Origin of the sequence: Mycolicibacter algericus DSM 45454 (genome assembly GCF_002086455.1) — a bacterium.
GTDB classification, from domain to species: Bacteria; Actinomycetota; Actinomycetes; order Mycobacteriales; family Mycobacteriaceae; genus Mycobacterium; species Mycobacterium algericum.
This window is the reverse complement of sequence record NZ_MVHC01000025.1, coordinates 1-54,346: the sequence shown is the minus strand read 5'-3', so window position 1 is coordinate 54,346 and position 54,346 is coordinate 1. Positions and strand designations below refer to the sequence as shown.

Genomic DNA, 54,346 nt, shown 5'->3' with positions numbered 1-54,346 from the left:
TCCGCCTCGATCAGGGCCTGGTAGATGGTTTCGGCGGCTTGGGTGATTCGCTCACCGGCATCGGCGGTGCGCAGTGCATCGAGCACCTCCAGCAAGGCAGACTGATCCAGGGCCATCGCGGTGTTCCTCTCGGTAGTGATCCTTGGTCGTTTCACCACAGAGACTCCCGCGATGGCCCCCTACATCAGGACCGACACGCCGCCCCTACTTACACCACCGCCGGGGACGTGAACAGCCCGCCGTCAGCGCCGCGGCAGCGCCATTGCGGATCAGCCATGTTCGCGACAGATCCAGCAGTCGCAGCGGACGCTTCGGCTCCCACGCGGTGAGTCGAGGCGCGCCGGCGCGGGTGTCGATCAGCCGGGTGGTTTGAAAGACTTCGGCGAGCGCCGTTTCAACGTCGGCGGTCGTGTACAGCACGCCATCGACATGCTGACCCGGTTTCGCGTCGGGATGTGGCTCCCACCGCATCGACGGAAGCGGGCCATAGCGTCGAAACGCATTCCACGGCAACACGTGTGCCCCGGTGGTGCGGTGAACTCGCCACAGCACACCGGCGTGGTCGATGACGTCGTCAGGCTGGTAGATCAGCGGCTGCGTCGGCGCGTGGGGCGCCTTCGGTTTGGGACGCGGGTTCACCAGCGGTCGAGATCAGCGACAAAACCTGCGATCAGGGTGGGGTCGCCGCCGGCTGCAAGATAGTCGATCGGTGTGCGGTCATCGAAATCCGGTTGGGCGGTGCGCATGAACGCATCCAGCGCCGCTGCAGTGACGCCGGCCGGTATCGCCGCAACAATGGTGTCCAGACCGGGAAGCAGCCCGTCGTCGAGGAACTGCCAGCGCGGGATGCGCCGACTGCCCCGGAAGTCGAACGCCCACAGCGTGTTTGCAGTGATGCGCCGTGATACCCGCGACCGGTCCACTTCGAGCATGGCGGCGGCCTCTTTTATCGTGACCGACCCGGCCAGGGTCTGGGCGAGCTCGCGCACCGCGTTGCGAGAGCGGTGGCCGCGCTCTCGGCCGGCCGACCAGCCATCGATCACCTCGGCGGCGCCGCTATGCCGGCGGAGGAATTCCACTTCCGATGCCGCCAAGGGAGCGGCGTCAGGGCCGGGAATCGCGGAGAATGCGGCATCCAATTCGCCGAGGACCTCATCGCTGGTCAGATCGACGTGGTGCTTGGCCAGCAGCGTGTCCAAGGCTGTGCCCATGCCGCACAGTATAGCAGCGGCGTGCGCTATTGTGCGATTCGCCGCGACTTCAGGCGATGTCGGCAGAGGGGCGGTCTTGCCGCGGGGCCGCTAACCGGGATCGACGTCGGCGAGCCCGATGGTGTTCGCCACCAGGGTGGGCGCCAACACCGAAAGGGCGGTGGCCGCGCCCGTGGCGGCGCCCACTCCGGCCCAGGCCACCGGCCCCAGCGGTGTGCATCCGAAGAACTGGCTGATGCCCGGGGTTTGGACGATGCCGATCAGCACCACCGCGCTGCCCAGTGCGGTCGCCACCACCAGTGGACTGTGCCGTCGCGTCAACAGCGTCTGCACCAGCTGCGTGCCCACCAGTGCGGTCAAACCCATTGTCGCGGTGCGTCGTTCGGTGCCCGGCGTCCACCGCCCGATCGCCCAGGCGCCGGTCGCACCGACGGCGGTGATCGCGCCGCGGGTGATGATGTGGCGCATCAGCGAGGTGTCAAGCGAGGGCGCCGGCGCGGACAGGATCGCCCGCTGGTGGGCGCGTTCGGCTTCCTCCTCCGCCCGGTCGGGTTGCGCGTCGGTGTCGTCGGGTTGCGGGTACTGCGGGGTGACGGCCACTGCCAGCGCGGGGAACATGTCGGTGAGCAGATTGACCAGCAGCAGCTGCCGGGTGCCGACCGGCGCTCGTCCGGATCCCAGCGCGGTCCCGATGATGGTGAACAGCACCTCGCCGACGTTGCCGCCGACCAAGACGCCGACCGCATCGCGCACTCCGGTCCACATGCCGCGGCCCTCGACCAAGGCGTCGAGCAGAACCCCCAGATCGTCTTCGGTGAGCACGATGTCGGCCGCCCCGCGCGCCGCCGACGAGCCGCGACCGCTGACGCCGACGCCCACGTCGGCCATCCGGATCGCCGCGGCGTCGTTGGCGCCGTCGCCGACCATCGCGGTGACCTGCCCGCTGCGCTGCAGCGCGGCGACGATCTGCACCTTCTGCTCGGGGGTGACCCGGGCGAACACCTGCGCGCCGGCGGCCAGGTTGGTGAACCCCTCCTCGTCGAGCACCGCCAGTTCGGCCCCGGTGACCTCCGGGGCGTCCGGCGGCAGGCCCAGTTGCCGGGCTATCGCCCGTGCGGTGACCGGATGGTCGCCGGTGATCAGCACCACCTTGTGGTTGGCCTCGACCAGCGCCTCGATCAGCGGTCGCGCCGACGGCCGCAAGGTGTCGGCCAGCCCGACGAAGCCGAGCAACTCCACATCGTGCGCGGCGGCGTCGACGGCGTCGGCGTCGGTGTCGGACTCCTCGGCGGTCGGTCCATTCCAACGGCGTTGAGCCACCGCGAGCACCCGCAACCCCTGCTCGGCCAGACCGGACACCAGCTCCTCGGCCCGTTCGTAGTCGCCGTCGGGGTCGGCGAACTCACAGCGCGGCAAGACGACCTCCGGAGCGCCCTTGAGCAGCAGCATCGGGGGCTCGGTATCGGTTCGCCCGATGGTGGCGGCGTAGCCGCGGCTGGACTCGAACGGCACTTCGGCCAGCACCGTCCACCCCGAATCAGCTGATTCATGCGGCGGTCCCAGCTTCGCCTCTCCTTCGTCGAGGCTCGCTGAACCACCGGAGTCGGCCAGTGCAGCCGCCGCGGTGAGGATGGCCTCATCGGTGGCGTGGGCGTGGCCCTGGCCGTCGCGCGGCTGCGTGCAGGCCCGCGCCGCGGCCCGCAGCGTCCGGGCGTCCAGGCTGCCGGTGTCTGCGGCTGTGGCCGTCGGCGGCACCGAGCGCACCACCGTGAGACGGTTCTCGGTCAAGGTGCCGGTTTTGTCGAAACACACGGTGTCGACGCGGCCCAGCGCCTCCACGGCGCGCGGGGTGCGCACCAGCACCCCGTGTTTGGACAGCCGCTGAGCGGCGGCCAACTGAGCCAAGGTGGCCACCAGCGGCAGGCCCTCGGGAACGGCGGCCACCGCGATCGCCACCCCGTCGGCGACCGCCTGGCGCAGCGATGCGCGGTGCAGCAGCGCCAAGCCGGTGACCGCGGCACCGCCGGCCAGCGTCAACGGCAACACCTTGGTGGTCAGCTCGCGCAACCGGGCCTGCACCCCGGCCGCGGTGTCGACGTCGGCGATCGCCGAAAGTGCCCGGCGCGCAGCGGTGCCCGCACCGGTGGCGACGACGATCGCCCGGGCGTGCCCGGCGACGATCGCGGAGCCCTCGAACAGCATGCTGGCCCGTTCGGGGTCGCCGACGGCCACCGGGTCGACCTGCTTGTCCACCGGCAGCGACTCACCGGTGAGCAGCGACTCGTCGACCTCGAGGTCCTCTGCGGTCAGCAGCCGCGCATCAGCAGGCACCACATCGGGGGCGGCCAGGTCGATGACATCGCCCGGGCGCAGCGATTTCGCGGTCAGCGTGACCGTGCGCCGGCCGTTGCGGGCCGCCTCCAGGCGACGCTGCGTGGTGGCGACGGGCGGCAGCACCACGCGGCGGGCCAGCGTGTCCTGTTCGGCGAAGAGTTCGGCGACCGCCGCTTCGGCGCGTAGCCGTTGCGCGCCTCCGACCAGGGCGTTGGCGGCCATCACGCCGGCGACCAGCAGGGCATCGATGTTGCTGCCGAAGATCGCCGACGCCGCCGCGCCGACCGCCAGGATCGGGGTCAGCGGATCGGCGAGCTCTTCGCGAGTGGCGATCAGCAGCTTGCCCACCCGGGTGGCCGGGCCCCGCAGCGGTGCCAGCGCGGGGTGATCAGCGATGTCCTCCAAGGTGCGACGCCAGGTCGGGGCACCGATTTCAACGGCCAGCGGCCGTGCCGAACCGGTCAGCCGGGAGTAGACGATCTCGGGATCCAGCGCATGCCAGGCGGTCAACGGCTGCGGGGTGGGATCGGGCTGGCGCAGCACCTTGCGCGCCGACAGGGTGCCGGTGACCAGTGCGGTCGCCCCGGCGGCATTGACCGGGTTGAGCCAGCGCCGCAGCGCCAGCGGGCCCGGTGTGCCGCGCGGGTCGCCGGCCACCAGCAGTAACCCGGCCAGGGTGCTGCCGCCCTGGGCGAGCCGCACCGCCGTTTCGCTGGCGTGCCGAGCCACCGGCAGCGCCGATAAGATCCGCACCGCGGCCGCCAGGTCGGTGCCGGTGATGATGTCGGCGGTCCACGGGGTGGCCGCCTGCGGGTCGTCGAGCGCCACCCCGACATCGGCGATGGCCAGCGCGGCCAGCGTGTCGGTGGAGGCGAAGTCGCGGTGCAGCGCGCTGATCAGCAGCACCGGCCCGCGGTCGGCCCGCAGTTCGCGGACCAGCTTCAACAGCGGGGTGCCGGGGGGATGGCTGGCCGCAACGCTGCCGGTCAGATCCTGGGTTCCGGCCACATGGCGCAGCACCACCCGCGCGCCGGTGCGGTGCGCGGTCTGCAGCAGTGGCACCGCGAACGGGTCGACCTCCCAGCCGACTTTGACCCGGCCGACGGTCTCGCCGTCGACGACCAGATCGGCACGTTCCAGGCCCTGCACCGGAGCCGCCGACGGCTGGGCGCGGACCCAGCGCAGCCGGGCGCCGGTGGCCGGCAGCTCGTCGGGGTCCGGGTCGGGGGCCTGCTCGCCGTGGAGCAGGGCGTCGGCGACCTCGTAGACGCGGTCCTCGTCCCAGCCGGGCAGGTCGCCGCGGGCGTGCAGCACCGCGCGGGCGTCCCCGCGCAGTGCCGCCCCGTCGATGACGATCACCTTGACCCGGTCCAGCCGGCGCAGTGCGCCCGGGTCCAACACCAGCTGCCCGGCGTCGGCCAGGCCACGCCCGAGCACCGCGCCGAACGCCTGCCGGCCCAGGTATGCGCCCTTGGGAACACCGGCCAGCACCGCGCCGGCGGCTTCGTTGGCGCCCCCGCCGGCCAGCAGCGCGCCCGCGGCGGCGATCAGCGAGGCGTTGGCGGCCTGGTCGGCGTACTCCTCCACCGGCCCGGACATCGACCCCTTGGCGGTGTCGATGGCCGAGTCGATGGCGCCGTCGACGACCACGTGCGAGGCCTCACCGGCGGCGGTGGCCGCCGAGTTGTGCCGGGAGGTGTGCGAGCCGGCCCCGGCCGAGGAGATGATCGGGACCACCGCGGCCTGCGGTCGTCGCGGCGACGCCAGCTGCCGTTCCCGGTCTTCCCAGCGCCGCCGGTGTGCGGCGGCCTCGGAGATCTGCAGGCCGCGCTGGGCCAGATCCACCAGCGGGGTGCCTACCGCCTGGGTGAGCCCATTGGTCACGGCGGTGGAGGCGGCCAGCGCCAGATCGGTGCCGACCCGACCGAGCCGTGATTCCAGCATCGACACGATGCGCGGCTGGTTGCTGACCACGGCGGCGGCGCCGCGGGCTGCCAGCGGGGCGACCGGTAGTTTGCCCACCCAGCCGGTCACCGCGGCGCCGATGGCCACCACGTCCATCGCGGCCGCGGTCAGCGGCACCAGCAGCGCCAGCGGGTTTCCCGGATCGGCGAACGGCGCGGTGCGCGGTGCGGATCGCCCACGGGGGCGGTCCAGCTCCTTGGTTACCGCGGTCACGGTGTCGCAGACCGCGCGCAGCACCCGGTCGCTGTCGGCGCCCGGTGCCAGGTCGACCACCAGCCGGCCCAGCGCACTCTCGATGTGGGCGCTGGCCACGCCGGGAATGTTGCGGACCGGTTGTTCGACGGTGTCGGCGTGCTCGTACCAGCGCGAAAACGGCAGCAGCCGTTCCAAGTCCAAGTGCACGCGGCGCCCGCTACGCCAGCGCACCGGCAGCGCTGTGCCGGTGCCGGAGTCGCCCAGGAAGCGCCCGGCGGTCTGGCTGACCGACTCGACCACCGGGCCCAGGATCGCCTGCATGGTGCCGGTGGCGCCGTCACGCAACCAGGAGGTGCTTTCGGCGGCACTGTTCATGCCCGCTCGCAGCACCTGCGCCGCGCCACCGGTGATACCACCGACGACAGTGGCTACGCCCGGGATCATCATTGCCTCACCTCTCGGGGATGTCGTCTTCAACAGCGGTTGACGTTCTCCCCATAGTGCCGGTGATTGGCCTTCGGCACTGCTTTCGAGGCGGTTATTGAGATTGGTTGGGGGCGGGCTGCCCGAAGAAAATCCGGGCAGCCCGCCCCTCCTGCAGCGGTTGGCGATCGCCGCTTCTGCCGTTACGCTCCCGGCTGCGGGCAGTCACCACCGTTGCTGTTCCACACGGTGACCTTGGTCGCCTGCAGCACGCCCTCGGCGTCCTTGTCGCCGCGAGCCGCGACACACTTTCCGGTGCTGATCGACGGCGCGCTGACCGCGACCTTCCGCCGGACGGTGGTGTCGTCGTTGACGGTGACCGTGACCGGACCCTCCGGGCCGGCGACGGTCAGCGTGTTGCCCGCGACGGACTCCACGGCACCGCGGACGCCACGGTGCGGCTTCGGGGGTGCCGGGGCGTCGGCCGCCGCGGCGGGCCGCTGCGGACACTTGCCGTCGACCGCGGTGCTGATCGACACGAACTTCGCGGTGATCGCACCGCTGTCGGCGGGGCCGCTGTCGGGTGCGGCGCCGGCCTTGATGCAGGTGCCGGCGGTGATCTCGCCGAGCTGCGCGGGCACCGACTCGAAGACCCGGGTGCTGTCGGTCCAGGTGACTTTGGCCGTGCCGGCCGGCTGGCCCACCTCGAAGGTGTTACCCGACACCGAGGTGACCGGGCCGATGACGCGGTCGCCCTGGGCGTGTGCCGGGGACGGGAGGATCAGTGCGGCGGCGAAGAGCGCGGCGGCGCCGGTGAGCGTGCGGATCGCCGGTGCGGAAGTGCTGGGGCGGGCGGGCATCAGTATTTCTCCGATCGTCGACGTCCGCGGCAGTGTGCCGTCGGATACGTGTTACCACCGTCAATGGTCGAGTTAGCGGGCAGCTAGCTCTGCGCTGTGAGCCCGCTGTGAAGCGGTGCTGCATTTTCCCGGCGGTGGCCGGGAACACCGCGGGAGGCCCGGGCGTTGGCCCAATCATGGCAACTCAAGACTTGACCGCAGCGAAATTCGAAGAAACCATCGCCGACAACGACATCGTGCTGGTCGATTTCTGGGCCTCCTGGTGCGGGCCGTGTAAGGCCTTCGCGCCGACGTTTGAGTCCGCCTCGGACAACCACCCCGACGTGGTCTTCGCCAAGGTCGACACCGAGGCCGAACAACAGCTGGCCGCCGCCGCCCAGATCCGGTCCATCCCCACCCTGATGGCGTTCAAGAAGGGCACGCTGGTTTTCAACCAGGCCGGTGCGCTGCCCCCGGCGGCACTCGAGCATCTGGTCCAGCAGGTCAAGGACCTCGATGTGGAGGCCGCATTGGCCGCGCAGGCTGCTGAGCAGGACAAGCCCGACCAGGTCTGAGGCGCGGCACGCGATAGCGTGCATTCGTGGCTACAGCTGAGTCCGGCTCGGAATTCGTCGTCGTCGACCGCCCGCGCCCGCAGGTCGCGCTGATCACGCTGAACCGCCCGGAGCGGATGAACTCGATGGCGTTCGACGTCATGGTGCCGCTGCGCGAGGTGCTGGGGCAGATCGGCTACGACAACTCGGTGCGGGTGGTGGTGCTGACCGGCGCGGGCCGGGGGTTCTCCTCGGGCGCCGACCACAAGTCCGCCGGCTCGGTGCCGCACGTGGCCGGGCTGACTCGGCCCAGTTTCGGGTTGCGGTCGATGGAACTGCTCGACGACATCATCCTGGGGCTTCGACGACTGCACCAGCCGGTGATCGCGGCGGTCAACGGCGCGGCCATCGGCGGGGGGCTCTGCCTGGCCCTGGCAGCCGACATCCGGATCGCCGCGACGGGCGCCTACTTCCGGGCGGCCGGGATCAACAACGGCCTCACGGCCAGCGAACTGGGGCTGAGCTACCTGCTGCCGCGTGCGATCGGGGCGTCGCGGGCGTTCGAGATCATGCTCACCGGCCGGGACGTCGACGCCGCCGAGGCGGAGCGAATCGGCTTGGTCTCCCAGGTGGTGGAGCCCTCAGCGTTGCTGGACACCTGCTACGAGGTGGCCGAGCGGATCGCCGGTTTCTCCCGGCCGGGCACCGAACTGACCAAGCGGACGCTATGGAGCGGACTCGACGCCGGTAGTCTGGAGGGGCACATGCAGGCCGAAGGGCTCGGACAGCTCTACGTGCGCCTGCTGACCAGCAATTTCGAGGAAGCCGTCGCTGCGCGCGCCGAGAAGCGCCCACCGGCCTTCACCGACGACAAGTAGCTCAGGAGTATGCGCTCGTGATCACCGCAACGGGCCTGGAGGTCCGCGCAGGAGCGCGCACGCTGCTCGACTCGGTGGACTCGGTGCTGCGGGTGCAGCCCGGCGACCGGATCGGACTGGTCGGCCGCAACGGCGCCGGCAAGACCACCACGCTGCGCATCCTCGCCGGCGAAGGCGAGCCCTACGCCGGCACCATCACCCGCACCGGCGAGGTCGGCTACCTTCCGCAGGATCCGCGCGAAGGCAATCTCGAGGTGCTGGCCCGAGACCGGGTGCTGTCGGCCCGCGGTCTGGACACCATCCTGGCCGACCTGGAGAAGCAGCAGGTGTTGATGGCCGAAGTCGTCGACGACGCCGAGCGCGACCGCGCCATCCGCCGTTACGGCCAACTCGAGGAGCGGTTCGCTGCGCTGGGCGGCTACGCCGCCGAGAGTGAAGCGGGCCGGATCTGCACCAGCCTGGGTCTGCCGGAGCGGGTACTGACGCAGCCGCTGCGCACCCTGTCGGGCGGCCAGCGCCGCCGAGTGGAGTTGGCCCGCATCCTGTTCGCCGCCGGCGAGGGTGGCTCCGGCGGCGCCGGCTCGGACACCACGCTGCTGCTCGACGAACCGACCAACCACCTCGACGCCGACTCGATCGGCTGGCTGCGCGACTTCTTGAAGGGCCACAGCGGGGGACTGGTGCTGATCAGTCACGACGTGGATCTGCTGGCCGACGTGGTCAACCGGGTGTGGTTCCTCGACGCGGTGCGCGGCGAGGCCGACGTCTACAACATGGGCTGGCAGAAGTACCTCGACGCCCGGGCCACCGATGAGCAGCGGCGCCGCAGGGAACGGGCCAACGCCGAACGTAAGGTCGCCGCGCTGCGCACCCAGGCGGCCAAACTGGGTGCCAAAGCCACCAAAGCCGTTGCGGCGCAGAACATGCTGCGGCGAGCCGACCGGATGCTGGCGGCACTGGACGAGGAACGCGTCGCCGACAAGGTGGCCCGGATCAAGTTCCCGACGCCGGCGGCATGCGGGAAGACCCCGTTGATGGCCAGCGGGTTGACCAAGATGTACGGCTCGCTGGAGGTGTTTTCCGGCGTGGACCTGGCGATCGACCGGGGATCGCGGGTGGTCGTGCTGGGCCTCAACGGCGCCGGGAAGACCACGTTGCTGCGGGTGTTGGCCGGCGTGGAAACCCTCGACGCGGGCCGCCTTGAGCCCGGACACGGCTGCAAGATCGGCTACTTCGCCCAGGAACACGACACCATCGACAACGCAGCGACGGTGTGGGAGAACACAGTTCATGCCGCACCGGACACCTCCGAGCAGGATCTGCGCGGACTGCTGGGCGCGTTCATGTTCACCGGCGCGCAGCTGGACCAGCCGGCCGGCACGCTGTCCGGCGGTGAGAAGACCCGGCTGGCGCTGGCCGGGCTGGTGGCCTCCACCGCCAATGTGCTGCTGCTCGACGAGCCGACCAACAACCTCGATCCCGCCTCGCGGGAACAGGTGCTCGACGCGCTGCGCAGCTACACCGGGGCCGTCGTGCTGGTCACCCACGACCCGGGGGCGGCCGAGGCGCTCGACCCGCAGCGGGTGGTGTTGTTGCCCGACGGCACCGAGGACCACTGGTCGGCCGACTACCGTGATCTGATCGAGCTGGCCTGAACCACCGCAGGCCGTGCCGCACCGGATCCCCGGGATTTCAGCAAAACTCGCCCGGTTTCGCCGACGCCTTCTTACGCTGAAGCCGTTGACTCAGCGAGGGGATGGTGAGGGGACGTGGCGACGACGAAGCCGGACAACCTGCGCGACCGGCAGCTGGTCGAGTTGCGCAACGCCTACGAGGGCGGGGCCAGCATCCGCAGCCTGGCGGCGTCCACCGGGCGATCGTACGGCTCCGTGCACAGCATGCTGCGGGAGTCGGGTGTCGCGATGCGCAGCCGCGGCGGGCCCAATCATCGCACCCGGTCGCGTTAGCGGCGCATCAGCGCTGCCGCACCGAAGCCTCCACCAGGTCGAGGACCGCGGACAACCGCTGCGGGTCCTCGCCGGAGGCCAGCCGTGCCACCAGGCCGTCGAGCACCAGGTCCAGATAGGTATGCAGCACGTCGGCGGGAACGTCGTCGCGCAGCCGGCCGGCCTGCTTCTGCCGATTCAGCCGATCCGTTGTGGCAGCGGACAATTCGGCTGACCGCTCCGCCCAGCCGCGGCTGAACTCCGGGTCATGGCGCAGTTTGCGCGCGATCTCCAGCCGGGTGGCCAGCCAGTCGTACTGCTCGGGGGCGGCCAGCATGTCCCGCATCACGCCGATCAGGCCCTCGCGGGCGGCCACCTCCGCCATCTGCGCGGCGTCCTCTTGGGCCAGCTCGAAGAACAGCGTGTCCTTGTCGCGGAAGTGATGGAAGATCGCCCCCCGCGACAGCCCGACCGTCTGCTCCAGACGGCGCACCGTGGCCCCGTCGTAGCCGTAGGCGGCGAAGCACCGCCGCGCGCCATCGAGGATCTGGCGGCGCCGGGCCGCCAGGTGATCCTCGCTGACCCTGGGCATCAGCTCACCCGTCGCCTACGCCGGTTACTTCGACCTGAGCATGTTGCGCAGCACGTACTGCAGGATGCCGCCGTTGCGGTAGTAGTCGGCCTCGCCCGGGGTGTCGATGCGCACCACCGCGTCAAACACCGTACGAGATCCATCAGCCTTGGTGGCAGTGACCTTTACCGTCTTCGGTGTCTTGCCGGAGTTGAGCTCCTCGATGCCGGTGATGTCGAAGACCTCGGTGCCGTCCAGCTTCAGCGACGCCGCGGACTCACCGGCGGGGAACTGCAGCGGGATCACCCCCATACCGATCAGGTTGGAACGGTGGATGCGCTCGAACGACTCGGTGATCACCGCACGCACCCCCAACAGCACGGTGCCCTTGGCGGCCCAGTCCCGCGACGATCCGGAGCCGTACTCCTTGCCGCCCAGCACGACCAGCGGAATGTTGCGCGCCGCATAGTTCTGCGCGGCGTCGAAGATGAAGGCCTGCGGGCCACCCTCTTGGGTGAAGTCGCGGGTGTATCCGCCGGAGACATCGTCGAGGAGCTGGTTGCGCAGCCGGATGTTGGCGAACGTGCCGCGGATCATCACCTCGTGGTTGCCGCGCCGCGATCCCAGCGAGTTGTAGTCGCGGGGGCTGACCCCGTTGGCCTCGAGGTACTGCGCGGCCGGGGTGCCCTTCTTGATCGCGCCGGCGGGGGAGATGTGGTCGGTGGTGACTGAATCTCCCAGCAGCGCAAGCACTCGCGCGCCGGTGATATCGGCCACCGGTGCCGGCTCGGCGGGCATGCCGTCGAAATACGGTGCCTTGCGCACGTAGGTCGACTTCTCGTCCCAGGCGAAGGTGTTGCCCTCCGGCGTCGGCAGCGAGCGCCAGCGCTCGTCGCCTTTGAAGACGTCGGCGTAGGACTTGGTGAACATGTCGCGGTCGATCGAGGAGGCGATGGTCTCCTGGATCTCGGCGGTGGAGGGCCAGATGTCCTTCAAGAAGACGTCGTTGCCGTCGGAGTCGCGCCCCAGCGGTTGGGTCTCGAAGTCGAAGTCCATGGTGCCGGCGATGGCGTAGGCAATGACCAGCGGCGGCGATGCCAGGTAGTTCATCTTCACGTCCGGCTGGATGCGGCCCTCGAAGTTGCGGTTACCCGACAGCACCGCCGTCACCGACAAGTCGTTGTCGTTGATGGCCTTCGAGATCTCCTCGGGCAGCGGCCCGGTGTTGCCGATGCAGGTGGTGCAGCCGTAGCCGCCCAGGTAGAAGCCCAGCTTCTCCAGATACGGCCACAGACCGGCTTTGTTGTAGTAGTCGGTCACCACCTGCGAGCCCGGCGCCATGTTGGTCTTGACCCACGGCTTGGACGTCAGGCCCTTCTCGACCGCCTTCTTGGCCAGCAGCGCCGCACCCAGCATCACCTCCGGGTTGGAGGTGTTGGTGCACGAGGTGATGCCGGCGACGACGACGGCACCGTGGTCCAGGGTGAAGTTGCCGCGTTCGGCCGAGGACACCTTGACCGGCTTGCTGGGCCGTCCGTCGCAGTTCTGCGCTGCCGAGGGCTCGTCGGCATCGTCGTCGGCGAACGACAGCACCGCGGGGTCCGATGCCGGGAAGGTTTGCGCCACGGCGTCGTCGAGCTGACTGTGCGGGGCGTCGCTGTCCTCACCCACGTAGTTGTGAATGTCCTTGCGGAACGCGGTTTTCGCGTCAGAGAGCTCGATGCGGTCCTGCGGGCGCTTCGGCCCGGCGATCGACGGCACGACGGTGCCCAGGTCCAGCTCGATGTATTCCGAGTACGCCGGCTCGCGGGCCGGGTCGTGCCACATGCCCTGCGTCTTGGCGTAGGCCTCCACCAGCGCCAGCTGCTGCTCGCTGCGCCCGGTCAGCCGCAGGTAGTTGATCGTCTCGGCATCGATCGGGAAGATCGCTGCGGTGGAACCGAATTCGGGGCTCATGTTGCCCAGTGTGGCGCGGTTGGCCAGCGGTACTTCGGCCACGCCCTTGCCGTAGAACTCGACGAACTTGCCGACCACGCCGTGGCGGCGCAGCATGTCGGTGACGGTCAGCACCACGTCGGTGGCGGTCACGCCCGGCTTGATCTCACCGGTCAGCTTGAACCCGACCACTCGCGGGATCAGCATCGACACCGGCTGGCCCAGCATGGCGGCCTCCGCCTCGATGCCACCGACGCCCCAGCCCAGCACGCCAAGGCCGTTGACCATGGTGGTGTGGCTGTCGGTGCCCACGCAGGTGTCCGGATACGCGATCCCGTCGCGCACCATCACGGTGCGGGCCAGGTACTCGATGTTGACCTGGTGCACGATGCCGGTGCCCGGCGGAACGACCTTGAAGTCGTCGAAGGCGCCCTGGCCCCAGCGCAGGAACTGGTAGCGCTCGCCGTTGCGCTGGTACTCCAGCTCCACGTTGCGCTCGAAGGCGTCGGCGCGGCCGAATACGTCCAGGATCACGGAGTGGTCGATCACCAGCTCGGCCGGCGCCAGCGGGTTGACCTTCGCGGGGTCACCGCCGAGGGCCGCCACGGCTTCGCGCATGGTGGCCAGGTCGACGATGCAGGGCACGCCGGTGAAGTCCTGCATGACCACCCGGGCCGGGGTGAACTGGATCTCGACGCTGGGCTCGGCGGCCGGGTCCCAGTTGGCGATCGCGTTGATGTGGTCTTTGGTGATGTTGGCGCCGTCCTCGGTGCGCAGCAGGTTTTCGGCCAGCACCTTGAGGCTGTAGGGGAGTTTCTCGGTGCCGGGGACGGCGTCGAGGCGGTAGATCTGATATTCGTCGTCACCCACCGTCAAGGTGTCGCGGGCTCCGAACGAATTCACCGAATCTTTGCTGGTCACTTCAACTCCCCGAGATCGAGTTCTCCTCCATCGACGGGTCCGCGCCGACGGGCGTCGTAAACCCTAACAGTACGCGTGTCCTGTATAAAGTAAGGTTCGCCTCACTTGGTGGCCATGGTCGGCGTCAGATGTCAGACGCCCTCGATACAGTCCCTGGCATGGCAACCGGCGGCTGGGAATTCTGGAAGGTGACGACGACGGGTGGCGACCTAGCCTGGCTGGCGCCTACGCAAGTCATACCGGACGCTAGAAGTAGACGGTTGGACGATTTCTAACCCGCGGCCGAGGATAATTCGCCAACCGCCTAATCGACGGTTCCGGGTGGTGCCACCCATTCCGTGGGCTGACCGGTGACCGTCGCTATCCGATCGAAATCATGGTCGTAGTGCAGCACCACGAGCCGGGCACGTTCGGCTGCGGCGGCGATGAGCAGATCGCCGAGCTTCACCGTGCGGTGTAGACCTTCCACAGCGAGCGCCCCCTGCACCTCGAATGCACGGTCCATCACGTCCTGATCGATCATCGCCTGAGGCCAGGACGACCGAACGTGCCTGGTGCGTTTCCAGTCTCGCCCGTTGCGCGCGCTGACCCCAGCCTCCAGGTCGGTGATGGTGCACCGGGCCACCAGTCCGGCCTCGATCAGCGGGATGAGCCGCTGCGCCACCTGCGGCTTGGTCACACGAGCGACGGCGGAGGTGTCGCCGAGAAAATAGGCTCCTAACCCCACGCGGACCTTCGCTGCTCGTCCGCGGCCAGATCCACGCTGCCCGCTAGAACCTCAGGGTGCAGCAGGGCCTTACGGCGCTCGGCGAGCGCCAACACCTCCGCCAGGGCCCCGTTCACCGTCGCTTTGGCCGTCGACGTCCCGAGCAATAGCCGCACCTGCTCGAGCTTGTCGTCATCCACATCAATCAGCCGCTTCGTCATCCGGTGAGTATATCCAATTCAGCAGCGGTGGATATCCTCGCTGGGTTCGAGCGTTGGATTGCAGCAAGGGGAGACGGGGCGCCTGCCAATCCGCTCACGGACTACATCCCGGCCGCGGTGGATGGAGGTGAAGGCGTCAAGTCGCTCACCCACGACGACGGCGACGTGGCCGACCTGGCCGGTGACGTTCCGATGCAGTGAGCGCTGCCGCTGTGCCTACTGCCCTGATGAGTCGCCTTCGCCGAGTCGGCCGTGAATGTCGTTAGCCCCCGGTATGTTTCTTTTACCAGCACGGGCACGCTGGTCGGAAAGGGTTTCTGTTGGGTGAGTACCGATATGGAGTCGCTGGCGCGTTGACGACGACGATGCGGCCCGTCCCGTTGATCGTCGCTAGCTGATCGCCATGGACATCTTCCGCGTACACCAAGATCTGATCGACGACTACCGGCTGTTCACCACCAGTGCCATCGAGCCGCGTGACCCGCGAGTCAGCCAGCATGTCCAAGACGAGCTGGCGCGCCAGACGCAGTGGCCCGAGCCGTGGTTGTCACTAAACCCGATGTTCGCCTCCGGCGGGTCGATCGACGAGCTGGTCGCCGAAAACCTGCTGCACCCCGAGTGCGCGAAAATCTTCCGCCCCAAACGCGACATCTCCGATGCCGGAACCACACCGATTACGCTGCACCGCCATCAACGGGAGGCGATCGAAACCGCCCGATCCGGCAAAAGCTATGTGCTGACTACGGGCACCGGGTCGGGCAAGTCGCTGGCCTACATCATCCCGATCGTGGACCACGTCCTGCGGCAGGAGCCTCGCCGGCCCGGGGTGAAGGCGATCATCGTCTACCCGATGAACGCGCTGGCCAACAGTCAAGTGGGAGAGCTGGAGAAGTTCCTGCGCTACGGCTACGGCGAGGGCAACGAGCCGGTGACGTTCGCCCGCTACACCGGCCAGGAAAAGGACGAGCGGCGCGCCGAGATCCTGCGCAACCCTCCCGACATCCTGCTCACCAACTACGTGATGCTGGAACTGATGCTCACCCGCCCCGAGGAGCGTCGCCGGCTGGTCGGAGCAGCCGAGGGCTTGCCGTTCCTGGTCCTCGACGAACTGCACACCTACCGGGGTCGCCAGGGTGCCGACGTCGCCATGCTGGTGCGACGCGTGCGCGGTGCCTGTCGGTCCCCACAGCTGCAGTGCATCGGCACCTCGGCGACGATGGCCAGCGGCGGCACTCTGGAAGACCAGCGGCGGGTGGTTGCCGAGGTTGCCACCGCATTGTTTGGGACCGAGGTCACCGCGGACCGGGTGATCGGGGAGACGCTGGACCGGGCCACCGTCGGCGATCCCGGCGACGTCGACGGGCTGACCCGCGAGGTGCGCCACGGCGGTGCAACTGGGGACTACCAGAAGCTGGCTTCCTCCCCGCTGGCGACCTGGATCGAGACCACGTTCGGGCTGACCACCGAACCGCAGTCTGGGCAGGTGATCCGGCAGCGGCCGGCGCGGGTGCATGACTCAGCCGCGCGGCTGGCCGCCCGGACCGGCCGCACCGTCGACGCGTGCGAACAGGCCATCCGGGCCACATTGTTGGCCGGATCGGCTGTCGCGCATCCGACAACGCGCCGACCGTTATTCGCGTTCCGGCTGCATCAGTTCTTGTCCAAGGGCGACACGGTTTATGTATCGATCGAGGAGGAACAGCGACGCCACATCACCTCGCAGTATCAGGTGACGGTCCCAGATCATCCGGATCAGCTGTTGATGCCGCTCGCGTTCTGCCGCGAGTGCGGGCAGGAATATCTGGTGGTCGCCCGCTCCACCCTCGGCAGCGAGGCGGTCTACCGGGCGAGGCGGGACCGCGACGCCAGTGGTGGTGATCAGGCGAACGGCTACCTTTACATCTCCACCGATCAGCCGTGGCCGGTCGACCCGCTGCTGGAGGGGCGGCTGCCGGATTCGTGGTTGATCGACGGCGAGATCATCGACCGCCGCAAGCAATATCTGCCGCGGCGCATCCGGGTCGATGTGGGTGGCAACGAGGTCACCGGCGGTGGCGGCGTGGAAGCGGCGTTCGTGCCGGCACCGTTCCGGTTCTGCCTGCGCTGCAAGGTCTCCTACGAACAGGCCCGCGGAAGTGACTTCGCCAAGCTGGCCACCTTGGACATGGAGGGGCGCAGCTCAGCGGTTTCGGTGCTGAGCACTTCGATCGTGCGGTCGTTGGACAAGATCCCCGAATCCGAGCTCAGCCCAGAGGCGCGCAAGCTGCTGACGTTCGTCGACAACCGCCAGGACGCAAGCCTGCAGACCGGCCATTTCAACGACTTCGTGCAGATGACCCAGCTGCGCGGTGCACTGCAGCGGGCGGTGCAGAAAGGCTCGCTGCGCCACGACGATGTCGCCGAACGGGTGGTGGCGGCCCTGGGCTTGCCGTTCGCCGACTATGCCGCCAATCCGGACGCCGTCTACGGGGCGCGGACTGCGGCGGAGCGCGCGTTCAAGGAGTTCATCGAATACCGGCTGTATGTCGACCTGCAGCGCGGCTGGCGGGTGACGATGCCGAACCTGGAGCAGACCGGGCTGCTGCGCATCGGGTATGAATCGCTGACCGAGATCGCCGCCGATGCCGCGCTCTGGGACAAGACGTACCCACCGTTACGCGATGCCCACGCAGGGCAGCGAGAAGAATTGTGCCGCATCATTCTTGATGAGTTCCGCCGTGAGCTAGCCGTCGATGTCGAATGTCTGACCGACGATGGTTTCGACCGGGTCAAGCGGCAGTCCGATCAGCACCTGGCCGGGCTGTGGGCGATCCCGCCGTACGAACCGCGGCCGCGTCCCGGCACGGTATCGACGGTCTCCGGGCAGCGGGGCACCCTTCGCGTCGACTTCCGGATGACAGGGCGGTCGGCGGTGGGCCGCTACATCCGCGAACGCAGCGGCTTGACGCTCAACGGCGATCAACTCGACGGTGCCGACGCGCAGAAGGTCATCGAAGACCTGCTGGCCACCCTCGACCGCGCGGGCCTACTGACGACCGTGGATCTGCCGGGGACAACCGGCACCAACTACCGGCTCAAAGCCTCCGCTGTGATCTGGACAGCCAGCGATGGACAACACGGCGCGCCCGATCCGCTGCGACGCGGATTCGACCCCGACCAGGGGACCAGAGTCAACCCATTCTTCCTCGACTTGTACCGCAATACCGCGGCCGACCTCGGTGGCATGCACGCGAGGGAACACACCGCGCAGGTGTCGGCGGCCGACCGTGAGGGACGCGAAAAACAGTTCCGCAAGGGCGATCTCAAGGTGATGTACTGCTCGCCGACAATGGAGCTCGGCGTGGATATCGCCAGCCTCAACGCGGTGATGATGCGCAACGTTCCACCGACGCCGGCGAACTACGCCCAGCGCAGCGGCCGTGCCGGCCGATCCGGGCAGCCCGCACTGGTCACCACCTACTGCGCCACCGGAAACGCACACGACCAGTACTACTTCCGGCGCTCCGAGGACATGGTGGCCGGCTCGGTGGCAGCACCGCGGCTGGACCTCACCAACGAGGCGCTGCTGGCTTCCCATCTGCACGCGCTGTGGCTGGCCGAGACCCGGGCGAGCCTGCACACCCGGATGCCGCAGTTACTCGACCTCGATGCAGAAGGCATGCCGCTGGCGGCGGACCTGCAACGTGCGCTGGCAGATCCGGATGCGGTGCGGCGCGCCACCGAACGCGCCATGGAACTCATGGCGCCGCTCGCCGACGAGCTGCAGCGCACCGCATGGTGGTACGACGGCTGGGCGCAAGCCGTGATCGCCAATGCCGAAAGCCAGTTCAGCCGAGCCTGCGAGCGGTGGCGGGAGCTGTACCGGGCGGCGCTGGATGACCAGAAGGAACAGAACCGGATTATCTTGGATCCGACGGTGCCCAAACGTGCACGGGAGGCCGCCGAAGCACGCCGCCGCGACGCCGAAGGCCAGTTGCGGCTGCTCCGCAACGAGGACAGCGACCAAGCGTTTTCGGATTTCTACACCTACCGCTACTTCGCCTCCGAAGGGTTTCTGCCCGGCTACAACTTTCCGCGCCTGCCGCTGGCCGCCTACATTCCCGGCGCCCGCCAAAGTGCCGGGCGCGGCGAGGGAGGGGATTATCTGCAGCGGCCGCGCTTCCTGGCGATCAGCGAGTTCGGGCCAGGCGCGGTCATCTACCACGAGGGTGCGCGCTACGAGGTCAAACGCATCCAGGTGCCGATGACCGCCGGCGGTATCGGAACCGTCGAGCTGCAGGACGCTTACCGCTGCGAAGTCTGCGCCTACCACCATGTACGTCGTGCGGGCCTCGACGTGTGCGAGAACTGTGGTGTGGCGCTGGGACAGCCGCAGCATGGTCTGATGCGTATGCAGACGGTGTTCACCCGTCGCCGCGAACGCATCTCCAGCGACGAGGAAGAGCGCCGACGGGCCGGGTTCGAGCTGCGCACGTCCTACCGGTTCAGTCAACATGGGCCACGCTTGGGCCGGCTGGATGCAACAGCATCGGCGGTGGACGGCCACGAGTTGGCGACGCTGAGCTACGGCGACACCGCGACCGTACGGGTCACCAACGTAGGCCGGCGCCGTCGTAAGAATCCCAACGAGCTTGGTTACTGGCTGGACACTGTCAAAGGCGATTGGCTCAGTGAGAAAGCCGCCGAGGATGCCACCCCCCAAGATGATGGGCTCGGTGATGCCGCCGACGTACCGACCAAGCACAAGGTGATCCCGTATGTCGAGGACACCCGCAACATCCTGGTGCTGCGACTGGCCTCGCCGGTATCGGTGCAGGTCGCCACCAGCCTGCGGTACGCCCTGGAGCGCGGCATGGAAGCCGAGTTCCAGTTGGAGGACTCCGAACTGTCCAGCGAAGCGCTGCCTGATGATGCCGAGCGCGGCCGAATGCTGTTCACCGAATCCGCCGAGGGCGGCGCCGGGGTGCTGCGCCGACTGCACTCCGAGCCCGACGCGCTGGCCAGCGCAGCCCGCAGAGCCCTGCAGATCATCCACTTCACCCCTGACGGCAACGACGTCGGCAGCGCCGACGGTGCGCGGGAACGGTGCGAAAAAGCCTGCTACGACTGCCTGCTGTCCTATGCCAACCAGTACGAGCACGACGTCATCGATCGGCACGCGGTGCGGGATCTGCTGTTGGACCTCGCTTTAGCCACCACCACCGCGGCCACCGCAGAGCAGTCGCATGGGGATCAGGCTGAACAGCTTCGCGCACAGTGTGATTCGGAATTGGAACGCGACTTCATCGACCTGCTCATCAGCCATGAGTTTGCGCTGCCCAACGGTGTGCGCGAAACAATCGCCGGCATCACTGCCCATTTCGTATTTCAGGGTGCCGACGCCGGCCTAGCAGTTTTCGTTGAGTCCGGGCCGCGCGGTGATGCCGGCGAGGTCGAAGACGCGTTGATGAATGCCGGCTATTCGGCACTATGGCTGCATCCCGGCGAGGACTGGCTGACCCAAGTGCGGCGTCACTCCTACGTGTTCGGTGAAGGAAGGGTGTAGCAGTGGGATTCGCTCCCGGCAATCTGGTGACGGCACGCGGCCGCGAATGGGTGGTGCTGCCCGAGAGCACCGCCGACTTCCTGGTGTTGCGCCCGATCGGCGGTATCGACGACGACATCGCCGGCGTCCTGGTCAGCGAGGGGGTCAGCCCGGCCACCTTCCCACCGCCGCAACCCGACGACCTCGGTGATCACCTGAGCGCCTCCCTGCTGCGCAGTGCTTTGCGGATCGGATTCCGCTCTACCGCCGGTCCGTTCCGCAGCCTGGCGTCGATCGCGGTGGAACCGCGTGCCTACCAGCTGGTTCCGCTGATGATGGCGTTGCGCCAGGACGTGGTGCGGTTGTTGATCGCCGATGATGTCGGTATCGGCAAGACCATCGAAGCCGGCCTGGTAGCCACCGAGCTGCTCAAAGTCGGTGATGCCCGCGGCCTGACGGTACTGTGCAGCCCTGCCTTAGCTGAGCAATGGCAAGGTGAGCTGCGCAGCAAATTCGGATTGGAAGCCGAACTGGTACTGCCCAGCACAGTGCGGCGGCTGGAGCGCGGCCGGATCGGCGCGGAGTCGATCTTCGAGCGGTACCCGATCACCGTGGTTTCCACCGACTTCATCAAGGGCGCGCGGCGGCGCTACGAATTCATGCGTACCTGCCCGGATCTGGTGATCGTCGACGAGGTGCACACCTGTGTGGCTGACTCCACCAGCACCGGAAGCGGGCGCACCCAGCGCTACGAACTGCTGCGCGAACTGGCCGCCGACTCCACCCGGCACCTCATCCTGGCCAGCGCCACCCCGCACAGCGGCAAAGAGGAAACTTTCCGCAACCTGCTGGGCCTACTCGACCCCGACCTGGCCACTGTCGACTTGGAACAACGCAAAGGCCGCGAACTGCTGGCCAAGCACTTCGTGCAGCGCCGCCGCGCCGACATCCGCCGCTACCTCGACGAAGACACCCCGTTCCCCAAAGACCGGCTGTCCACCGAGGTGCCCTACACCTTGAGCCGCGAGTACCACGCGCTGTTCACCAAGGTGCTCGACCACGCCCGCGAAACCGTCCGCACCGAAGACGGCGGTCTGGCGCGGCGGGTCAACTGGTGGTCCGCATTGGCGCTGCTGCGCGCCCTGGCCTCCTCACCGCGCGCCGCCGCGCAAACTATGCGGACCCGGGCCGCCGCCGCGGCGGCCGCCTCACCAGAAGAAGCCGACGCGATCGGCCGCGCCGTCGTCCTCGACCAAACCGACGACGAGGTCATCGACACCGCCGACACCACCCCCGGCGCTGACATCGACACCGCCGCCGGTGACGCGAGAGCGCGGCGGCTGCGCGGCTTCCTCACCGAGGTGGCCAAACTGGAAGGCAAGCCGGACAAGAAGATCGCCGCCGCAGTCAAGAGCGTCAAGGAACTGCTCGCGCTGGGCTGCGACCCGATCGTGTTCTGCCGCTTCATCGACACCGCCGACTACGTAGCCGAACAACTCAGTACCGCCCTTGGCAAGGATGTGACGGTGCGGGCGGTCACCGGAACGCTGCCGCCGGATGAGCGGATCGCCCGCATCGAGGAACTGGCCGCCGTCGAAGGCCGGCACGTGCTGGTGGCCACCGACTGCCTCTCGGAAGGGGTGAACCTCCAGGAGAACTTCCAGGCAGTGCTGCACTACGACCTGGCGTGGAACCCAACCCGCCACGAACAGCGCGAAGGCCGAGTCGACCGATTCGGTCAGACCGCAGACACCGTGCGCACCGTCATGCTCTACGGCAGCGACAACCAGATCGACGGCCTAGTCCTGGAAGTGCTGCTGCGTAAACACGCCGCGATCCGCAAAGCCACCGGTGTGTCGGTGCCGGTCCCCGACAACAGCGACGCCGTGGTGCAAGCCCTGATGGAAGGGCTGCTGCTGCGCGGCCGCGACGCCGAACAGCTCAGCCTGGACCTCGACGTGCAACAGCAACGCGACACCCTCTACGGCCAATGGGAATCGGCGGCCGAACGGGAAAAGATCGCCCAAACGAAATACGCCCAGCACGGCATCAAACCCGAAGAAGTCTCCGCCGAACTGCGCGACACCCGCGAAACACTCGGCACCAACACCCAAGTCGCCGAGTTCGTCGAACAGGCGTTACGGGCACTGCGCTCCACCGTCACCGCCGCCGACACCGGATTCACCGCCACGCTGTCTCCGCTGCCCCTCGGACTGCGCGACGCGCTGCCACCGGGACGCACCGATCCGCTGCACTTCGCCACAGACCTACCCGTCCGCCGCGGTGAGGCGGTGCTGAACCGCACCGACGCCTCGGTGGAAGCCGTCGCGCACTACGTGCTGGAATCCGCGCTCGACGCCAATCTGCCGGCCGAGCAGCGCCCGGCACGACGCTGCGCGGTGGTGCGCACCGACGCGGTAACCACACGCACCACGCTGCTGCTGGTGCGCTACCGATTTCACCTGCAACTGCCGTCCCGCGCGGGCGTCCGACAACTCGTCGCCGAAGACGCCGCCACGCTGGCGTTCGAAGGCGCACCCGCCCAGGCTCATTGGCTCGACCCGGACGCGGTCACCCCGCTGCTGGCAGCGACACCGTCCGGCAACGTGCCCGCGCCACAAGCCGAACAGTTCTTGGGCCGTGCCCTCGACGGGCTGCCCGACATCGCCGCGCATCTCGCCGAACACGGCCAACTCCTGGCCGAGCGGCTGCTGGCCGCGCATCGCCGGGTGCGCCGCGCCGCCGCCGAGGTGGTCCGCGGATTGAAGGTGACGGTCGAACCCGGCGCCGACGTGCTGGGCGTGTTCGTCTTCGTGCCACCGGCGGGAGGGGGCAAATGAGCCACAGCGCTTCGACATTCGTCGGCGTGCGCATCCAAGGCGGACTGCTGCCCGCCGACCTGCTGGGCAGGCTGGCCGCCCGCACCGGGGTCGACGGACTCACCTCCAACGACTATCACCTGGCCGCCGGCGAATCGGTCTCCGACGCCGCCAACCGGATCTGGGCCTACCTGCGCGGGGCGTGGACCACCTACCGGGAGGCGCTGGCGGCGCTGCCCGACACCGACGCCGCCACCGCCTTGACCCGGGAACGGTTCCTGCTGGTGCTGCTCGACCAACTCGGCTACGGTCGGGTGCCCACCACACCCAAAGGCGGTATCAGGGTGGGGGAGCACAGCTTCCCGGTTTCCCACCACTGGGGTGCGGTGCCGATCCACCTGCTGGGCCGGGTGCCGCTGGACACCCGCACCAAAGGCATGGCCGGCGCAGCTGGTGCGTCCCCACAGTCGATGACCCAAGAACTGCTCAACCGCTCCGATGAGCACCTGTGGGCGCTGCTGGCCAACGACACCACGCTGCGACTGCTGCGCGACTCCACCTCGCTGGTCGGTTCGGCCTACGTCGAATTCGATCTGGAAGCCATCTTCGACGGCGACCTGTTCGCCGACTTCCTGCTGCTGTACCTGCTGTGCCAGCAATCCCGGCTGGAGGTTCGCGACCCCGAGATCGGCCCGGCCTCGTGCTGGCTGGAGCAGTGGCGCCAAGACGCCCTGGACACCGGCTCCCGCGCCCTGAACCTGCTGCGCGACGGCGTCGTCGATGCCCTGCAGACCCTGGGCACCGGATTCCTCACCCACTCGGATAACACTGTGCTGCGCGGGCATCTCGCTGACGGCAGCCTGACCGTGCGCGACGTGCACGAGGCGCTGCTGCGGGTGGTTTATCGGCTGCTGTTCACCTTCGTCGCCGAAGACCGCGGCGTCCTGCTCGACCCGGCCGCCGACCCGACCGCCCGGCAGCGCTACCTGGAGTACTTCTCCACCGACAAGCTGCGCCGCATCTCCCGGCGCCGCCGCGGCGGCCGCTACGGCGACCGCTGGGAGGCGCTCACCCTGGTCTGGCGCGGCCTCGGGGACGAGAACGGGCTGACGCAACTCGGCCTGCCCGGCATCGGCGGGCTGTACGAGGACGGCGAACTGGATTTCCTCACCGACTGCGCATTGAGCAACGCCGCCCTGCAGGCCGCGGTGCGCTCGCTGTCGCTGGTGCGCGAACCCGGCTCGCAGGCTTTGCGGGTGGTCGACTACCGCAACCTAGGTGCCGAGGAACTCGGCAGCATCTACGAGGCGTTGCTGGAGTTCATGCCCTCCTGGGACCCGGCCACCAAGACCTACCGGCTGGCAGTGTCGTCGGGAAACCAGCGCAAGGACACCGGCAGCTACTACACCCCGACCTCGCTGGTGGAGTCACTGCTGGACACCGCGCTGGACCCGGTGCTCGACGACGCTCAGAAAACCGACGACCCGCAAGCAGCACTACTGAACGTCACCGTCTGCGACCCGGCCTGCGGTAGCGGGCATTTCTTGGTCGGCGCCGCCCGGCGCATCGCCAAACGGCTGGCGCACCTGCGCACCGGTGACCCCGAGCCCGCCCCGGAGGCGGTGCGCACCGCGATGCGCGATGTGGTGGGCCGCTGCATCTACGGCGTCGACGTCAACCCGCTGGCCGCCGAGCTGGCCAAGGTGTCGCTGTGGATGGAAACCCTCGACCCCGGCAAGCCACTGGCCTTCCTCGACGCGCAGATCAAGGTCGGCAACGCCCTGGTCGGCGCCACCCCAAAACTGCTTGCCGACGGCCTTCCCGACGAAGCGTTCAAACCGATCGAAGGCGACGACAAGAAGATCGCCGCCGCCGTAGCCAAGCAGAACAAGGCCGAACGCAACGCCCAAGCCGGCCTGTTCGACGTCGACATGGCTGCAGCTACCGGCAAACTCGCCGAGCAAGTCCAACAAGTGGTCTCCGCGCCGGCGCTGTCGCTGGCCGATGTGCACGTCCAACGCAAACGCTGGAACAGCTACACCCACTCGGCGGACTACCAGCGCCAACACCTGGCCGCCGACGCCTGGTGCGCGGCGTTCGTCTGGCCCCAAACCCCCGGCGCACCCACCGCGCCGACGCAGCACACCATTGCCGCGCTGCTCGACGGCACCGACGCGCTCAGCGCGGCCTCCCGCGCCGAAGTGGAACGCCTAACTGCCGAATACCGGTTCTTCCACTGGCATCTGGAGTTCCCCCACCTGTTTCCGGTGACGCCCGAGGCCGGGGACATGATCAACCCGGCCACCGGCTGGGCCGGCGGGTTCTCGGTGCTGCTCTCCAACCCGCCGTGGGAGCGGGTCAAACTGCAAGAACAAGAGTTCTTCGCCGCCCGCGACCCCGATATCGCTACCGCACCCAACGCCGCGGCCCGCAAGCGGCTGATCGCCAAGCTGCCGGCCGACAACCCGGCCCTGTACGCGGCCTTTACCGCGGAGAAACGCCGCGCAGAAGGGGTTTCGCACTTCATGCGCAACTCCGGCCGGTACCCGCTGACCGGGCGCGGCGACATCAACACCTACCAGATCTTCGCCGAAGCCGAACGCAACCTGATCGCCGCCACCGGTCGGCTCGGCATCATCTTGCCCACCGGCATCGCCACCGACGCCACCACCCAGTACTTTTTCAAAGACCTGGTCGTCAACGGGTCGATCGCCAGCCTGTACGACTTCGAAAACGCCAAGCCGCTCTTCGAGGGTGTGCATCGCAGCTTCAAGTTCTGCCTGCTCACCCTGGTCGGGCGCGACAGCCGGGAACCGGCAGCCGACTTCGCGTTCTTCGCCCACGACCCCACCGATCTGCAACGGCCGAACGTCCGCTTCACGCTCAGCCCTGATGAGATCACCCTGCTCAACCCCAATACCGGCACCTGCCCGGTGTTCCGCAGCCGCCGCGACGCCGAAATCACCCTCGGCATCTACCGCCGCGTCCCGGTGCTCATCCGCGAAGGTGACCCCGACGGAAACCCCTGGGGCATCAAGTTCATGCGGATGTTTGACATGTCCAACGACTCGCACCTGTTCCACACCCGCGAGGAGTTGGAGGCCGACGGCTGGGTGTTGAACGGCAACGTGTTCGAGCGAGGTAAGGAGCGGATGCTGCCGCTGTACGAGGCGAAGATGATCCACCACTACGACCACCGCTGGGCCACGTATGAGCGCGACGGTACCGTCCGCGACGTCACGCTGGCAGAGAAGCAGGACCCGGACTTCGTTGTCATGCCGAGGTATTGGGTGGGCAAGAGGGAGGTGGACGCCAAGCTTGGCGGTAAGCGCAGTTGCGACTGGCTGCTGGGATGGCGCGATATCAGCCGCAGTACGGATGAGCGCACGTGCATAGCAGCGATGTTCCCGCGGGCTGCCGTAGGAAACCAAACGCCGCTAATACTGCTGGGGTCCGAGGCTGGAGTCGAGGAACGATGTCTTCAGGCGATCCTCTCGGCTTTTGTGCTGGACTTCGTTGTACGGCAGAAGCAAAGTTCAACGCATTTGAATTTTTTCATCTTCATGCAGATTCCGGCTCTCGCGCCCTCCGACTTCTCTCGTCGAACTGAATGGACAGGGACGCAGGAGACGTCTGATTGGGTTGCTACACGTGTCGACTGGCTTAATGGCCAAGCTGGGTGTGAGTCTCGGCGCCAAGTCCGCGCGGAACTCGACGCCGCCCTCTTCCACCTCTACGGCATCAAACGCGACGACGTCGACTACATCATGGAGACGTTTCCAATCGTCAAGCGCAAGGACATCGCCGAGCACGGCGAATACCGCACCAAGAAACTGATCCTGGAGGTTTACGACGCAATGGCCGACGCCGAGCGCACCGGAGTTCCGTATACGTCGCCCCTGGACGATCCGAGCATGACGAGCAAAGCAGGTGCGCGATGAACGAGGTTGGGACCTTCGCCAGTGGAGCCGCCGTCGCGGTCGAAGCCGTCGGCCGGCGCATCATCGATTCGGGTCTGGGCAAAGACGATTCGCTGCTGACACCCGGTCAGCCGATCTGGACGATGGCGAACCTGGACGAGTTGACCCGCGATTATGTGGACCGGCCCAACGCCGGTCCCGGCGGCTTTTTCGAAAAGCTGCAGCTTCAATTGGCCGACTCGTCGCCGGCCGCCGTGCAGTTGTTCGCCGAACTGCTGATCCTCAACACACTTCCCATTGAGAACCTGGGCGGGGCGCTGAAGGTCAAACAGGTCGAGAGCGTGCTGAAAATGAGCGGCGACCCGGTGGGCCTGCCGGAGGATGTCGAAGCTGCCCTCGCGGGCGGTGGTGTGTTCCACGGAGGCCAAGCCTTCACCACTTACCGCTGGGCGCAGATTGTCTACCTCATTGAGGTCGCTCGCCACTTCAAGTCGCTGCCCGGGCAGCGGCAGGTCGATGCACTGGACGATCCGCTGATCTTCCGCGACGAGGTCAACGCCGTCCCCACCGGTCAGGCGGCACAACGCCAGTCGCTGCTGTATCTGGCCTTCCCCCATTTCTACTTGCCGGTCGTCAACGTCGAGCACCGAAAGCTGCTGCGCGACAGTTTCGCCGGCACATACCTGGCGACACCGACCGGGGACCTCGACGCCGATATCGCCCAAATTTACGAGGCCATCACCGACGCCGAGGGCGGGCATGTCGACCTCTACGCCAAACCGTGGATCGAACGCTGGCTGAAGAAACCCGAGCCCCCCGTCCGGCGCGCCTGGAAAGTCCACGGCGCTGGCGTCAAAGGCCAAGACATGGTGCCGATCTGGCGCCACAAGAGCACCATCTCGCTGGCCGGCAGTCTGCTGCGCGCGGTCGCGCCCGGCATCGGCCGCGAGGAACTGAAAGCGATTGTCGACGACGATTACGGATCCTCTGGCTACGCCCAGCGCCAGGAGAAGCTCGACGAGTTCGGGGCATTCCTCAACCGGATGCACCCCCAGGACGTCGTCGTCACCGTCAGCCAGGGCCGAGTGTATTTCGGAGTCATCACCGGGGATGCCGAGTACGTCCAAAGCAGCGACGGGCGCTCCAATCTGCGCCGCCCGGTCAAGTGGTACGACAACTCGCTGCCGCTGACTGAGCTGCCCGATGAGGTCGCAGCCCGCCTGGGTGCCCAGGGTGAGGTGCTCGATCTGAGCCAGCACCTCGATACCTTGGTCGCGTTGGCCGAGCGGCGCCAGCCCCCGGCCGGCACGGCCGGGATGCACCTGCCGGACGCCACCGCCGAACTGGCCGAACGACTTTACGTACCCCGGTCATGGCTGCAGGAATGCGTCGAGCTGCTGCGCGACCGCCCACAGCTGATCTTCTACGGCCCACCGGGTACCGGTAAGACCTACATCGCCCAGGAACTTGCCCGCCACCTGGCCACCGAACCCAACGTCAAGATCGTCCAGTTCCACCCTGCCTATTCCTACGAGGACTTCTTCGAGGGCTATCGGCCCACCGGGCAGAGCGACGGGCAGGTCGGGTTCGCGCTCAAACCCGGGCCGCTGCGCTCCCTAGTGGACCGGGCCAACGAAAACCCCACCGCGGTCTACGTTTTGATCATCGACGAAATCAACCGCGGCAACCTCGCCAAGATCTTCGGCGAGCTGTATTTCCTGCTGGAATACCGCGACAAAGCGATCGACCTGCTGTACTCCTCCGACGACACCGAACCGTTCACGCTGCCGAAGAACATCGTCATCCTGGGCACGATGAACACCGCTGACCGCTCCATCGCTCTGGTCGACGCCGCGATGCGGCGCCGGTTCGCCTTCCTGGCCCTGCACCCCTCGGAGGAACCCACCAGCGGCATCCTGCGCAAGTGGCTGGCCGACAACGGCCACCCGGCCAAGGTGGCTGATCTGCTCGACGAGCTCAACGCGCGCATCGATGACGCAGACTTCAAGATCGGACCGTCGTACTTCATGCGGCGGGCGGTCTATGCCGGTGGCGAGCGCGGGCTGGAACGGGTGTGGCGCACCGCCATCCTGCCGCTGCTGGAAGAACACCACTACGGCGACCGTTCGGTGGATGTGATAACGCAATACGGGTTGGCAGCGATCGAAAAGGCGGTGCAGGCCAGGGTCGACGTCGCCTATCCGCCTGCCGTCTCGACTGTGGAACACGATGACAGCATCGCCGCCGCTGACCCTCACTGAGGGCGGCGATTCACAGACCGTCGAGCTGACCGGTGGCGAGTACCGCGCATTCCAGCAGCTCAGTCTGGTCACGGTGACCCCGACGCTCGACCCGGGCCGCTACGAGGTCGCCGCCGGGCGCAAGGTCGGCGCGGTCACGGTGGGGGAGCGCCAGCTCATCGTCCGCCCCAAGATCACCGACCTGAACCGGCTGCTGTTCTTGATCGGCTACGCCAAAGACCAACGGATCTGGCGCGACGATCAGGTCGACCTCATCAGCGCCGACGAACTGCTGCCCGGCATCGCCGAAGCCTTCAGCCGGCTTGCCTCGCGCGCCGTCGACCAGGGAGTGCTGCAGGGCTACCGCACGGTCCGCGACACCCTGCCGGTGCTGCGGGGGCGGCTGCTCGCCGCCGAGCAGATGACCCGGCTCTACGGCCTGCCGGTGCCGGTCGCGGTGGAGTACGACGACTTCACCGTCGACATCGCCGAGAACCAGCTGCTGCTTGCCGCCGCGCTGCGGCTGCTGACCGTGCCGCGGATCAGCGAGACGGCCAGGCGCCGGCTGCGTCGGCTGCGGCGAACCCTCGCCGACGTGTCGGTGCTCTCCCGCGGTGCCGCCCTGCCGCGCTGGCAGCCGAGCCGGCTCAACACCCGTTACCATTCGGCGCTGCGCTTGGCAGAGATCGTGCTCGCCGCCGAGTCTTTCGAACACCGGGTCGGAGGTCTGCGGGTCACCGGCTACATGTTCGACATGTGGCGGGTGTTCGAGGATTTCGTCACGGTCGCGCTCACCGAGGCATTGACAACGTCCGGATGGCGGTGTGAACAGCAGGCGGCACTGCACCTCGACGATGAACGTCAGGCTCCGATGCGCCCCGACCTACTGTGCCGCAGGCATGGAGTGCCGGTGGCGGTCATCGACGCCAAATACAAGGCCGAACGTTACGACGGATTCCCCAACGCCGACCTCTATCAGATGCTGGCGTACTGCACCGTCCTGGGGCTGGGGGAGGGACATCTGGTCTACGCCAAGGGGAATGAACCGGTGAGCGTACACACCGTGCGGCGCTCCGGCATCGTGGTCCACTGCCACGCCCTTGATTTGGCGCTGCGGCCGGCTGACCTGCTGCAGCAGATCGATGGCTTGGCCGTCCAGTTTTCGTCAACCACAATCGAAAAAGGAGTGCAGTGACCGACCCGACATCGTTCCGCCTGGACACACTCGACCTCGCATCCGAGTTCGGCTGGGAGGTAGACCATCTCTCGCGTCTCGACGAGTTCAGCAAAGACGACATCACAATTCTGGCGCAGTACTCCTCCGACGACACGATCACCAGCCTCACCCGAACCCGGCCGAACCGCGCCGACGAAGCCTTCTCGGCAGACTCGCCCGGGAACGATGAGCGGCTCCGCGTGTGGTTGACGGGCCGAGCATCGGCGACCGCTACGTCGGGTACCGGACTGTTCCAGGGGCTGAAGATCAAATTCGACCGTCGGGACACCGATCCCTGGGCGCCGGAGGAATTCGTCGATGCGGTCGAAGACCAATCCGATCGCGCCTTCCTGCACAGGCTTCTGGAGCTGGTGCAGAAGACCAGCCGGCTTCCGGCGAGGGGCGATTATTGCCACCTCTTCTTCGGTCAGCGCCCCGGCGGCGGGATGTTTGTCTACCCGTTCATGCGCAGGTTCCCGCCGTACAAATTCAAAGTCGATGCCGGGCAGTTGATGATCGCCGGCTGCTGGAAGAGCAACTTCAAAGGCGTCAGCGAGCATCCCGGCTTTGCAGAGCTGGCTGCGATGCTGGGTCTCGATCACACCGGCTCGGCGCCGTGGACGCCGGTCTCGGACCTCGACCCCGACAAGCTGTGGGAGGTCGGCGAAAGGGTTTCACGTGCGATTAATCCGTAGGTGGGCCAAGGGAACGCAACTGCCTTGGCGGTATTTCCAGGGCCAGTCACGTCGGTCCATCTCTGCTGCTGCTCGGGCCGCAATGCACGGTAGGTGAACTGATGGCCGCAAGAGCAGTAGACGTGACGGTGTACCGGGCCGGCCGATCCGTTTCGGCCCTGTCCCGCAGGCCCGTTCGCATCATGCCCCCTGCGATGCATGCGGGGGTGGTGTATCAAGGCGTGGTCTATCCGTTGTATGCCGGCGACATCATTCGGTTGGAAGACAATCCGCTGGGTAAGGAGCTCTGTCACACGTTCGTGACTGCTGGACAACACATCCCGTACGCCCCTGAGTCAGGCTCAGTGGAGGCGGTCTGTCGGATAGACGCCTGGCACCTCGAATCCAACAAATTCGGCCACTACTTGGTCTTCGACTCATCGCACGAGTCCGCGAAGCTGCTCGTCAAGATCGTCGAGCAGGCCGGCCTGGGCGTAAAGCGGTGGGATGAGAGCACCCGCCCCGCCGACAACGGTGCGTTCTACGATTGGTTCATCCGCCTTGAATTCGACGGGACGCGCGAAGAGTGCCTGCAGCGACTGGATTTGCTCTTCGTCGCCGAGGATGCCGAGGACTCTAAGGATGGCGAGGATTCGCTGCCTGCTCACACTGAGAACGCGAACGGCGCTGACGAACCAATCGCGGGGAAAGGACACCTCGCAGATGCGGTGTTTGCGGCAGGCATCGAGTCTATCTCCCGTGAAGACGCCGTAGATCGACTGGCCTTCTTTGATCACGACGCGGGCGACCACGATGGGTACCTGGCTTGGCGGTTTTGCGAGACGTACACCCGGCCTGGCCAGGTGATAGATGACTCCGATATGGGCCAACTGCAGCGGATGCGGTCAATTGTGCTGGACGTCAAAGAACTCGCCGCGCGCCTTTCGTCGCAGTATGGCCGGTTCTTGGAAAAACGGCCACATCTGGCGCGACAGGCGCTGCAAAAGGAACTCGACAAAGCCGACCTCGACGCCAGTTGGCGTTCACCAGACGATGCCCTTCGTCGCGCCAGGTCCAGCCTGACATTCCTACGCCACGCCGTCATCTTGACGTTTGGCAGCGAGGATTACCAAGGCAAGCTGCATCCGCTGCTTGATCAGCTGATGCCGCCGCCAGAAGCGCCAGCGGGTGATGCGCCGCGGAACGTGATCGCCGCGATCGGCAACCTCCGACGCATGATTACCCTCGTTGAAGAATTCTTCTCCGGTGAAACAGACGATCGGCCGCTGCTGTGTGGTGTTAGCCGTGACGAGGTTCTGGCGGTGGAAGCCGGCGAATTTGACTTCCTTGTTGACCTTCCTGCGGCCGATGCCGAAGTCTCGGCACTTGTTGCGTTGGAGGATCTTCCGTTTCAAGTCCTGCCGCCGGGTGAACTGGTTCAGTCGTTCGTCGATGCATTGCGCAGATCTGGTGGCAGTCTCGAGAGAACGGTTGATCCACGCCGAACTCAAGTCCTGCAGGATTTGGCAGAGCATTTTGATCAACGACGATGCACGGTGACTCGCGGAGCGTTTTCGGCTGCATACGAGGACAACGGTTATGTCGTCCTCCGCCTGCCGGTGGCAGGTGGCGCTGGAGAAGATGCCGTAGCGATCAGTCCATTCAAGGGCGAACACGCCACCTACGTGGTGCGGCACGGCTGCGGTGCCAAACGGCCGTGGACGGCAGTGCTCAGCCAACCGAAAAGGGAGGCAAAAGCACTCGGCGCACGGCGGCTGACCTTCCAAGTCAATCTGGATCATGGCATCGACGTGTACGAGGCGATGTTGAGCAAGCTCATCGCGTTGCTGGAGTGCGAGCAAGACGAGTTTGACCGCTACGAGTACTACTTCGACTATCAGCAGGGCCGCTACCGGATGCGTGAGCCGTTCGGTTACGGCGATGGCTATGTGCAGGCCGCTTCACCCCTGCCGACGGCAGGGGTGAATGCCTTCCAGCGGATTCGGAGTTGGTTCGGCTCGAGGTGATCTACTCTCAGGCGCAATCCCGGCGTGCAGGCTTCCTTGCTCCGTGCCTGCGTTGCTACCGTCAACACCCGTGACCACCCCGCACCCGCCGGCCTACATCCCCGGTGAGCTCTGCATCACCGTCGGCCTGGACCCGGCCACCCCGCCGGATGAGTGCATGGAGCTGGTCAAGATCGACGTCGCGGCCGACGGGGTCAGCGCCCCGGCCGCCGACGTGCCGGCGTTGCGCGACATCGTGGCAGAGGCGGCCGGCAACGGCATCGACCTCAAGATCGTCGAAGTGGCCCGCAACCCCGGGATGGACACCGCGCTGCGCGACGTCGCCACGGTGGTGGGCTACGACTACCCGGACGCCACCGTGCTGGTGCTCAGTACCACCTATGTCGGCAGCTACAGCGGGCAGTTCCACCGATCGAAGTTGGAGGCCGCCGAGGACCACGCCAAGACCGGCGATCCGGTGGTCTCCGCGCAGAATTTCCTCACCGAGTTGAACAGGCCCGATCTGCCCTGGACCGGCTTAACGGTGGTGTTGCTGGTGGGGGTGGCAGCAGCCGCTGTCGGCACTCGGTTCCTGCAACGACGCAGCAAAGCTGCTGCCGAGCGCATCGATGACAGCGAATAGCCATACCAGCTGCTGAAACTCTGACGCAGGGGTGGATAGCGCTGTCATTCAAATGGCTGTAGCAAACTACTAGGTCACCATTCGGTCACAAGCCGAATAATTACAATAACGTAGTTTGTTACGAACGTTTCTCCAGTGATTGATGTGACGTATGGTTCAAAAGTCGCAGGTGTTGCACCTGTGCTTTAGCACCGGCCGAAGTGCTGCGCCGAGACGTCCATAGTCCGAGGAGATCCAAGCCGAATGAGACGCATCCGCTGTGGCTCCAAAGGCTCTGTCTTCGCGCCGGCCGCCCGGCTCAGCCGCACCGCCGCAGCGTCGGCTGTCAGCGCCGCCATGCTGCTGGGCACCCCGGGTCTGGCGACCGCTCAACCGGTATCGGACCCGGACGGCATCGCCGCGCTGATCGCCGCGGTCGCCGACGCCAACCAGCAGTTGCAGGAACTGGGCGCCCAGATCCAGCAGCAGAAGGAGAGCGTCAACAAGGCGCTGGTGGAGCTGCAGACCGCACGCGAGGACGCAACCGCCGCCGAACAGGAGGTGGAGGCCGGCCGGGCGGCGATCGTCGAAGCCGACGCCAAGATCATGGCCGCCCAGCAGCGGTACAACACCTTCGCCGCGTCGACCTACGTCCACGGGCCCTCGGAGAGCTACCTGACCGCCCGCGACCCGTCGGAGATGATCGCCACCGCCGCCGCCGGCCAGACCCTGGCGCTCAGTTCCCAGCAGGCGCTGGACACCCTGAAGCGCTCGCGTATCGAGCAACTCAACAAGGAGTCGGCCGCCCGGCTGGCCAAGCAGAAGGCCGACCAGGCCGTCGTCGACGCGCAGTCCAGCCAAGACGCGGCGGTCAATGCGCTCACCGACGCCCACCGCAAATTCGGTGAACAGCGCGGTGAGATCACCCGCCTGGCCGCAGCGCGCGACCAGGCGCAGGCCCGGCTCGCCGCGGCCCGCCCGTCACGGCCCGACGCCGCCCCGGCGCCCGGCGCGCCGGCCGGTGACCGGTGGGGCAACCCGGCCGGCCCCGATACCTCCGGCGCGGCCAAACGCTCCGATCAGTGGGATGGCCCGTGGGATCCGACCCTGCCGATGATCCCCAGCGCCAATGTTCCCGGCGACCCGATCGCCGTCATCAACCAGGTGCTCGGGATCTCCCAGACCTCGGCGCAGGTGACCTCGAACCTCGGCCGCCAGTTCCTGCAGTCGCTCGGGCTGGCCAAGCCGGAGGACTCCGGCATCAACAACGGCCGCATCCCGCGGGTGTACGGCAGGCAGGCCTCCGAATATGTGATCCGGCGCGGGATGTCGCAGCGCGGCGTGCCCTACTCGTGGGGCGGTGGCAACGCCGCGGGGCCGAGTCGCGGCATCGGATCCGGTTCGGGCACCGTGGGATTCGACTGTTCCGGGCTGATCCTGTACGCCTTCGCCGGGGTGGGCATCAAGCTGCCGCACTACTCGGGCTCGCAGTACAAGATGGGCCGCCAGATCCCGACGGCGATGGCGCGCCGCGGCGACGTCATCTTCTACGGGCCGGGTGGCAGCCAGCACGTGACGCTCTATCTCGGCAACGGCCTGATGTTGGAGGCCCCCGACGTGGGGCAGCCCGTGAAGGTGTCGCCGGTGCGTAAGAGCGGCATGACGCCCTTTGTAGTCCGATACATCGAATACTGACGGCGGAGCGAATGCGACAGATGGCAACACGTCTAGCCCGCGTCACCGGGGTGCTGCTCATGGCGATCCCGGTGATGTTGAGTCTGGCCGGGCCGGCCGAGGCCGAACCCGGGTGGGACCCGACCCTGCCCGCGACGATCAGCGCCGGAGCGCCGGGTGACCCGCTGGCAATCGCCAACGCGTCGTTACAGGCCACCGCGCAGGCCACCCAGACCACGATGGACCTGGGCAAGAAGTTCCTGTCCGGTCTCGGCTTCAACGTCGGAGACGAGGCCGTCAGCAACGTCGCGCCCGGCCAGCGGGTGCGGGGCCAGCAGGCCATCGAGTACGTCATCCGCCGCGCCGGCTCGCAGCGCGGGGTGCCGTACTCCTGGGGCGGCGGCTCGCTGACCGGTCCCAGTAAGGGGATCGACTCCGGGGCGGGAACGGTCGGCTTCGACTGCTCGGGATTGATGCGCTACGCCTTCGCCGGTGTCGGGGTGCTGATCCCACGGTTTTCCGGCGACCAGTACAACGCCGGCCGGCACATTTCACCCAGCCAGGCCCGCCGCGGCGACCTGATGTTCTGGGGTCCCGGTGGTGGTCAGCACGTCGCCATCTTCCTGGGTGGCGGCAAGATGCTGGAGGCGTCCGGCAGTGCCGGCAAGGTCGTCGTCAGCCCGGTGCGGACGGCCGGGATGACGCCGTATCTGACCCGGATCATCGAGTATTGACGCACCCGGGTGGGACCGTACGTCGACGGATGCTGTGATCCCTGGAATAGTGAAACGCGGGCACGACGCTGCCCCTCGGCTGGAGTGCCGTGCCAGCAGTTGTGTCTGACCGACCTTTGTGGAGGATTTCTCGATGACGTCATCGGATGGGACGCCCGCGGGCGCCAGCGGTTTCCCCGGCCCGGAGGGTGCCTCCAGCGCCGGCTCAGGCCTGGCCGCCGACGTACACGCGCTGGAGCGGGCCATCTTCGAGGTCAAGCGTGTCATCGTCGGGCAGGATCAGCTCGTCGAGCGCATCCTGGTCGGACTGCTGGCCAGGGGCCACGTGCTGCTCGAGGGCGTGCCCGGGGTGGCCAAGACGCTGGCCGTGGAGACCTTCGCCAAGGTGGTCGGCGGGTCGTTCGCCCGCATCCAGTTCACCCCGGACCTGGTCCCGACCGACATCATCGGGACCCGCATCTACCGGCAGGGCCGCGAGGAGTTCGACACCGAACTCGGCCCGGTGATGGTCAACTTCCTGCTGGCCGATGAGATCAACCGGGCGCCGGCCAAGGTGCAGTCGGCGCTGCTGGAGGTCATGCAGGAGCGCAAGGTGTCCATCGGCGGCAAGACCTTCCCGTTGCCCAACCCGTTCCTGGTGATGGCCACCCAGAACCCGATCGAGCACGAGGGCGTCTACCCGCTGCCGGAGGCGCAGCGCGACCGCTTCCTGTTCAAGATCAACGTCGGCTATCCCTCGCCGGAAGAGGAGCGCGAGATCATCTACCGGATGGGTGTCACCCCGCCGGAACCCAAGCAGATCCTCGGCACCGGTGACCTGCTGCGGTTGCAGGGCCTGGCGGCCAACAACTTCGTGCACCACGCACTGGTCGACTACGTGGTGCGGGTGATCACCGCGACGCGGGTGCCCGAGCAGTTCGGCATGCCGGATGTGAAGAACTGGCTGTCCTTCGGTGCGTCACCGCGCGCCTCGCTGGGCATCATCGCCGCCTCGCGGGCGCTGGCCCTGGTGCGCGGCCGCGACTACGTGATCCCGCAGGACGTCATCGAGGTCATCCCCGACGTGCTGCGCCACCGGCTGGTGCTGTCCTACGACGCGCTCGCCGACGAGATCACCTCGGAGATCGTCATCAACCGGGTGCTGCAGACGGTGCCACTGCCGCAGGTGAACGCCGTTCCGCAGCAGCCGCATCCGGCGTCCCCGGGTGCCCCGACCGCGGCGGCTGTGGCCAGCGGTCGGTGAGCGACCCCGACACCGGGCAGCAAGCACCAGACCCGGGAACCAGCACCGCACCGCCGTCGATGCTGCGCGGGGGGATCCGCGATCCCAAGCTGGCGGCCGCGCTGCGAACCCTCGAGCTGACCGTCAAACGCAAGCTCGACGGCGTGCTGCACGGCGATCACCTCGGGTTGATCCCCGGCCCGGGCTCCGAGCCGGGCGAATCGCGGCCCTACCAGCCGGGCGACGACGTGCGCCGGATGGACTGGTCGGTCACCGCCCGAACCACCCATCCGCACGTCCGGCAGATGATCGCCGACCGGGAGCTGGAGACCTGGCTGGTCGTCGATATGTCGGCCAGCATGGATTTCGGCACCGCCACCTGTGAGAAGCGCGACCTGGCGGTGGCCGCGGCCGCGGCCATCGTCTACCTCAACAGCGGCGGCGGTAACCGGCTGGGGGCCCTGGTGGCCAACGGCGACCAGGTGCTGCGGGTGCCGGCGCGCTCCGGGCGCAACCACGAGCAGACGCTGCTGCGCACCATCGCCACCACCCCGCGCGCCCCGGCCGGGGTACGCGGCGATCTGGCCGCGGCGATCGACGCGCTGCGCCGGCCGGAACGCCGGCGCGGCATGGCGGTCATCATCAGCGACTTTTTGGGGCCGATCAACTGGATGCGGCCACTGCGCGCGATCGCCGCCCGCCACGAGGTGCTCGGTATCGAGGTGCTCGACCCGCGCGACGTCGAACTGCCCGACGTCGGCGACGTGGTGCTGCAGGACACCGAGTCGGGCGTCACCCGCGAGTTCACCATCGACGCCAAGCTGCGCGACGACTTCGCGCGGGCCGCCGTCGCCCACCGCGCCGATGTCGCGCACGCGTTGCGCAGCTGTGGTGCGCCGTTGTTGTCACTGCGCACCGACCGCGACTGGATCGCCGACATCGTCCGATTCGTCGAGTCCCGCCGGCGCGGCGCGCTGGCGGGCGCGCCGTGATGCTCACCTTCCCCCGGCGAGCAGACGTGAAAGCCCCGATTTCAGCCAGTGAATGGGGGCTTTCGCGACTGTTCGCCGACCAAAAGACAGGTCTGCGATGACATTGCCGCTACTCGGGCCGATGACACTGTCCGGCTTCGCTCACCCATGGTTCTTCCTGTTCCTGTTCGTCGTCATGGGCCTGGTCGCGCTCTACATCCTGATGCAGGTGGCGCGCCAGCGACGGATCCTGCGGTTCGCCAACATGGAGCTGCTGGAGAGCGTGGCCCCCAAATCGCCGACGCGCTGGCGGCACCTGTCGGCGATACTGCTGATCTGCTCGCTGCTGCTGTTCACCGTCGCCATGGCCGGCCCGACCCACGACGTGAAGATTCCGCGCAACCGCGCGGTGGTGATGCTGGTGATCGACGTGTCCCAGTCGATGCGGGCCACCGACGTCGAACCGACCCGGCTGGCTGCGGCGCAGGAGGCCGGCAAGCAGTTCGCCGACGAGCTCACCGCCGGCATCAACCTGGGCCTGATCGCCTACGCCGGCACGGCGACCGTGCTGACCTCGCCCACCACCAACCGGGAGGCCACCAAGGCGGCGATCGACAAGCTGCAGCTGGCCGACCGGACCGCGACCGGGGAGGGTATCTTCACCGCGCTGCAGGCGATCGCCACCGTGGGAGCGGTCATCGGCGGCGGGGACACCCCACCGCCGGCCCGCATCGTGCTGCTGTCCGACGGCAAGGAGACCGTGCCGTCCAACCCGGACAACCCCAAGGGGTCGTTCACCGCGGCGCGTACCGCCAAGGACCAGGGCGTCCCGGTCTCGACCATCTCGTTCGGCACCGCCTACGGCTACGTCGAGATCAACGAGCAGCGCCAGCCGGTGCCCGTCGACGACGACTCGCTAAAGAAGATCGCCGACCTGTCCGGCGGCACCGCCTACACCGCCTCCAGCCTGGCCCAGCTCAAAGAGGTCTACGCGACGCTGCAGGACCAGATCGGCTTCGAAACCATCCGCGGTGACGCCAGCACCGGCTGGCTGCGGCTGGGCTCATTCATCCTGGCGCTGGCCGGGCTGGCCGCGCTGCTGCTGAACCGGCGGCTGCCCGCCTGAGTCGTCCATCATTCACGCTGCGCTCATGGCGCCAAAGTGCGAGTAGGCCGCGCCCTCAGCGCAGCGTCAACGGGTCGATTCGATAGGTTATGCCGGTGACTGACAGCCAAACGCCCGCAGTAAAGCCCCCGTTCGTGTCCCGTTCGGTCCTGGTCACCGGCGGTAACCGGGGGATCGGATTGGCGATCGCGCAGCGGCTGGCCGCCGACGGCCACAAGGTGGCGGTGACCCACCGCGGCTCCGGGGCGCCGGAAGGACTGTTCGGGGTGGTCTGCGATGTCACCGACAACGAGGCCGTCGACCGGGCGTTCAAAGAGGTCGAGGAGCACCAGGGCCCGGTGGAGGTGCTGGTGTCCAACGCCGGTATCTCCAAGGACGCCTTCCTGATGCGCATGACCGAGGAACGCTTCACCGAGGTCATCGACGCCAACCTGACCGGGGCGTTCCGGGTGGCCCAGCGCGCCTGCCGCAGCATGCAGCGCAAGCGGTTCGGCCGGATCATCTTCATCGGTTCCGTGTCGGGCATGTGGGGCATCGGCAACCAGGCCAACTATGCCGCCGCGAAGGCCGGTCTGATCGGCATGGCCCGCTCGATCTCGCGGGAACTGTCCAAGGCGGGCGTCACCGCCAACGTCGTTGCGCCCGGCTACATCGACACCGAGATGACCCGCGCGCTCGACGAGCGGATTCAGGCCGGTGCGCTGGAGTTCATCCCGGCCAAGCGCGTCGGCACCGCCGAAGAGGTCGCCGGGGCGGTCAGCTTCCTGGCGTCGGAGGATGCCGGCTACATCGCCGGCGCGGTGATCCCCGTCGACGGCGGCATGGGCATGGGCCACTGACGCCCCCGAGTGAAAAGGACTGACATGGCAGGCATTCTCGAAGGCAAGCGGATCCTGGTCACCGGGATCATCACCGACTCCTCGATCGCGTTCCACATCGCCAAACAAGCCCAGGAGGCCGGCGCGCAGCTGGTCTGCACCGGCTTCGACCGGCTGCGGCTGATCCAACGCATCATCGATCGGCTCCCGGAGCCGGCGCCGCTGCTGGAACTCGACGTGCAGAACCAGGAGCACCTGGACACGCTGGCCGCACGCGTCACCGAAGTGATCGGGGAGGGCAACAAGCTCGACGGCGTGGTGCACTCGATCGGGTTCATGCCGCAGACCGGCATGGGCGTCAACCCGTTCTTCGACGCCCCGTATGAGGATGTCGCCAAGGGCATCCACATCTCGGCGTATTCCTATGCCTCACTGGCCAAGGCGACGCTGCCGATCATGAACCCCGGCGGGTCGATCGTCGGCATGGACTTCGACCCGACCCGGGCGATGCCGGCCTACAACTGGATGACGGTGGCCAAGAGCGCGCTGGAGTCGGTGAACCGCTTCGTCGCGCGGGAGGCCGGGCCGGCCGGCGTGCGGTCGAATCTGGTTGCGGCCGGCCCGATCCGCACCCTGGCGATGAGCGCCATCGTCGGCGGCGCGCTCGGCGAAGGCGCAGGCGAGCAGATCCGGCTGCTCGAAGAGGGCTGGGATCAGCGTGCCCCGGTCGGCTGGGACATGAAAGATCCCACCCCGGTGGCCAAGACCGTCTGCGCACTGCTGTCGGACTGGCTGCCCGCCACCACCGGCACCGTCATCTACGCCGACGGCGGCGCCCACACCCAGCTGCTCTAAACGGATTCCGGATGGACCTCGACGCCGTCCTGCTGCTGTCCTTCGGCGGACCCGAGGGACCCGAGCAGGTCCGGCCGTTCCTGGAGAACGTCACTCGCGGGCGAAACATCCCGGCGGAGCGACTCGACGCGGTCGCACAGCACTATCTGCACTTCGGCGGGGTGTCGCCGATCAATGCGATCAACCGAGCGCTGGCCGACGCACTGCGCGCCGAATTGCCGGAATTGCCGGTCTATTTCGGTAACCGCAACTGGGAGCCCTTCGTCGAGGACACGGTCGCGGCGATGGCCGATGACGGGGTGCGCCGCGCCGCGGTGTTCGCCACCTCGGCCTGGGGCGGATATTCCGGCTGCGATCAGTACTCGCAAGACATCGCCCGGGCACGGGCCGCCGTTGGTGAGCGCGCCCCGGAACTGATCAAACTGCGCCAGTACTTCGACCATCCGCTGTTCGTGGCGATGTTCGCCGAGGCGATCGGCGCAGCCGCCGCCACGCTGCCGGCCGGTCTGCGAGACGCCGCCCGGCTGGTGTTCACCGCGCACTCGATACCGGTGGCCGCCGACGAACGCTACGGGCGGCGGCTCTACAGCCGCCAGGTCGCTCACGCGACCGCCCTGGTGGCCGCGGCGGCCGGATACACCGACTATGACCAGGTGTGGCAGTCACGCTCCGGGCCGCCGCAGGTGCCCTGGCTGGAGCCCGACGTCGAGGCGCATATCGCCGTGCTCGCCGAATCGGGGATCCGCGCGGTGATCGTGTGCCCCATCGGATTTCTCAGCGACAACATCGAGGTGCTCTGGGATCTCGACACCGAGGTGCAAGAGCAGGCGCAGGCGGCCGGCATCGCCTACGCCCGCGCGGTCACCCCGAACGCGAATCCACGGTTGGCCCGGCTGGTGCGCGGGCTCATCGACGAACTGCGCGACGGCGGCGCACCCCAGCGGCTTGCCGGCCCGGCCGGGTTGGGCTGCGGATTCGGTGTCGATGGGGCGCCGTGCGGGGCGGCGCACTGCGCCGTGGACGTGGCACCCCCGGTTCGTTAGCGGGTCGCCGCCGCGGAGCTACCGCCAGGCCGACTGCAGGATCGCGGTCACCGCGGCGCTGCGCGCCGAGCGCACCACCGCGGCCAGCGGCCGCACGGCGTCGGCCGCGCTCTGCACCGCGCTCGAGGAGTACGCGGTGGCGGTGAGCAGATCGGCGCTGACGGTGATGATCGCCTCGACATGGGCGGCGCTTTGCAGCACCCGCACCGCACGCCTCGGCGCGTGATCTGGAACGCGGTGCAGCGCAGCGGCTTCCAGCATCTGTTCGACCCGGAGGCGGGGGTCTTCGACGCCGTAGTCGGCCCAGCGCGAACCGGTCGACCCCAACGCCTCGGCGGCCGTTCGGACCGCCGACCGCAACGCATACTCGGCGTCGCCGAGGTCGTGGTGCTCGGGCACCGGCATCCCGGTCAGCGGGTAGGCGGTCCAGGACAGTTCGGTCACGGGTTCGCCGGGGGAGTCGCCGTCTTCGATGTAGAGCGGCACCAGTCCGACCGCAGTTGCGGAGTCCGGGCCCCCGATCAGCACTCCCTCGCCGGCGACCACAGCCTCACGGGCGAACACGGTTCCGACCGGCAGCCCGCGCACGTCGCCGGGGACCGGAAACACCGGCTGGATGGCCGACCCGGCCGCCGGGGCGGCCGCCCCGCGCACCAGCTGCAGCAAGGAGACCGCGCCTGCCTCGGGCCCGCCGGACCAGGCCCACCCGGATTCACCGATGCTGATCGCGTCATAAGCGGCCACCGATTGCACTGGCGCCCAAGCCGATAGTGCGTCCAACAGATCGTCGGGCGCCGCCTGGCCGGCAAGCCAGGCGTTGGCCCACACCGATAGCGAGACACTCGGGCACCACATGATGCAAGGCAGTGTAATTGCCGGAACCGGCTGCCCCGGTCCGCACGGCCACGAGTGATTCTCAAGCTATCCTGGCCGCATGTCGGCTGCGCTGGTCTGGTTGGTCTTCGCACTCGGACTCGCCGGTGCCGAGGCGCTCACCGGCGACATGTTCCTGCTGATGCTGTCCGGCGGGGCGCTGTCGGCGGCCGGGGCCAGCTGGTTGACGGGCTGGCCGCTGTGGACCGACGGCGCGGTCTTCCTGGTGGTCTCGGTGCTGCTGCTGGTGCTGGTGCGCCCCGCCTTGCGGCGGCGACTGTGGGCCGGTGCGGGCGCTGAAACCGGGGTGCGGGCCCTGCAGGGCAGGACCGCGCTGGTGCTCGACCGCGTCGAACAACACGGCGGCCAGGTGAAGCTCGACGGTGAGGTGTGGACGGCGCGCCCGCTGACCGACGGCGAGGTCTTCGAGCCGGGCGAGCAGGTCACCGTGATGCACATCGACGGGGCCACCGCGGTGGTCAGCAAGGTCTTGTAGAGAAAGGGGAGTGCTCATGGAAGGCGCTACGACCGGCCTGGTGTTGCTGGCGGTACTGGTGATCTTCGCGGCGATCGTGGTCGCCAAATCGGTGGCGCTGATTCCCCAGGCGGAGGCGGCGGTGATCGAACGCCTGGGCCGCTACAGCCGCACGGTCAGCGGCCAGTTGACCCTGCTGGTGCCGTTCATCGATCGGGTGCGCGCCCGCATCGACCTGCGTGAACGGGTGGTGTCGTTCCCCCCGCAGCCGGTGATCACCGAGGACAACCTGACGCTGAACATCGACACCGTCGTCTACTTCCAGGTCACCAACCCCAAGGCCGCGGTGTATGAGATCAGCAACTACATCGTCGGCGTCGAGCAGTTGACCACCACCACGCTGCGCAACGTCGTCGGCGGGATGACACTGGAGCAGACGCTGACCTCGCGTGAGGTGATCAACAGCCAGCTGCGTGGCGTGCTCGACGAGGCGACCGGCCGCTGGGGACTGCGGGTGGCCCGGGTGGAGCTCCGCAGCATCGATCCGCCGCCCTCGATCCAGGCATCGATGGAGAAGCAGATGAAGGCGGACCGGGAGAAGCGAGCGATGATCCTCACCGCCGAGGGGCAGCGGGAAGCCGCGATCAAGCAGGCCGAGGGGGAGAAGCAAGCCGAGATCCTCACCGCCGAGGGCGCCAAACAGGCGTCGATCCTGGCCGCCGAGGGCGAGCGGCAATCCCGGATGCTGCGGGCCCAGGGCGAGCGGGCCGCGGCCTACCTGCAAGCGCAGGGCCAGGCCAAGGCCATCGAGAAGACCTTCGCGGCGATCAAGGCCGGCCGGCCCACGCCCGAGCTACTGGCCTACCAGTACCTGCAGGTGCTGCCGGAGATGGCCCGCGGTGAGGCCAACAAGGTCTGGGTGGTGCCCAGCGACTTCGGCAGCGCGTTGCAGGGCTTCACCAAGCTGCTGGGAGCACCGGACGAGGACGGCGTCTTCCGCTACCAGCCGTCGCCGGTCGACGACACCCCGGCGCGTCCGGAAGACGACAGCGAAGAGGTCGCCGACTGGTTCACCACCCAGACCGACCCGGCGATCGCACAGGCGGTCGCCAAGGCCGAGGCCGATGCGCGCAAGCCGGTCGAGGGGGCGATACTGCCACCCCAGCTCGATCCCGGCATGGCGTGAGCGCGCTGACCGCCAGGCCCACCTACGCGGCGCTGGCCGCGTTCCTCGCGGGTGATGCGGTGGCATCGGCGATCCCGGTGCCCTATGTCGCCAAGAACATGGATGCCATGCGCATCCCGCCCCAGATCCGTTGGGCCGTTCCGGTGGCCAAGGCCGCCGCCGCGCTGGGACTGGGATCGGTGTTCCGCTTCCCGGGTGTCGCCCGCGCCACCACCGCGATGCTGACGGCGTATTTCGCCGGGGCGCTCGGCATCCAGCTGCGGGTACGCAATCGCGCGGCGAACATCGTTCCAGCGGTGCTGCTGCTGGCCGTGTTCGCCGTCATGACGGTGCAGGGCCCGCACACCGCGAGCAGCGGCGTACGGGCCCTGGAGCCGTAACGAGTCGTCAACCCCTGCGGGTCGCGGTGTGGTCGTGGCGGTGGGCGGTGTGCTCGTCGAGGCTGGTGGCCTTGTAGGCGTAGGCGGCCACCACCGCGCCGAGCACCTGGGCCAGCAGGTAGACCCAGAGGAACTTCCAGGCGAAGACGCCCGACAGCATCAGCCCGAAGGTGATGGCCGGGTTGAACGCGGCACCGGAGATGGCGCCGACCGCCACCACCCCGACCGTCACGATGAACCCGATCGCCAGACCGTAGAAGCTATTGCCGGCGCTGTCTTTGCTGGTTGCGGTATGCAACACCACGTAGCAGAGCGCGAAGGTGAACACCAATTCGGCCAGGAATGCCGGCCAGACGGCCCCGCTCAGATCAAGGGTGCCGGGGGAGTACTTGTCGTGCCACAACCCGAAACCCACTCCGAATGCGGCGAGGGCGCCGACCAACTGGGCGACGATGTAGGGCCCGAGATCGCCCAATGGCAGCGCGCCCCGCAAATAGGCCGCGATCGACACCGCCGGGTTCAGGTGGCCTCCCGATATATGCCCACTGGCGTACACCATCACCATCAGCACAGCACCGATGCCCAGCGCGACGGCGGCGGGGCATTCGGTTCCGGAGAGCAGGATGCCGATCACCGCGAACATGAAAACGAACGTGCCGATCATTTCGGTCAAATACTTGCGCACCGCGGCGTTGCGATCAGCCATTGATTCGGTCCCTTCGATCCGTCGAGCACCCCTCGAATTCGTGCCGTACCGGCACCTGACACCAACGAATACTTTAACGGGGGCTTACACATTTTCTCGATGTGCGGATGCCGGTTTACACCGAATTGTTGCCGGATTGGGGAGGCCTTCGTGTTATTTGCCAGGACGCGTCGTGCCAGGTCATCGGTCCAGCCGCAACTCGACCATCGGCAGCGCCGTGTCGGTCGCGCTGACCGGGGTGCCCAACGTCCGTTCGAGCACCGCGCTGAACTGCTCCCAGCTGCGGGGGTGGCGCCCGATGTAGTCGCCCAGCACCCGGTCCGCCTCGTGCTGATCCAATACCCGTGCGGTCGCCGGTGCGGGCGCCCGGCTGCCGGCGTAGACCCGTACCCGCGGGTCGGCGGTGACGTTGCGGAACCACTGGGCCCGGTCCCCGAAACCCGAGGCGACGACGTAGCTGTCAGCGGGATTGCCGCGGGCTTCGAGAACCTCCAGCACGACGTGGCGGCGCGCACCGGTGTTGCGCCCGATGTGCTCGAGCATCAGCAGCCGGCCCCCGAGCAGGCCGCCGAGGCGTGCCCGGTACAGCCAGATCGGCGCCCGCGTCAGCCGCCTCGATCGCAGGAGCCGGCTGGCGGCCTCGGCGAGGATGGACATGTTCAGCACGTCACTGCCGGCTCGGCGGCCTCGGCGGCCTCGGCGATGGCGCTGGTATCGCATGCGCCCCGGTGGCGGCGGTGGCTGCGCACTTCATACACCAGCAGTGCCACCCCGACCGCGGCCGTGCACGCCGACACGGCGAACAGCTGCGGGCTCACATCGCCGGTGAGGGCGTCGCCCAGCACCACCACCGCGGCAGTGCCCGGTAGCAACCCGATCAGGGTGGCCACCGTGTACGGCAGCAATCGCACCGCCGACGCGCCGGCGGCATAGTTGATCACCGAGAACGGGATCGCCGGAATCAACCGCAGCGACACCACCGCCGGCCAGCCGCGCTCGCGCAGCCGGGCGTCCAGCGAGTGCATCCGCGGATGACGCACCACCCGGCTCAGCTGCCAACCGAACACCCGCATCAGGATCAGCGCCGTCACGGCGCTCAGCGCGCTGGCCGACACCGCCAGCACGATGCCCAGCCAGGGCCCGAACAGCAGGCCGGCGGCGAGTGTGAAGGCGGTACGGGGGAACGGAAGCACGGTGACCACGGTGTGCGCGGTCAGAAACGCCAGCGGAAACCACGGGCCGAGCGTCTGCGCCCAGTCCCGCAACTGCACGGCGGTGGGCACCGGGACCAACAGTGCCACCGCGACCAGTGTCACGATCACCGCCGTGGTCAACGCCAATCGCCACACCGCCACCTGGCGGGCGATGGTCACCAGTGCCGGCCAGGCGCTGCGCAGCGCCTGCGGGATTCCGGTCGCGGCGGTCTTCACGGCCCTCAGGGTACGGCCCGATGGTTAACGAATTGCGTCGCACGACGGCAGTTTTGGCGTCCGGCGCACCTCCGCCGCACCCGTCGAGCGCCATCATTTAGCCTGGTTAACACGTGCCGAGTAGCGATCCATCAGTTACTCACGAGTAATAACAGGAGTCGCCGGTGTCCATCGACGTGTCCGCAGAACCCGCCGGCATGGAGGAAGCCCGGGCCCGCTGGCGTGCCGCGGTGGCCGGGGTGCTGGCCAAGAGCTCGCGCCGCGAACCGGCCGATATCGACTCCGAGACCGGCGGCGAGCCCGAGCGGCTGTTGGACACCCCGGTAGCGGGGCCGGACGGCTTCGCGATCCGGGCGCTCTACACCGGCTTCGATGCGCTGCCGGAGCAGCCGCTGCCCGGCCGGTGGCCCTACGTGCGCGGCGCCGACGCGCTGCGCGACGTCAACAGCGGCTGGAAGGTCGCCGAGCGTTTCCCCGGCAACGGGCCGGCGACGGGGGCCGACGTCAACGGTGTGGTGCTGGGCGCCCTGACCGAAGGGGTCAGCGCGCTGGTGGTGCGGGTCGGCGACGGTGGTTCAGCGAGCCTCGACGAAGGAGAGGCGAAGCTGGGACCACCGCATAGGCCCGGCGGCGTTCCGGCCGATGAGCTGCGGCGGGTCTTCGACGACGTCTACCTGCAGTTGGTCCCGGTGCTCCTCGATGGCGCCGGAGCCGGTGACTACACCGCCGCGGCCGACACCATGCTGGCGCTGGTCGACGGTCTCGACCCGGACAACCGTGCCAACCTGTCGCTGGATCTGGGCGCCGACCCGCTGATCGCCGCCCTGACCGGGGTGCCGGCTCCGGCGATCGACGAGGTGGTCGCCGTGGCGGCGCGCACCGCCGGCAACCGCGGTGTCCGCGCGATCGCCGTCAACGGGCCGGCGGTGCACAACCTGGGCGCCGGTGCGGCCGGCGAATTGGCCGCCGGCCTGGCGGCCGCGGTTGCCTACCTGCGGGCGCTCACCGACGCCGGCCTGCCGATCGCCGACGCCATCGGTCAGATCGGTTTCCGGCTCGCCGCCGACGACGACCAGTTCATGACGATCGCCAAAATCCGGGCGGCGCGCCAGCTGTGGGCGCGGGTGGCCGAGGTGGCCGGGGCGCCGGAGGCCGGCGCCGCCGTCGTCCATGCCGAGACATCGTTGGCGATGATGACGCAACGCGACCCGTGGGTGAACATGCTGCGGACCACGCTGGCCGCGTTCGGGGCGGGCGTGGGCGGCGCGGACACCGTCCTGGTGTGGCCGTTCGACAGCGCCATCAACGGCGGCCAGCCCGGCGCCTCGGCCGCCTTCTCCCGGCGCATCGCCCGCAACACCCAGCTGCTGCTGCTCGAGGAATCGCACCTGGGCCAGGTGCTGGACCCGGCCGGCGGCTCCTGGTTCGTCGAGGATCTCACCGAGCAGCTGGCGCAACAGGCGTGGCGGCAGTTCCAGGAGATCGAGGCGCTCGGGGGATTCGAAGCCGCCCGCGAACACATCGCCGAGCGGATCGCCGGCGTCGCCGCGGCCCGGGCCGAGGACATCGCGCACCGGCGCAACGCGATCACCGGGGTCAACGAGTACCCCAACCTGGCCGAGCCGCCGTTGCCGCCATCGGCGACCGAGGCCACCCAGCCGGGATTGCGACGCTACGCCGCGCAGTTCGAGGCGCTGCGCGACCGCTCCGACGCGTACCTGGCCCGCACCGGCGCCCGGCCGCAGGTGCTGCTGTTGCCGCTGGGCCCGATGGCGGAGCACAACGTCCGGACGACGTTTGCCGCCAACCTGCTGGCCTCCGGCGGCATCGACGTGGTCAACCCCGGCACGGTGGACGCCGACGGATTGGCAGCGGCAGTGGAACGCGCCGGCTTGCCGGCCGGGTCGCCGACCGTGGCGGTGGTGTGTGGCAGCGACGCCCGGTACGGCGCCGAAGCCGCCGGGATCATCGCAGCCGCCCGCTCCGCCGGGATCGAGCGGGTCTACCTGGCAGGACCGGCGAAAGCACTGGCGGCCAACGCCGACCCCGACCCGAAGCCGGACGACTACCTGACCATGAAAATTGATGCGGTGCAGGCGTTGTCGGACCTACTTACCCGATTGGGGGCTTGAGAACCATGACCGCCAGCACCTCACACAGCACCCTCGGCAGCTTCGCTGACGTCGCGCTGCACGGGGATCAGCACAGCGCACCGGTGGCTGAAGTCTCTGCGACCGCCGTCGCCGAGCACGTCGCGGCCGCCGCGGCCGCTCACGGCTACACACCCGAGCAGCTGGAGTGGCATACCCCGGAAGGCATCGCGGTCAAGCCGGTCTACACCGCCGCCGATCGCGCCGCCGTGCTCGCCGACGGCTACCCGCTGGACAGCTTCCCCGGCGAGGCTCCGTTCGTTCGCGGGCCGTATCCGACGATGTACGTCAACCAGCCGTGGACGATCCGCCAATACGCCGGGTTCTCCACCGCCGCGGACTCCAATGCCTTCTATCGGCGCAACCTCGCGGCCGGGCAGAAGGGCCTGTCGGTGGCGTTCGACCTGGCCACCCACCGCGGCTACGACTCGGATCATCCCCGGGTGCAGGGCGACGTCGGAATGGCCGGTGTGGCAATCGATTCCATCCTCGACATGCGGCAATTGTTCGACGGGATCGACCTGAGCGCGGTCAGCGTGTCGATGACGATGAACGGTGCGGTGCTGCCGATTCTGGCGCTGTACGTGGTGGCCGCCGAGGAGCAGGGGGTGCCGCCGGAGAAGCTGGCCGGCACCATCCAGAACGACATCCTCAAAGAGTTCATGGTCCGCAACACCTACATCTACCCGCCGAAGCCGTCGATGCGGATCATCTCCGACATCTTCGGCTACACCAGCGCCAAGATGCCCAAGTTCAACTCGATCTCGATCTCGGGCTACCACATCCAGGAGGCCGGTGCCACAGCCGATCTGGAGTTGGCCTACACGCTGGCCGACGGGGTGGACTACATCAAGGCCGGCCTGGACGCCGGCCTGGACATCGACAAGTTCGCGCCCCGGTTGTCGTTCTTCTGGGGCATCGGGATGAACTTCTTCATGGAGGTCGCCAAGCTGCGTGCCGGCCGGCTGCTGTGGAGTGAGCTGGTCGCGCAATTCAACCCGAAGAATCCGAAATCGCTGTCGCTGCGTACCCATTCGCAGACCTCGGGGTGGTCGCTGACCGCCCAGGACGTCTACAACAACGTGGCCCGCACCTGCATCGAGGCGATGGCCGCCACTCAGGGTCACACCCAATCGCTGCACACCAACGCCCTCGATGAGGCGCTGGCACTGCCCACCGACTTCTCCGCCCGCATCGCCCGCAACACCCAGTTGCTGCTGCAACAGGAATCGGGCACCACCCGGCCGATCGACCCGTGGGGCGGGTCCTATTACGTGGAGTGGCTCACCCACCAGCTGGCACAGCGGGCCCGCGCCCACATCGAGGAAGTGGCAGCCCACGGTGGCATGGCCCAGGCCATCAGCGACGGCATCCCGAAGCTGCGCATCGAGGAGGCCGCCGCCCGTACCCAGGCGCGCATCGACTCCGGGCGCCAGCCGCTGATCGGCGTCAACAAATACCAGGTCGCCGAGGACACCGAGATCGAGGTGCTCAAGGTCGAGAACAGCCGGGTGCGCGCCGAACAGCTGGCCAAACTGGAGCAGCTGCGCGCCGAGCGTGACGAGGCGGCCTGCCAGGCGGCGCTGGCCGAGTTGACCCGGGCGGCCGGAACGCAGGGCGCGGCAGGGGAGGACGGGCTGGGCAACAACCTGCTGGCGCTGGCCATCGACGCCGCCCGGGCCAAGGCCACCCTCGGGGAGATCTCCGATGCGCTGGAGAAGGTTTACGGGCGCCACCAGGCCGAGATCCGTACCATCTCAGGCGTCTACCGTGACGAAGTCGGGAAAGGCAGCAACATCTCTAGTGCAACCGCCCTGGTGGAGAAGTTCGCCGAAGCCGACGGCCGCCGGCCTCGCATCCTGATCGCCAAGATGGGGCAGGACGGGCACGACCGGGGCCAGAAGGTCATCGCCACCGCGTTCGCCGACATCGGATTCGACGTCGACGTCGGCGCGCTGTTCTCCACCCCCGACGAGGTGGCGCGGCAGGCCGCCGACAACGACGTGCATGTGGTCGGGGTGTCATCGCTGGCGGCCGGGCACCTGACGCTGGTGCCGGCGCTGCGCGACGCGTTGGCCGAGGTGGGCCGGCCCGACATCATGATCGTGGTGGGCGGGGTGATCCCGCCCGGCGACTTCGACGAGCTCTATGCCGCCGGGGCGACCGCGATCTTCCCGCCGGGCACGGTGATCGCCGACGCCGCCGCGGACCTGTTGCAGACGCTCGCGTCGCAGCGAGGCTATGTCCTCGATGAGGTCCTTGATGAGCTCGGCGAGCCGGACGGACCGGTCGCAGACCAGAAATAGATGGCTGACAACATGGGCGACAGCGTCGCCGACTTGGCGGCCGCGGTGCGCGCCGGTGATCGATCCGTGCTGCCGCGGGCCATCACACTGGTCGAGTCCACCCGCGCCGATCACCGCGAGCAGGCTCAGGAATTGCTGCTGGCGCTGTCGCCCGGACAGCAGGCGGACCCCGGCTCGACAGCCCGGCGGGTGGGGATCACCGGAGTTCCCGGGGTCGGCAAGTCGACGACGATCGAGGCGCTCGGAATGCATCTCATCGAGCGCGGCCACCGGGTCGCGGTGCTTGCGGTCGACCCGTCCTCGACGCGCACCGGCGGTTCGATCCTGGGCGACAAGACCCGGATGCAGCGGCTGGCGGCACACCCGGACGCCTATATCCGCCCGTCGCCGACGTCGGGCACCCTGGGCGGCGTCGCCAAGGCCACCCGCGAGACCGTGGTGCTGCTGGAGGCCGCCGGCTTCGACGTGATCCTCATCGAGACCGTCGGCGTCGGCCAGTCCGAGGTGACGGTCGCGGGCATGGTCGACACCTTCGTCTTCTTGACGCTGGCCCGTACCGGCGATCAGTTGCAGGGCATCAAGAAGGGTGTGCTGGAGCTAGCCGACCTCGTGGTGGTCAACAAGGCCGACGGCGAGCATCTCGCCGAGGCGCGGCTGGCCGCGCGAGAGCTGTCGGCCGCGATCCGGCTCATCTATCCGCGTGAAACCCTGTGGCGGCCACCGGTTCTGACGATGAGCGCGGTCGAGGGCAGCGGGCTGGCGGAAGTCTGGGATGCCATCGAGCGGCACCGGCAGACCTTGATCGACGCCGGCGAATTCGAATCCCGGCGCCGCGCCCAGCAGGTGGACTGGACCCGGCAGCTGGTGGCCGACGCGGTGCTGGAACGGGCGCTGTCGGACCCGGCGGTGCGCGCGGTGCGCGCCGAGGCCGAACGGCAGGTGCTCAGCGGTGATCTGACCCCCGCGCTGGCCGCCCAGCGAATCCTCGACGCCATCTGGCATTAGCCGGCTCGGGCCCCGACTCGCGCGGTAACACGGCTTATGCGCGCCGGCCGCGAGGTAGATTCCCAGCCATGACGCAGCATCCCGGCGCTCGCCGCAGCGCGCTTCCGGCGAACGTCCACGGCGCGGCCGACCCGAACTTTGCCTGTGCCGTGCGCGCTTTCGCCGCGATGTTCCCCGGTCGCCGTTACGGCGGCGGCGCCCTGGCGGTGTACCTGGACGGCCGGCCGGTCGTCGACGTGTGGACCGGGTGGTCGGACCGCGCGGGCCGGGTGCCCTGGTCGGTCGACACCGGCGCCATGGTGTTCTCGGCGACCAAGGGTGCCGCATCGACGGTCATCCACCGGCTGGTTGACCGGGGCCTGATCGACTACGACGTGCCGGTCGCGCAGTACTGGCCGGAGTTCGGCGCCAACGGCAAGTCCGGGATCACCGTCCGGCAGCTGCTGGGCCACCGGGTCGGGCTGACCCAGCTGCAGGGCGCCAGCAGGGCGGACCTACTCGACCACACCACGATGGAGGCCCGGATGGCGGCCGCGGCGCCGGGACGCGAATTCGGCAAGCCCGCCTATCATGCGCTGACCTACGGCTGGCTGATGTCCGGGCTGGCCCGGGCGGTCACCGGTACCGGCATGCGTGAGCTGTTTCGCGCCGAGCTGGCCGCGCCGCTGAACACCGACGGCCTGCATCTGGGCCGTCCGCCCGCTGCCTGCCCGACCGTCGCCGCGGAGATCATCATGCCGCAGCGCAGCCGGCGGAACCCGATCGTCGACTTCGTGGCACCCAAGGCGGCCGCCATGCTGCCGTACGGGGGATTCGGCGCGTTCTACTTCCCCGGGGTGATGGACACCGTGCGCGGCGACGTCCCGTTCCTGGACACCGAGGCGGCCTCGCTCAACGGTGTGGCCACCGCACGGGGATTGGCGCGCCTCTACGGTGCGCTGGCCAACGGTGGGCAGCTCGACGGCACCCGGTTCCTGTCGCGCCGGCTGGTGGACGGTCTGACCGGTCGGCGCACCCTCGAATGGGACCGCACCGTCGGCGTTCCGCTGGCCTTCCACCTCGGCTATCACGCGATCCCGTTCGGCCAGGTGATGCCCGGCTTCGGCCATGTCGGGCTGGGCGGCTCGATGGGCTGGGCCGATCCGGCGACCGGGCTGGCGTTCGGATTCGTGCACAACCGGCTGCTGACCCCGTTCGTCGCGCTGGATCATGCGGGGTTCGTCGGGGTGGCCGCGCTGGTCCGCCGCGCCGTCGCGAGTGGACGTCGGCGGGGGATCGACGCGGTCCCGCTGCTGGGAGCCCCGTTCGGCGACGCGGCGGCGGCAATCGGGTAGCGGGGCGACCGACGGCGACCGCTAATGTTGCGCGAGTGACTGACCGTACGCCGAAGCTCTACATCTTCCCGCACGCCGGCGGATCGCCGCAGTACTACCTTCCTTTCTCCAAAGCGTTCACCGCCGACGTCAAACGCATCGGAGTGCAGTACCCCGGCAAGGGCGGTAACCACGACCTCGGCGCCTTCACCAGTATCGAGGACCTCGCCGACCGGGTCTGCGAGAAGCTGGCTCCGCCGGCCGACGAGTGCGCCGCCTTCTTCGGCCCAGGGGGCCACCTTGTCGGCGGTCGCGACGTCGTCTTCGTCGCCGTGGAAAGCGACGATGGGGCACGACAC

General features: G+C 68.2%; 41 protein-coding genes. 29 read left to right on the top strand and 12 right to left on the bottom strand.

The annotated features are described in order from the left end of the window. Positions 1 to 204: 204 nt before the first annotated feature. The 4 genes from BST10_RS17900 to BST10_RS17885 all read right to left on the bottom strand — a co-directional run bounded on the left by BST10_RS17900 (position 205) and on the right by BST10_RS17885 (position 6,988). Positions 205 to 639: an RES domain-containing protein gene (locus BST10_RS17900; protein WP_083039546.1), complete on the bottom strand. Its 435-nt coding sequence runs from the start codon at positions 637 to 639 to the stop codon at positions 205 to 207. Further along, a complete protein-coding gene (locus BST10_RS17895; RefSeq protein ID WP_242665674.1) occupies positions 636 to 1,199 on the bottom strand; it encodes a helix-turn-helix domain-containing protein in 564 nt (187 codons plus the stop codon). The genes BST10_RS17900 and BST10_RS17895 overlap by 4 nt, the downstream gene beginning before the upstream one ends. 102 nt (positions 1,200 to 1,301) lie before the next feature. Continuing rightward, positions 1,302 to 6,152 carry a cation-translocating P-type ATPase gene (locus tag BST10_RS17890; RefSeq protein WP_083039540.1) on the bottom strand — a complete coding sequence of 1,617 codons (4,851 nt, stop codon included), beginning with the start codon at positions 6,150 to 6,152 and terminating at the stop codon, positions 1,302 to 1,304. A gap of 179 nt (positions 6,153 to 6,331) precedes the next feature. Then, complete coding sequence (locus tag BST10_RS17885; protein WP_083039538.1) at positions 6,332 to 6,988, bottom strand: DUF5666 domain-containing protein; 657 nt, start codon at positions 6,986 to 6,988, stop codon at positions 6,332 to 6,334. A gap of 176 nt (positions 6,989 to 7,164) precedes the next feature. On the opposite strand from BST10_RS17885, the gene trxA reads away from it, so the two are divergent. The 4 genes from trxA to BST10_RS17865 all read left to right on the top strand — a co-directional run bounded on the left by trxA (position 7,165) and on the right by BST10_RS17865 (position 10,366). Continuing rightward, on the top strand, positions 7,165 to 7,542 hold the full coding sequence (gene trxA / locus BST10_RS17880) for a thioredoxin (protein ID WP_083039536.1): 378 nt from the start codon (positions 7,165 to 7,167) through the stop codon (positions 7,540 to 7,542). 26 nt (positions 7,543 to 7,568) lie between these two features. Further along, positions 7,569 to 8,399 (top strand): enoyl-CoA hydratase, encoded by an 831-nt coding sequence (locus BST10_RS17875; RefSeq protein WP_083039533.1) that lies wholly within the window; start codon positions 7,569 to 7,571, stop codon positions 8,397 to 8,399. A gap of 17 nt (positions 8,400 to 8,416) precedes the next feature. Further along, entirely contained in the window at positions 8,417 to 10,054 is a 1,638-nt protein-coding gene (locus BST10_RS17870) for an ABC-F family ATP-binding cassette domain-containing protein (RefSeq protein ID WP_083039531.1), read from the top strand. 138 nt (positions 10,055 to 10,192) lie between these two features. Continuing rightward, the gene (locus tag BST10_RS17865; RefSeq protein ID WP_205277472.1) at positions 10,193 to 10,366 is read left to right on the top strand and encodes a helix-turn-helix domain-containing protein; all 174 of its coding nucleotides are present in this window, start codon (positions 10,193 to 10,195) and stop codon (positions 10,364 to 10,366) included. A 7-nt stretch (positions 10,367 to 10,373) separates the two neighbouring features. Here BST10_RS17865 and BST10_RS17860 read toward each other — a convergent pair whose 3' ends face one another. The 4 genes from BST10_RS17860 to BST10_RS17845 all read right to left on the bottom strand — a co-directional run bounded on the left by BST10_RS17860 (position 10,374) and on the right by BST10_RS17845 (position 14,699). After that, on the bottom strand, positions 10,374 to 10,937 hold the full coding sequence (locus tag BST10_RS17860) for a TetR/AcrR family transcriptional regulator (protein WP_083039527.1): 564 nt from the start codon (positions 10,935 to 10,937) through the stop codon (positions 10,374 to 10,376). Between the two features lie 24 nt (positions 10,938 to 10,961). After that, a complete protein-coding gene (locus BST10_RS17855) occupies positions 10,962 to 13,754 on the bottom strand; it encodes an aconitate hydratase (RefSeq protein ID WP_083039557.1) in 2,793 nt (930 codons plus the stop codon). 322 nt (positions 13,755 to 14,076) lie between these two features. Next, positions 14,077 to 14,436 (bottom strand): PIN domain nuclease, encoded by a 360-nt coding sequence (locus BST10_RS17850; protein ID WP_205277397.1) that lies wholly within the window; start codon positions 14,434 to 14,436, stop codon positions 14,077 to 14,079. 53 nt (positions 14,437 to 14,489) lie between these two features. Continuing rightward, positions 14,490 to 14,699 carry a type II toxin-antitoxin system VapB family antitoxin gene (locus BST10_RS17845; protein ID WP_083039523.1) on the bottom strand — a complete coding sequence of 70 codons (210 nt, stop codon included), beginning with the start codon at positions 14,697 to 14,699 and terminating at the stop codon, positions 14,490 to 14,492. A 27-nt stretch (positions 14,700 to 14,726) separates the two neighbouring features. Between BST10_RS17845 and BST10_RS23365 the strand changes: the two genes are divergently transcribed. The 17 genes from BST10_RS23365 to BST10_RS17765 all read left to right on the top strand — a co-directional run bounded on the left by BST10_RS23365 (position 14,727) and on the right by BST10_RS17765 (position 42,163). Next, positions 14,727 to 14,900 (top strand): hypothetical protein, encoded by a 174-nt coding sequence (locus tag BST10_RS23365; RefSeq protein WP_163762334.1) that lies wholly within the window; start codon positions 14,727 to 14,729, stop codon positions 14,898 to 14,900. Between the two features lie 202 nt (positions 14,901 to 15,102). Continuing rightward, positions 15,103 to 20,244 carry a DEAD/DEAH box helicase gene (locus BST10_RS17840; RefSeq protein ID WP_083039521.1) on the top strand — a complete coding sequence of 1,714 codons (5,142 nt, stop codon included), beginning with the start codon at positions 15,103 to 15,105 and terminating at the stop codon, positions 20,242 to 20,244. Between the two features lie 2 nt (positions 20,245 to 20,246). Further along, positions 20,247 to 23,063 carry a helicase-related protein gene (locus tag BST10_RS17835; RefSeq protein WP_083039519.1) on the top strand — a complete coding sequence of 939 codons (2,817 nt, stop codon included), beginning with the start codon at positions 20,247 to 20,249 and terminating at the stop codon, positions 23,061 to 23,063. Continuing rightward, complete coding sequence (locus BST10_RS17830; protein ID WP_083039517.1) at positions 23,060 to 26,983, top strand: Eco57I restriction-modification methylase domain-containing protein; 3,924 nt, start codon at positions 23,060 to 23,062, stop codon at positions 26,981 to 26,983. The genes BST10_RS17835 and BST10_RS17830 overlap by 4 nt, the downstream gene beginning before the upstream one ends. Then, entirely contained in the window at positions 26,980 to 29,223 is a 2,244-nt protein-coding gene (locus BST10_RS17825) for an McrB family protein (protein WP_083039515.1), read from the top strand. The genes BST10_RS17830 and BST10_RS17825 overlap by 4 nt, the downstream gene beginning before the upstream one ends. Further along, on the top strand, positions 29,192 to 30,397 hold the full coding sequence (locus tag BST10_RS17820; protein ID WP_083039514.1) for an McrC family protein: 1,206 nt from the start codon (positions 29,192 to 29,194) through the stop codon (positions 30,395 to 30,397). The genes BST10_RS17825 and BST10_RS17820 overlap by 32 nt, the downstream gene beginning before the upstream one ends. After that, positions 30,394 to 31,113 carry a hypothetical protein gene (locus BST10_RS23910; protein WP_235673608.1) on the top strand — a complete coding sequence of 240 codons (720 nt, stop codon included), beginning with the start codon at positions 30,394 to 30,396 and terminating at the stop codon, positions 31,111 to 31,113. Before BST10_RS17820 ends, BST10_RS23910 begins: the two co-directional genes overlap by 4 nt. Positions 31,114 to 31,214: 101 nt before the next feature. Next, entirely contained in the window at positions 31,215 to 33,119 is a 1,905-nt protein-coding gene (locus BST10_RS17810) for a hypothetical protein (RefSeq protein ID WP_133054442.1), read from the top strand. A gap of 70 nt (positions 33,120 to 33,189) precedes the next feature. Beyond that, complete coding sequence (locus BST10_RS17805; protein WP_083039510.1) at positions 33,190 to 33,741, top strand: Rv1476 family membrane protein; 552 nt, start codon at positions 33,190 to 33,192, stop codon at positions 33,739 to 33,741. 252 nt (positions 33,742 to 33,993) lie between these two features. Further along, on the top strand, positions 33,994 to 35,415 hold the full coding sequence (gene ripA, locus BST10_RS17800) for an NlpC/P60 family peptidoglycan endopeptidase RipA (RefSeq protein WP_371869218.1): 1,422 nt from the start codon (positions 33,994 to 33,996) through the stop codon (positions 35,413 to 35,415). A gap of 59 nt (positions 35,416 to 35,474) precedes the next feature. Next, positions 35,475 to 36,128, top strand: coding sequence for an NlpC/P60 family peptidoglycan endopeptidase RipB (gene ripB, locus BST10_RS17795; RefSeq protein WP_371869217.1), 654 nt, complete (start codon positions 35,475 to 35,477; stop codon positions 36,126 to 36,128). A 133-nt stretch (positions 36,129 to 36,261) separates the two neighbouring features. Beyond that, positions 36,262 to 37,371 (top strand): chaperone MoxR1, encoded by a 1,110-nt coding sequence (gene moxR1, locus BST10_RS17790; RefSeq protein WP_083039552.1) that lies wholly within the window; start codon positions 36,262 to 36,264, stop codon positions 37,369 to 37,371. Positions 37,372 to 37,430: 59 nt separating this feature from the next. Next, entirely contained in the window at positions 37,431 to 38,342 is a 912-nt protein-coding gene (locus tag BST10_RS17785) for a DUF58 domain-containing protein (protein ID WP_083039550.1), read from the top strand. 97 nt (positions 38,343 to 38,439) lie between these two features. Beyond that, positions 38,440 to 39,447 carry a VWA domain-containing protein gene (locus BST10_RS17780; RefSeq protein WP_083039505.1) on the top strand — a complete coding sequence of 336 codons (1,008 nt, stop codon included), beginning with the start codon at positions 38,440 to 38,442 and terminating at the stop codon, positions 39,445 to 39,447. Between the two features lie 89 nt (positions 39,448 to 39,536). Further along, positions 39,537 to 40,286, top strand: a complete 750-nt coding sequence (gene fabG1, locus BST10_RS17775) for a 3-oxoacyl-ACP reductase FabG1 (protein ID WP_083039503.1) — start codon at positions 39,537 to 39,539, stop codon at positions 40,284 to 40,286. A 24-nt stretch (positions 40,287 to 40,310) separates the two neighbouring features. Continuing rightward, positions 40,311 to 41,120, top strand: coding sequence for an NADH-dependent enoyl-ACP reductase InhA (gene inhA, locus BST10_RS17770; protein ID WP_083039501.1), 810 nt, complete (start codon positions 40,311 to 40,313; stop codon positions 41,118 to 41,120). A gap of 11 nt (positions 41,121 to 41,131) precedes the next feature. Further along, positions 41,132 to 42,163: a ferrochelatase gene (locus BST10_RS17765; RefSeq protein WP_083039499.1), complete on the top strand. Its 1,032-nt coding sequence runs from the start codon at positions 41,132 to 41,134 to the stop codon at positions 42,161 to 42,163. Positions 42,164 to 42,181: 18 nt separating this feature from the next. Here the strand turns inward: BST10_RS17765 and BST10_RS17760 are convergent, their stop codons facing one another. Continuing rightward, positions 42,182 to 43,018, bottom strand: coding sequence for a hypothetical protein (locus tag BST10_RS17760; RefSeq protein ID WP_083039497.1), 837 nt, complete (start codon positions 43,016 to 43,018; stop codon positions 42,182 to 42,184). A 79-nt stretch (positions 43,019 to 43,097) separates the two neighbouring features. On the opposite strand from BST10_RS17760, the gene BST10_RS17755 reads away from it, so the two are divergent. The 3 genes from BST10_RS17755 to BST10_RS17745 are packed head-to-tail and all read left to right on the top strand — an operon-like array spanning position 43,098 to position 45,077. Beyond that, complete coding sequence (locus BST10_RS17755) at positions 43,098 to 43,532, top strand: NfeD family protein (protein ID WP_083039495.1); 435 nt, start codon at positions 43,098 to 43,100, stop codon at positions 43,530 to 43,532. 16 nt (positions 43,533 to 43,548) lie between these two features. Further along, positions 43,549 to 44,697, top strand: a complete 1,149-nt coding sequence (locus BST10_RS17750) for an SPFH domain-containing protein (RefSeq protein ID WP_013829159.1) — start codon at positions 43,549 to 43,551, stop codon at positions 44,695 to 44,697. Beyond that, entirely contained in the window at positions 44,694 to 45,077 is a 384-nt protein-coding gene (locus BST10_RS17745) for a DoxX family protein (protein ID WP_083039493.1), read from the top strand. The genes BST10_RS17750 and BST10_RS17745 overlap by 4 nt, the downstream gene beginning before the upstream one ends. A 7-nt stretch (positions 45,078 to 45,084) precedes the next feature. Here the strand turns inward: BST10_RS17745 and BST10_RS17740 are convergent, their stop codons facing one another. The 3 genes from BST10_RS17740 to BST10_RS17730 all read right to left on the bottom strand — a co-directional run bounded on the left by BST10_RS17740 (position 45,085) and on the right by BST10_RS17730 (position 47,213). After that, on the bottom strand, positions 45,085 to 45,783 hold the full coding sequence (locus BST10_RS17740) for an aquaporin (protein ID WP_083039492.1): 699 nt from the start codon (positions 45,781 to 45,783) through the stop codon (positions 45,085 to 45,087). A gap of 180 nt (positions 45,784 to 45,963) precedes the next feature. Further along, positions 45,964 to 46,440, bottom strand: a complete 477-nt coding sequence (locus tag BST10_RS17735) for a nitroreductase family deazaflavin-dependent oxidoreductase (protein WP_083039548.1) — start codon at positions 46,438 to 46,440, stop codon at positions 45,964 to 45,966. A 2-nt stretch (positions 46,441 to 46,442) separates the two neighbouring features. Beyond that, positions 46,443 to 47,213 (bottom strand): TVP38/TMEM64 family protein, encoded by a 771-nt coding sequence (locus BST10_RS17730; protein ID WP_083039490.1) that lies wholly within the window; start codon positions 47,211 to 47,213, stop codon positions 46,443 to 46,445. 164 nt (positions 47,214 to 47,377) lie between these two features. Between BST10_RS17730 and mutA the strand changes: the two genes are divergently transcribed. From mutA to BST10_RS17705, 5 genes are all read left to right on the top strand, one after another. Next, a complete protein-coding gene (gene mutA / locus BST10_RS17725; RefSeq protein ID WP_083039488.1) occupies positions 47,378 to 49,345 on the top strand; it encodes a methylmalonyl-CoA mutase small subunit in 1,968 nt (655 codons plus the stop codon). Positions 49,346 to 49,350: 5 nt separating this feature from the next. Continuing rightward, positions 49,351 to 51,669: a methylmalonyl-CoA mutase gene (gene scpA / locus BST10_RS17720; RefSeq protein WP_083039486.1), complete on the top strand. Its 2,319-nt coding sequence runs from the start codon at positions 49,351 to 49,353 to the stop codon at positions 51,667 to 51,669. Continuing rightward, complete coding sequence (gene meaB / locus BST10_RS17715; protein ID WP_083039483.1) at positions 51,670 to 52,674, top strand: methylmalonyl Co-A mutase-associated GTPase MeaB; 1,005 nt, start codon at positions 51,670 to 51,672, stop codon at positions 52,672 to 52,674. A 68-nt stretch (positions 52,675 to 52,742) separates the two neighbouring features. Then, the gene (gene lipL / locus BST10_RS17710; protein ID WP_083039481.1) at positions 52,743 to 54,008 is read left to right on the top strand and encodes an esterase/beta-lactamase LipL; all 1,266 of its coding nucleotides are present in this window, start codon (positions 52,743 to 52,745) and stop codon (positions 54,006 to 54,008) included. 35 nt (positions 54,009 to 54,043) lie between these two features. After that, the coding region (locus BST10_RS17705) for a thioesterase II family protein (RefSeq protein ID WP_242665673.1) at positions 54,044 to 54,346 on the top strand (303 nt) is incomplete at its 3' end.

What these genes read in the sequence shown, in the direction of transcription:
- BST10_RS17785 (WP_083039550.1), top strand. Translation starts at nt 37,431, where the DNA reads ATGCTGCGCGGGGGGATCCGCGATCCCAAGCTGGCGGCCGCGCTGCGA.
- BST10_RS17740 (WP_083039492.1), bottom strand. Translation starts at nt 45,783, where the DNA reads ATGGCTGATCGCAACGCCGCGGTGCGCAAGTATTTGACCGAAATGATC.
- BST10_RS17820 (WP_083039514.1), top strand. Translation starts at nt 29,192, where the DNA reads ATGACAGCATCGCCGCCGCTGACCCTCACTGAGGGCGGCGATTCACAG.
- inhA (WP_083039501.1), top strand. Translation starts at nt 40,311, where the DNA reads ATGGCAGGCATTCTCGAAGGCAAGCGGATCCTGGTCACCGGGATCATC.
- BST10_RS17750 (WP_013829159.1), top strand. Translation starts at nt 43,549, where the DNA reads ATGGAAGGCGCTACGACCGGCCTGGTGTTGCTGGCGGTACTGGTGATC.
- BST10_RS17845 (WP_083039523.1), bottom strand. Translation starts at nt 14,699, where the DNA reads ATGACGAAGCGGCTGATTGATGTGGATGACGACAAGCTCGAGCAGGTG.
- lipL (WP_083039481.1), top strand. Translation starts at nt 52,743, where the DNA reads ATGACGCAGCATCCCGGCGCTCGCCGCAGCGCGCTTCCGGCGAACGTC.
- meaB (WP_083039483.1), top strand. Translation starts at nt 51,670, where the DNA reads ATGGCTGACAACATGGGCGACAGCGTCGCCGACTTGGCGGCCGCGGTG.
- BST10_RS17840 (WP_083039521.1), top strand. Translation starts at nt 15,103, where the DNA reads ATGGACATCTTCCGCGTACACCAAGATCTGATCGACGACTACCGGCTG.
- moxR1 (WP_083039552.1), top strand. Translation starts at nt 36,262, where the DNA reads ATGACGTCATCGGATGGGACGCCCGCGGGCGCCAGCGGTTTCCCCGGC.
- BST10_RS17780 (WP_083039505.1), top strand. Translation starts at nt 38,440, where the DNA reads ATGACATTGCCGCTACTCGGGCCGATGACACTGTCCGGCTTCGCTCAC.
- scpA (WP_083039486.1), top strand. Translation starts at nt 49,351, where the DNA reads ATGACCGCCAGCACCTCACACAGCACCCTCGGCAGCTTCGCTGACGTC.
- trxA (WP_083039536.1), top strand. Translation starts at nt 7,165, where the DNA reads ATGGCAACTCAAGACTTGACCGCAGCGAAATTCGAAGAAACCATCGCC.
- BST10_RS17755 (WP_083039495.1), top strand. Translation starts at nt 43,098, where the DNA reads ATGTCGGCTGCGCTGGTCTGGTTGGTCTTCGCACTCGGACTCGCCGGT.
- BST10_RS17765 (WP_083039499.1), top strand. Translation starts at nt 41,132, where the DNA reads ATGGACCTCGACGCCGTCCTGCTGCTGTCCTTCGGCGGACCCGAGGGA.
- ripB (WP_371869217.1), top strand. Translation starts at nt 35,475, where the DNA reads ATGGCGATCCCGGTGATGTTGAGTCTGGCCGGGCCGGCCGAGGCCGAA.
- BST10_RS17860 (WP_083039527.1), bottom strand. Translation starts at nt 10,937, where the DNA reads ATGCCCAGGGTCAGCGAGGATCACCTGGCGGCCCGGCGCCGCCAGATC.
- fabG1 (WP_083039503.1), top strand. Translation starts at nt 39,537, where the DNA reads ATGCCGGTGACTGACAGCCAAACGCCCGCAGTAAAGCCCCCGTTCGTG.
- BST10_RS17735 (WP_083039548.1), bottom strand. Translation starts at nt 46,440, where the DNA reads ATGTCCATCCTCGCCGAGGCCGCCAGCCGGCTCCTGCGATCGAGGCGG.
- BST10_RS17885 (WP_083039538.1), bottom strand. Translation starts at nt 6,988, where the DNA reads ATGCCCGCCCGCCCCAGCACTTCCGCACCGGCGATCCGCACGCTCACC.
- BST10_RS17760 (WP_083039497.1), bottom strand. Translation starts at nt 43,018, where the DNA reads ATGTGGTGCCCGAGTGTCTCGCTATCGGTGTGGGCCAACGCCTGGCTT.
- BST10_RS17890 (WP_083039540.1), bottom strand. Translation starts at nt 6,152, where the DNA reads ATGATGATCCCGGGCGTAGCCACTGTCGTCGGTGGTATCACCGGTGGC.
- BST10_RS17825 (WP_083039515.1), top strand. Translation starts at nt 26,980, where the DNA reads ATGAACGAGGTTGGGACCTTCGCCAGTGGAGCCGCCGTCGCGGTCGAA.
- BST10_RS17830 (WP_083039517.1), top strand. Translation starts at nt 23,060, where the DNA reads ATGAGCCACAGCGCTTCGACATTCGTCGGCGTGCGCATCCAAGGCGGA.
- BST10_RS17810 (WP_133054442.1), top strand. Translation starts at nt 31,215, where the DNA reads ATGGCCGCAAGAGCAGTAGACGTGACGGTGTACCGGGCCGGCCGATCC.